Genomic DNA, 57,671 nt, shown 5'->3' with positions numbered 1-57,671 from the left:
CACCCGATGAAGGCCCCGAAAATCGGAATCAATGCGGTAAACGCAATCAAAACTCCGATCAAAAGTGCATATGGCATCCTCAAAATACTCAGTATCACAACAAACATACAGCCGAGGATCACAGCTTCCAGACACTGACCTGCAAGAAAATTTGCAAATGTCCGATAAGTCAGAGAACAGACTTTAAGAAAAGCATCTGCCTTTTTCTTTGGGAGAAAGGCAAAAAATACTTTTCGGATCTGCACATGCAGCTTCTCCTTCTGAAAAAGGACATAGCAGGCAAATGAAAAAGCAATAAAAAAGGTTGCCAATCCACTGACTATGGAACCCACTGCTGACATTGTGGTATTCATCATATTTCCTGCACCGTTTCCAAGAAGGCTTATCCCCCACTTGATCGCCTGATCCGGATTAAACTGTACCTGATCTACCAGCTTCATGATTTCCTGGTTATTATGGGAGAATTCCCGGATCCAGCTTTGCATCTGCGGAATAAAATCAGCGATACTCATCATCAGAGTTCCCATTGTCCGCGTAAGCTGCGGGATCACACCAAACATCACCAGTACGATCACGCCAACCGCAAATACGATCGTAAGGAACAGACTTATCGGTCTTGCCAGTTTTGCACCTATCTTATTTTCTTTTTTTACCCTTCCAAAAATTTTCTTTTCCAAAAAGCTCATTGGCACGTTGGTCACAAATGCGATCGCTCCGCCAAGTACAAAAGGAAATGCGATCCCCCATATTGCTTTCAGCACATCGAGCACCACATCAAACTTCCACAGGGCGACCACAAGAAATGCTGTAAACACAATAAGCTCCCGGATTTTTTTTACAGATATTTTACTTATATCCACTATCATTCTCCTCTTTTTCCTAATTTCATGCGTATCCATTTAAGCAGCTGAATGATCGGAAGACTTGCAAACGCATACAGATATACACAGCCAAGCTGCATCAGATCCAACGTCTCTACTTTAAACAGGAGATGAAATCCTGGAACCGTCAGTACAACGGTAATGAGTACTGCCCCAAGTACAAATGCTCCCTGAAGCCATTTATTATTAAAGAAACGTTTTGTAAAGATAACCGGATGATCCGATTTGCAGTTGAATCCATGGAACAGACGTGCCAGACAAAGTGTTCCGAAGGCATAAGTACTGCCAAGCAGTGCACCATTCTGATGATATCCTGTCAAAAATCCGATCATCGTCATCATACCGATCACCAGTCCTTCCAGACCGATTTTACCAAGAAAATCCTTTGTCAGTATTGACTCGTCTGCTGATCTTGGTTTCTCATTCATCACCTCACTGCTGTGCGGCTCCACGCCTAATGCGATCGCCGGAAGGCTGTCTGTCAAAAGATTGATAAACAGCAGATGTACCGGTGCAAAAGGAACCGGAAGTCCTGCAAGGGATGCACAAAGAACTGCCAGGATCGCACCAAAGTTTCCTGACAGAAGAAACTGGATCGCATACTTGATATTCTGATATAAATTTCGTCCGTTTTCCACTGCTTTTACAATTGTTGCAAAATTATCATCTGTAAGCACCATTGCTGCGGCATCCTTTGCGACCTCGGTTCCGGTCACTCCCATTGCAACACCAATGTCTGCCTGCTTCAATGCCGGAGCATCATTCACACCGTCTCCAGTCATTGCCACGATCATCCCCTTCTCCTGCCATGCACGGACAATACGGATCTTGTGCTCCGGTGACACTCTTGCATACACAGAAATATTCGGGACAAATTCCTTCAGCTGCTCATCACTCATATTTTCAATATCAGCACCCTCGCAGGCCTCTGACAGATCATGTAGGATCCCGATCCTTTTTGCGATTGCCGCTGCTGTGATCTTATGATCTCCCGTGATCATGACCGGCCGGATCCCCGCTTTTATACATTCTGCAACTGCAGCCTTTGATTCTTCCCTCGGCGGATCCATCATAGCGATCAGGCCAAGAAATACCAGATGGTTCTCATCTTCTGTCGTCAATACATGCTTCTCCGGAATTTCACGATAGGTAAATGCCAGTACCCGTAACCCTTCCATTGAAAATTCCTGATTCTGGCGCTGGATCTTTTCTTTATCTGCTTCTGTGATTTCCCGCACTCCGTCCTTTGTCCAGATCCTGTCTGTCAGCTCCAGAAGCCGGTCAACCGCACCTTTTACGATCATCCGGTTCTCATCATCAATTCTGTGAAGTGTTGACATCATCTTACGGTCACTGTCAAAGGGAAGCTCTCCTTCCCTTGGATAAATCGTTCTTACCTCTGCAGCCTCGATCCCGTACCGGCTGCCCAAATTGATCAATGCCGTTTCCGTCGGATCTCCGATCTCCACTCCATTTTCATTTGTTGAATCATTACATAAAATACTGTAGTCCAAAAGACATCTCTGCGCCGGATCTGCCACATCGATTGCAGCTGCCGTGATTCTTTTTCCATCAATATAATAATCTTCTACTGTCATTTTGTTCTGTGTGAGTGTTCCGGTCTTATCCGAACAGATAACAGAAACGCTTCCAAGACCTTCCACAGCCTGAAGCTTACGAATGATCGCGTGCTCCTTTGCCATCTTCTGTGTTCCGAAAGAAAGGACGATCGTCACGATGGAGCTTAAAGCTTCCGGAATCGCTGCGACTGCAAGTGCTACTGCAAACATAAATGCACTGCTGATCTTCTCACCGCGGAATACACTGATCGCAAACAGAATTCCGCAAAATATCAGGATCAGAATGGAAAGCTTCTTTCCAAAATCATCCAGATTCGCCTGAAGTGGCGTCTGTTTTTCCGAAGTCGATTTCAGAAGTCCCGCAATCTTTCCAACCTCTGTCTGCATTCCTACATTCGTTACAACCGCTCTGCCACGCCCATATGTGACAAAGCTTCCGGAAAACAGCATATTTGTCCGATCACCAAGCGGTGCTTCCTCCAAAATAATGTCCATACTCTTTTCAACCGCAAGACTTTCTCCGGTAAGGGCACTTTCATCGACCTTAAGGCTTGCATTTTCAATCAATCTTCCATCGGCCGGGATCATATCACCTGCTTCAAGAAGGATCACATCTCCTACAACCAGTTCTCTTGCCGGGAGCTGTACCGCCACACCATCACGTAATACTTTTGCCTCCGGACCGGAAAGCTTCTTTAAGCTTTGCAGGGACTGCTCAGCCTTTACTGTCTGTACAGTTCCCAAAATCGCATTGATCGTAATAACGATCACGATAACTGCTGCACTTTCCACATCTCCAAGCATGCCGGATATCACTGCCGATGCGATCAGGATCAGCACCAGAAAATCCTTATACTGTTCAAAGAAGATCTGCAAAATACTTTTTTTCTTTCCTTCTGCAAGCTCATTCCATCCGCACTTCTCTCTGGACCGTCTAACCTGTTCATCGGTAAGCCCTGATTCCCTGCTTTCCACACGCTCGAGAACTTCTTCTGCTGTCTGCTGATAAATTTCTTTCATTACCTTTGCCTCCTTTTTTGCAAATATTCACCAACTGTAATTTTTTTATGCAATAAAGGATTTTTTTGATAAAAGGATATAAAAAAAGAAACCCTTATTGCATAACAAAAAATGCAATAAAAGTCTCACCATTTCCCTGCAGCGCCGGATGTTTCCACCGTACTGACGACACTGCAAACGCAGATTTCCAAACGTAGGTTACTCCCCTTTATCAGTTTTAATAGTATAACAGGATCGGTACCTCTGTCAAGATACTTTATAAATCACACCTTGCAAATATGATACTCCGGTAACAGAAAAACTCCCATTTTTTGAGTGGGAGTTTTTCTGTTACCCTGAAAGTATTATAGGCCTGCAGCCGTTTTATTACCTTTTAAGATTTATTACTCTGATCAGCCACAATATTTCCCTGTACAACTCTTCCCTGATCTTTTCCTTTTCTCAGTCCTCGAACTACCTGCACATTTCCAAGAATCAGATAATCCATTTCTCTCTTAGTGATTTTCGCAAAATTTTTCTTTGAAACAAAATAGAAAGTAACTCCCATCAACACCCACACGATCAGTGCTGCAAAGGACTGTGGAGCCATGAATGCAGGAGAACCGGGCACGATCAGAAGCAGCAATATTACAACAGAGATCACACAGCCGCCCATTGCTACTGCCGGATGGATTTTATTTGTATCTGTATCATCGCCATATTTTTTCAGAAGAATATAAGCACCTGCACAGGTAAAGAAATATCCGAACGCAGTACCTACGGAACACATATCTACAACCCAGCCGATCACTTCTCTGCCGAAAAATGGGCAAATACAGCAGATGATCATGGTAAACCCAACACATATGGACGGAGTTTTATGCTCCGGATGAACCTTTTCAAAATCTGACGGAAGCATTTTTGCTCTTGCCATACCAAATAAAAGACGGCTGGATGTCATAAAGAATCCGTTCATACCGGTAAAAATCCCCATGCACACTGCCAGTGCCACAAAGCACACACCAACTTTTCCCATTGCAAGATCAAGAACTGCACCTGTATGCCATTTTACAAGAGTTCCATTCGCATCTGTCATAGTCAGAACCTGCTGCCAGAGAACAACACAATCTGTCACCAGTGCCATTGCACCATAGATCAAAGCACCTACGATCAATGCTGAAATGATCAGCATTTTGCACTTCTGTGGTGGAAAATCATATTCTTCTGCCGCCTGTGGAATACAGTCAAATCCTACATAAAGGAACGGAGCCAATGCCAGGATAGATACAAAACCGCTTCCAAGAGACTTGCCTTCGGCTCCGTATGCCGGCTGCAAGTTTGAAGCATCAAAATGTCCTGTTGCGATCACACCAATGACTGATACAACAACCGCTGCACACATGATAAGGACCATCGCAAGCTGAAGATTTCCTACAGATTTCGCCCCTTTGTAATTCATGATCCCGAAAAGTATGATAAAGAACAGGGATAATCCGACTTCACCCATATATACATCATATCCTGCAATTGTATACAGGTAACCTCTGTTAAAGACTCCAGGAAAAATATAGGATGCCAATACCGGAAGTGCCGTTGCATTCAAAGCTACAATAGACAGATATCCAAGCGACAGCATCCATCCGCATATGTACGAAGCAGTTCTTCCAAAGCCTTTATATGCATAGGCAAATTCACCACCCGCTACCGGGAATTTTGCGATCATATAAGAATAGCTGTAGCCTACCACGATCATTAAAAGACCGCCTGCCAGAAATCCCAGAAACAGCGGGAGCGGTCCACCTGCACGTTCTGTCCAGAGACCACCCTGTATAAAACATCCCCATCCAATGATGGAACCGACTGCAACTGCCCAGATCGAACCAGGTCCCATGGATTTTTTTAATTTTGTTCTTTTATTTCTTTCACCCATATATATCCTCCTGCTTCATCAATCATATCATTCATCATCATCTTCTCTGGTTTCTTCACTGATCGTATATGCCTCACTGATATCGGAAACAAAAATTTTTCCATCACCATAATGTCCATACTGCCCACTCTTTGCACTGTTAATGATAATATCTACAACCTCATCTTTTTCTTTGTCCCCAACAGTAATATACAGCATGTTTTTTGCCATTTCCTGATAAAGGACATCCCCTACCTGAATTCCTTTTTCCTTACCTCTTCCTGAAATTGCCCATTTTGAAAAAGCAAAATATCCTTCCTGCTCCAGTGCTTTGATGACGTCCATCACTTTCTCAGGTCTTACGATTGCTGTGATCAGTTTCATAATCCTTCATCTCCCATCCATAAATACAAAAAGAGCCCAGATACCAAAGTATCCGGACTCCATCGTCTCTCTCTATATTATCATTATTTTTTTCAATATTCAATCAAAATCTTTCACTTTCCGGCCAGATATCGATACATCTCATCCAGCATCTCGTCTGTGATCTCTACCGGATTGTTATAAAGGTTCGGGTGTCTGCTAATGCGAACCAGCTCCGCAATCTGATCATCATCAAGCTCCAGATCCTTCAGATCACACCGCAATCCCATTTTTTTCTTTAATTCAAGAACTGCATCCGCCATCTCTTCTGCATCTTTGAATCCAATCCTTCTGGCAAATTCCTCTACACGTTCACCACCTTCGCCTTTTGCATTGATTCTTATAAAATAATCCAGGGTCAGGCCACACGCCTCGCCATGCGGGATGTGATAAATATTGGTCAATGGAAATGAACACGCATGGGACGAAGTGGTTTTCGGTAAAGTAAACGCCAATCCTGCGATCAAAGATGCTTCGCACATTTTCTCCCTTGCTTCCTCATCATCGGGCTTACTGTATACTCTGTAAACATATTTAAATACCAGTTCTGCTGCATGCATCGCAAGTACATCACAGATCGGCTGATGACCTTTGCTCCAATAGCCTTCGATCGCATGGGAAAGAACATCAATTCCTGTTCCTGCCGTAACCTGCGGTGGCATTGTATAAGTAAGTTCCGGATCAATGATAGCTGCTGCCGGATAAAATCCCTCTGATACGATCGGCGCTTTTTTTCCATTTGCATGATCCGAAAGAACTGATACACAGGTCACTTCACTTCCTGTTCCTGCAGTCGTAGGAACTGCAATCAGTGGAAGATGTTTCTCCGGCATTGCTACTCCGGTTCCATGATACTTACGGATGGAATCCGGAGTCAGAGCTACACTGGCAGCTGCTTTGGCACAATCCATGGGACTGCCTCCACCCAGTGCTACCACAAATCCGATATTTTTCTGCCGGATCACTTCCGCACAGGCATCTACCTCTGCAACGTCCGGGTTTGGAGAAACATCTCCAAAAGAAGCAACGATCATTCCTTCTGACTCTTTTATGACCTTTTCGGCAAGACCGCTTTTAAAGAAAAACGGTCCTGCCACCAGAAGGCCTCTTTTGCAGCCAAGCTCTCTGGCTATTTCTTTGATTTCTTTTACTCTGCCTTTGCCGAAATGAATTTTTACCGGCTGTAGATAATCCCAGTTCATAGGCTACCTCCTGCTTTATCAGTCACAAAATTTTTCATCGACCATTGTAAGCACTTCATCAAGGATCGGGAGATACTCTTCCAGCTCCTCTTTCGTGATGATCAGTGGCGGACAGATTTCAATAAAGTTCTCACGTCCAAAGGTTGCAAAGCCACGTTTTTTTAATTCTGCAAATATCCACGGCATTACCGGTCCGGGTACGCCGTATTCCTGCATCGGTTCTCTGGTTTCTTTATTCTTGACTACTTCAAGTGCACCGAACAAACCGATACATCTTGCTTCACCAATACATTTATGCTTCTTTACCATCTCATCCATAAACGGAGCAACGATCTCGTGCATCTCAGCTACATGGCCCTCGATGTCGTGTTCTTTATAATATTTCATTGCTGCTACACCAGCCGCACATGCAAGTGTATGTCCACTGTAAGTAAGTCCGCACTGAAGAACATTTTCCTCAAAATACTCCGCAACCTTTTTACTTACAATACATCCGCCCAGCTGTACATAACCACAGGTAACACCTTTTGCAAATGTAATGATATCCGGTTTCATGTCGAAATTCATAAATGCAAACATTTTTCCTGTACGGTAAAATCCTGCCATAACCTCATCACAGATCAGAAGGATTCCATATTTGTCACAAAGTGCACGAACACCTTCCATATATCCGTCTGGAGGAAGAATGACACCGTTTGCACCTACTATAGACTCCATCAGGATTGCTGCCACATTTCCGGGGCCTTCATATCTGAGCTGCAGATCCAGCGCATCCAGATATTTTTTCGTTACCTCTGCATCATCAACTCCTTTTGTATATCCGTCACGATACATCTGAGGGTTCATAAAGTGTACGAATCCATTTGCACCACCGATCTCTGCTGCATATCTTCTCCAGTCACCGGAAGCATTGGATGCTCCAAGTGTAGCTCCATGATAGCTTCTGTAGCAGGAAAAGATCTTGGTTCTTCCGGTTACCATACGTGCCATTTTTATAGCATTCTCATTGGATTCTGCTCCACCATTTGTGAAGAAAACTCTCTTGTATGTATCTGCTCCTGCTGCTTCTACAAGCATTTTTGCCAGCATGCTCTTAGGCTCGGATGCATATGCCGGTGCCATGAAGCACATCTTATCAGCCTGTTCCTTGATCGCTTCAACGATCTCCGGAAGCTCATGTCCGAGGTTGGAACACACCAGAAGTGAAGCCATATCTGCATATTTTTTTCCATCATAATCGTAAAAATAAATTCCCTCAGCTCTTTCTACCGGTAAAGTATCTGCTCCTGATCTTGCCCATGACTGCATCACATAATCTTTGTGCATCTGTGCTACTTCTTTTCCTGTTAAACTCATAATAACTTCCTCCTCTTTATCTGTAATTCAGTTTTAAATATTGTTCATTTTTGCGGTAAACAAACTTATTATTTGTTGTAGAATAAGAAAAGCGCCCGGCCCACATTCATTTGTGAACCAGACGCCTTTGTCTTATCTGAGTCATATATTACTCTCGACACTGGCTGTCTGCAATAGACATCTATCCAATTATTTTTGTGCTGCAGCACAATCGTTATTATTCTGCTGCCGCATTTTCCTTTTACATTTCATTCATCTGATATAACAGGAAACCCAGCCTCAGCTGAAAACGCACATCAAAATCAGAAAGATTTTTTCCAAGTATCTCAGCGGCCTTTCCAAGCTTATAATTAATTGTATTTCGATGTACGATCAATTCCTGTGACGCACTTTTGACACTGCAGTCGTTAGCCAGGTAGCACTGAAGTACTCTGACCAGATCTGAGTGGTTCATCTCATCATATTCATACAATGGAGCTACTGTATCTGCCAGATATTCTTTTATTGCTTCCTTATCTGTAAGTGTGAGCAGTACCCTGTAAATCCCAAGATCTTTGTAAAAAATAATCTTTCCGCCATCTGTTCTGTGCTCGCCCGGAACCTGACAGACACATAATAGATCAGACATTTTTTCCGCAAACTGATAGCTCTTATAAATCTGCCTGATCCCGGAAATCTGCTTACTTACACTTACAAAAATCTGTTCCTTCTGACATACCATCCTGCATAGTATCTGAAAAATCCTCTCTGTAGTTTTTCTGCATGCTTCATCAGAATAATCACACAAAACCAGAAGAATCTGCTTATCCTGGGCACAACACAAAATCCCATTATAATTACAGCGGATATGACTGCTCAGTTTAGATAAAATCTGCTCTAGCCTTGTTCCTGTTACACGATCATTGTCTTCCAGAACACACACATTCACAACCGTATATGCACTGTCTGTAAAATACCCTTTTCGCATCAGTGCCGAAACATACAGTTCTTCCTGGGCCGGACATAAAAAGGCATTGTTCAGTGCCGTCGCAACCTCAATTGCGTTCTGCTGCTCTTTTGTTATTGCAAAACATATGATCCGCATGATTTCAGCCATTCGAACCCTCCACGGTACTTCAAATACCGGGAATCCCTTTTCATTTGCAAAATCAATAACATCCTGTCCGATCTCACTGATATAAGGCCCTGTATTGATCACGATTCCACTGGCTTTGTTTCGCCATACTTCCTTTACCAGACGAAGAAGAGTCAGATTTTCATTCAATCCTAATCCAGTTGTAAAAGTAAGCTCCTGTCCCTGCAGAAATGCAGAAATCGTGTCGCTGTCTACCATATGCGTCCATGACACTTCATGATCCAGTCCTGTCTCACCTGCTACCAGCTTCATCTCCAGATGCTGTACCTGTTTTATGATCTCACGCAATGTTACTGCCATATTTATACACCTTTCTCCACCGCAGCTTCCTGTGATCAACTGCATCAGACGATCAAAGATACTCCAGATATCAGAAGCAGTATATAAGTCAGATTCAGAAATACCTTCTGAGATACTTTACATACCAGCTTTTTACCTAACCATGTAGCTATAAGTAATGGCAGGATACTGATACAGATCAGTCGAATATCTGCCGTTCCAACCAGGCCGCTCCTGAACTGGGTAACCATCAGAAAAAAATTCAGCACCACCCATACAGGGGCCACTGTCGCACGAAATTCTTCTTTTTCTTTCAGTACCTGTGTTGCATAGATCACAAGTAACGCCCCTCCTGATACAAACATACCATGAATTATCCCTGCCAGGATCAGAACTATCCACAAAATGAGATCCGGAAGTTTTTTCTCTGTATGGATGCACAGATTCTTTAATGCAACTACGACGATTATGATTCCATATATTGTCAAAAGAATATTTTCAGATTTCACGATCCGGCAGATCTGTATCCCTGCAAACATTCCAACCAACATGACCGCAGACATCTTAAGCAATTCTTTCCAGTTTATATGTCGATATCCGGTCACTGCGATCATCAGTCCGGACAGCCAGGCCATAACATTCAGGACCACCTTTGCATGATCCAGCCCAAGCAAATAAACGGAAGGCGGCATCGCCAATACCGTACCGGCAAACCCTGTGATAGCCTGAATAACATTAGAAACAAACAATACAAGCAAAAATAACAATTCTTTCATAAAGCATTCTTCCTTTTCTGTATTATCTGTTTACCGCACACTCTTTATCACTGCTGATAAAATAAAAAGACGCTTTGCAATAATGACTGCAAAACGTCTTTGTTTTTCTACACTCTCGATTTTAACACGCTAAAAGGCAAAAGTCAACAGTTGCCTTTCTCCATTACCTTGACACATTCTTTTGTATTATTATTTTTTGCTATTTTTCTTAATGACAGCTATGGCTTCCACATCCATGCTCGCCACATGTATGTCCTTCCCCGTGGCTGTGCTCGTGATGAGAACATTTCACATCCGGATTATACTCCAGTGTTTCATTGATAAAAGCTTCTACTGCTTCATCCGCATCTCCGTCTCTCCTCTTGTTTAAATCTTCTATAATATTTGTCACGGCTTAACAGCAGATTTTGTGGTTAAGTCGTTGTTTATTTAATAACAAGAATACGCTAGTATGTCAAGCGTGCCTGTCTCTGCTTTGTTCTTAATGAAATTCTCAAGTAAACACTTAACTATTCTTTATAATAAATATCTTTCTTACAAAAAATCCTTTTTTATACTTCCTACTTCTTCTTTAAGTGAACTTCTCATATTCTTAAACATATTTCGCATATGCCTATTAAGTTCATCACTCGCTGTTTTACAGTTATACTTTGAAAACTCTTCCAGTCTATCATATATAAACTTTGTAGATTCTCTAACCAATTTATAACATTCTTTTTCTTCTCTTGAATTCAAAAAATCTTCTCCTTCAACAGTTACAATACTTTCAAACAACTTTATATACACAAATAGAGTCATAACTTTTGCCATATAAATATTATCTGATTTATCACAAGAAAACTGTCCATCATCAATAAATTCATTTATTATTGAAAAATTGCAATGTGCATAATTACACAGAAAAGCATAAAAATCATAAAAATACCTTTTATCTCTTCCAAGTTTCATGTCAGATGGATTCCTTTGTATATATTCAATAATTTCCTGAGTTCCTCTTTCTACTGCTTTTCCATTTTGATAAATAATTTTTCTTGCCGCAATCAATTGAGGAATGAAAATAAAATCATTCAATATATCAGTATTATATTCTTCATCTATATATCTACTTGCTATATATCCTTCAAATGATGTTCTAAGAATAATAAATACATCTTCAACATGTCCAAGCCTTAGTAATTCTCTTATTGAGCCTAAACTCTTAATACTCTTTGTAAAAACAAAATATTGAAAATCATCAACAAATCCATTTCCAATTTTGCCACTTATTTGAGCATTATAATATCCATATCTAAAGCAAGCATATTCTACAAACTTTCTGCCTCGTAACAAGTATTGATTTATAAGCTTATTGCATATAAGTTCATTATCCATTTGTATACCTCTCTATTTCAATAATTAATCTTCTCTATTATCCCTGCCATAAAACAAAGTCTATCATATACTCATTATCATTAACCCAATATGTTATTACCTGTAATAAGGTATGAACTTTTTGTTTTTCAAAAACTACAGGTAACAGTTTTTCAGATGGTATCTGCTCCGTTGCTGTAAATACTATAGCATATTCTTTCTGTACATTACGTAATGTACCTACCAAATTGAACTTCTTGGTTTTTGCAATTAAAAGTGCTTTTTCTGTTCTTTCAACAAAACATTTAATTTCGTCACGAAACAAATGTGCCAAAAATTTTATTACCTCATAACATCCATTAATTTCCGATTCAATTTCCTTATGCTCATATAAAACTAATACATATTGCCTAAAAAGTTCATAATACAATCTGTCTTCGTATATCGCATTTTCTCCATACTTTTCATATAAATATTGCTGTACCAAATTTTCATTCTTCTGTGGTTTACTTAAAACAAATCCGTTATTAGTTTCTGTAATCAGCAAATTAATCGGTCCATTATTCTTATAAAACACTTCCCTCCACTTGAGATATTCAATGATTTCAATTGGGGACAGCAACTGCTTGCACATAAGTTTGAAATCATATATCGACATACAATTAACTGCCAAGCCGTCATTAGTGTGGTTTCGAAGTAAATGTTCATATTCAGAAATACTATCATTCTCAAAAACCACTAGTGGAACAACCTCTGCATTCGGATTAATTATTGTTTTCTTTCCCCTGGCATTTATAAAAGAGACTTTTTCACTAGTAATATATGAAATCGTATCCTTTATCTGTTCTTTAGCTTTTTTGCATTTCTTTTTCAGCCACTTCTCTTCTATATTTTTGTCCTGCGTCCTATCCTTTTCATTCCGCTCCTTTAGTTGAATCGCAAGAATAATATCTTCGAGATTTATTATCAAATCTGCTAACTCTATTTCTGTTCCACCTATAGGAGTAAATTTTAAATCTGCATACACAAGTTCTTTATAAAAATAATTTTCCGAAAAAGAACTCAACAGCTTTTCTGAATTTGTCACTTATCCACCACCTATCTATTATCGGCAAGCCATCATCTATCAGCATTTCATATTTAGCAATAATAAGACTGAAATTTTTTAATCCACAGGCTTAATATATCTTCTTCTTTTAGTTGTTCCAATACAAGCCAATAACTCCTTATTCACTAATTCGTTTAATAATTGTCTTGTCCTTGGACCTTTTAAACCTATCTTTTCTGCCACCTGTTCCGTACTATATTCAATACCAGCCTCCATAATGGCTAAAATCTGCTGATGCCTTTCTGATAACGCCATTCCTTCCCTGTTTTTTAAATCTGCTGAATTTTCTGCTGAATTTTCTGCTGATTTTTCTGCTGATTTATCATCAGATTCCTTTTCCATCTTCATCACAAGTGTCACCTGATCAAGATTGGTATCTTCTATCAATTCTGGTTTTATCCATCCTTCTGACTTCCACACAGCAAGAATTGTCGGGAATCCTGAGCCAGCATTATCGCCAAATCCAACCAATCTAAGCATAGTTTGCATATGAGGATTTCTTGACTTTGAATTGCCTCCACGATAAATATCCTCAAGCGGAAGTTTCAAAATTCCCGGATTTGTAAATTCAAATGAGTCTGACCTCTTAATTACCTTTAGCACACCTGCATCCATTAAGTAATCCGCGTGAATAATCATATTTACAAAACCTTCACGAACTGCTTTGTGAACCGGAGTATCATCTATACGCTGAACGCCACCTTCCAATTTAAATGGCTTTTTTAAGTCCTCCGTTAATTTAGGTGTTACTTTGGTAAAGAAATTAAACAGGTTATTTTCCCATGTGCCATCATAGGTAATTCTGTCATTCCAGCGAATATCTGCTGTCACTTGACTCTCATTACGATAGTCCATAAAAACATTATCAAAGCGTTCTCTGATAGCCTGTCCTGTACCAAACATCAAAAGTCCTGCTAATGTCAAGCCTTCTACTCCAGTTTTTCTATCTTTCCTATAGCCACCCAACTTTTCAAGAAAAGACTTGTCATCTAAAGCATTCCATACATGACCATCATTTCTGATTTCAAAAATCTGACGATATTTTCTTAATGTTTCTTTATCAATATCATCCATTGTATAATACTCAATTATTTGATTATCATTGCCCTCTGGATTTTGATCTCTTATCATTCCTCTAATCTCATGCTCTGTCGCATGATAATCGCCTTCATGATTTCTTTTATATGTTCCCTTATATGGATTTTCACCAACATATACCGGACGCATATTAAAATCAGCTCTAGGAACATGAATCACAATTAGACTTATACTGCCATCTTCGACAATCTTTACATCATCATCTGTTAATAGATTTATATTCACCTTATTCCCATTAATTGTATTCCAAAAATCTTCTTTCTGCTTAGGCGCATCCTCTATTCCTTGTATTATAAATCGTTCCTTCGGATCAGTCTTTGTTTTATCTTCTCTTACTCCAAGTATGATATATCCACCTTTTGTATTGGCAAATCCAGAATATGACTCATACGCAGATTTTGGTACATTTTTTTCTGCTTTTTTGCACTCTATATCAACTTTTTCGCCTTGGTAAATGAGTTCCTTTAACTCTTGCATATTCATGTGTTGCACCTGCTTTCTTTTTTATTTAAATTATAACAATAAGTGTATTTCTATCAATTGAACTTAAAATTTTCTTTCCTAAACATATTTTTATCCAATATCATTTTGAATATTAATAATTCAAGGTGTCAGGTACTTATGAACATACTTACTCATCATACGTTCATTTACAACTAACACTAAAAATCTATATAATCGCTTTAATAATTCCAATAAGTCCTGTTATGGTCCAACATCAAAAAATTTTCTATTTCACAGCCCAAATTATCTTCCATAGTTATCCCTTATTTCTTTACTGCATACATTTCTCTTAATAGATTAGTAACTTCACTCGGTTTTATCTCATCCTTATGAAACAGAAAATCCATCGTTGTAACATAACCAAGATTAGGCATTCCATTGTTTTCCCTACTCAGTTCTTTTAATTTATCATCTTTATCTATCACAATCTGTATTTCGGGTGATATATAATAATTCTCTGTATATTTAAAAATCCAGTAATTAATAAGCTCTAGTTTCTTCGCAAGAGACATGCAATTCATCTGATGATGCAGTCTTCGATATAACCTATCTCGTCTATGATAAAAAGCATAAACAATCGAATAGTCATTCATCGGAAACACACCTATATGAATGTTTTGCATCCTTACCTCTGGTCTCATATCATAAATATTATTTATCTCAATACCTTCTGTATCTTTTGGTAATGCTACTAATGTTTGTGTTGCAATCGGAACTACATATGGAATTTTTTTCCACATGATAATCTTAAAATTATTGCAAGAATTCTTATACAAAACATCCTTATATAAATTCAATTCATCCATATAATCTTTATTATCAAGTTGCTGTATTTCTTCCATTACTTCAACATTTTGCAAAATACCTTTCTGTTTTCCTTTTTGATATATTCTTTTTTCCTGATTTCGTTTAGAAAGCATTAGCAAAATATCCTTTAATGCTATTTCTGCCAGCATTTTTTCTGTCGGTATTTCTTGTAAGGCATCTACATTTTCATACTCTTGAAACAGCTTACTATCGCAATCTCAGCAAATAAAATAAAAAGTTCCCGAATTACTTATACCTTTTTCCTTGTCTACAACAGGTATTTCAATCAACTTATTTGCATGATATAGTTTACCTGCTTTGGCAATATTCTTGAGCACCATTTTAGGTACAGAATGAGAATTACAAAAACTAGTCTGTTCTTTTCCACAAAGAATACATTTTTCTGGTTTTGTCTCTTCTTGGATTTTTCTCATAAAATCATTTATATCTTTTTTTATTTTTATTTCATCTATTTCTTCCGGTATATCAAACATAGGCATACTTTCTCTTCCTCGCATTACTCAAAATGTATAAAATTCATTGATATTTTCCACACACCTTCATTCTTACCATTTCTTTCATAACTTCCTCTATCTGCTTTGCCTTATCATGGGATTCAATCAAGAATCCCATTTCAATATTTCCTTGCATTCCGTGATATGAAAGATTAGCTGACGACACCAGTGATTTCTTTACATCTGATACAATAAGTTTCGCATGCAATGCTGCCATCTTGTCATCTTCTTGCTTTTGATATTCATATATCTGTAAGAATCTCGAACGATATGACATCAGCCTGTCAAGTGCTTCTTTCTGCTTTTCTATATCATTTACATATATACGAACATATACTCCTTGCTGGCTTTTTTTAATAATAACATCGAGCATTTCGGCAAAATAATCTGAGATTGAATAACCAGTTATAGTAAGACTCTTTTCCGTATTCTCTATCATATTACGCATTGTATCTTTGGTTCTTAATGTTTTCACACGGAATGAATCTGGTGCAGTAAGAACAAGTTCTGCGTGTTCAATTTTCTTTGACGAATACATCTTCATACAAAGGCTGATTATATCTGTTATCTCTTGTTCAGAACAATTAGTAAAATGATTTCTAAGTTCTTCAATCACAAGACGAAACTGTGCATTCTCTCTATTAACAGAATAATTTTCAAGTGCATCTACAATCAGACCTGCGATATATTCGATTTTTACACTTGTATTCCACATAAATCTCTCACCAATTCTCTGAAATATCCCATTTCCTCATGCTCCGGTACCGGTACAACTAATGCTCTATCAAGTAGGCGGTTACCATTTTCACATGCAGTTTCTGATATCATAGTACAAGAATGACAGGCAGCCCCATTTAATCTCTCACTCGTCGGATTCTTCATAAAGCATTCTGGGTCTGTTGTACATGTTAAACCATTCTCCAATGCCCCTTTTAAAAGTGGCAAAAACTTATTCATTTCGCCAAGTTCAACAAGTCCACCTAGTGAACCTTCCTTATCCGCCGCACCTGTGTAAATTAAAATTCCACACATATTTTCACTACTATAAATACGTTCATGTAATGCAGATGATGAATATCCTGACTGCATAGACATTTCCTTAATCAACATATGTGAAAGTGTATGTAACAACACATACTCTGCATTTCTTGGTTTAAAATTCTCCCATCCTTTTTTCTGACAATATGCTGCATAACATTCCTCATATTTATCAGAACGAGATTTCACAGTCTCTATCTGCATCCACTGGTTTATTTTTTTTTCCTTATTTAATTCAATAAATACACCTTCACCATTGATTTCGACTGCCGGAAGCCATTTTTCTCCCGAAGAGCACTTCAATTTTACGATATGTGACTGCTCATCCACTTCTGGTTCTGGTGCTTCCAATCTTGTAAAACCTGTCAAAACTCGTACTTCACGTAATCTATGTATTTTAATAATCCTAGAAATATACTCTTTTAAACTTTCACTCAAAGCAACTTCTTCTGCTTTGAAGTACTTAACATCATGTTGATACTCGACATCCTCATGATGCGTAATAGCTGCATACTCCATTTCTTTAAGTTCAGTAAACTCTTTGATATTTTGGCTTAATCTATCATAGGCCGCTTTAAAGTCTTCATAAGAATATTTATCTCCAAAATACTTCTGATAAGCAAATGAAAGACCTGCCTCTTCTCCCATAGCCTCTACCAATGTTTCAATAGTTGCTCTTTGTGCACCCATGATATCATTAATAGGATTTGTCCAAGGTGGAATTGATATTGCATTTCTTGTGACTGTAAAATACACATTAGATGCACCACGCTGGCTAGGTATTACACTCTTCTTACAAATTTTCGCCTTTGCTCCTGGTCTATGCGGATGGTTTCCTGAACAGCATAGACCAGCAAATTTTTCCTTCTGCATTGCTCCAGACATAACTCTCCTTGCACCGCAATTACACTCAACACGGAGTTCTGCAAGTGATGAAGTATTGCCCATTGATTTTAGGTACATATCTTCTTTACAACTTGTTTCTCCATGATGTACCCACCATCTCCAAGGGAAATCGTCCATATGCCCATCTTCGCATACTGTTATAAATCTCGAAGGGTATGCTGGAAATCCACACTTAGGGCATTTCACTTCACCTTGATTCTTTTTGTACTGGTCCATATCAAAATAATCTCTCATATCAAATAAAAATTTACATGTTCCCTTTGAACACACATGGTAGTATGGAAATGACACAACTGGAATATCCTCTTTTCCACCTGTCTTTGGCATAAAGAATCGTCGAACATTCATATAACTAGCCAATCTTGCATCTCTAATTTCTTTACCAATATTGTTAGTATCCCAGTACTCTATATCTAAAACTGTCAATGAATCATTTACAGCATCCATTATCGAGCCTGGTCCATATGTAGTTATTAACTGATTCGGACGAATCTCGCCCAATTTTTTATAAAAATTCATCAGACACCCTCCCAATAAAAAACTGTTGATGATTGCTCAACATCACGCATAGAATTTAGTGTTGGTTTTTCTTTGTCTCCATAATATTCGCCATAGTATGTAAGCAGCCTCTTCTTATCATCAGCTACTGCTGGAACAAAATAATATAGCTTTTCGTCTTTTGCAATGTTCTTCCAAGTATTGATAAACTCATCCATTTCTTTCTCTGTATCTACATAAGACGATGGTGCAGTTATCTTGACTCGCTCAAGAATTTTGTCTTTTATATCTTTGATTTGTTCATCAGAAATATCATTAATGTTTGATGCTCCACCATTATCAGCCATCGTCTCTACCTGTAATCTTAGTAAAGAAACTACCAATGCATGTAATACTCTGTCTCTAGCTCTAGCCGCAAATGGCGTTGCTGTAGTTCCTTCTACATATCTATACATCTGTGAGTGGAAACCAACAAAATTCTCATAATTAGACAAATCCCTTGGTCTGTAAGGATTATAAACAGTAAAAATAATTCCAGGATGCTGTCGACCCACACGGCTTGTTGCCTGAATATATTCAGAGTTCTGCTTTGGCTGACCTACAACTGACATAAGTCCTAAACGGTCAACATCCATACCTACCGCTATCATATTAGTTGCAATAACAACATCATAACAGCCTTGCTTCTCCTTGTTTTTATCATAAGAAATTGCTAACTTTTCAAGAATCTGCGCAATATCCCATGAAGGTATGCGAGATGTAATTTCCTTCTTTCCCTCAAAACTGAGATACCTCTGTTCTGAGCTATTATATTTATTCTTTACAACACGAATACGGCTTGCTATATCGTCGTCAAGAAGGCGCACTGCACCACCCAATTCTCGAATACTATTAAAGTACCCAATCAATGGTAAGCGCAAAATAATTCGACGGATTGTGTTGCCCTAAAAATCATTCCATAATAATCATTAGAAAATGCAAGCATTTCACTTTATCTTCTCTTGCCAGAAATGATAGATGCGAGCATTTTACTCTATCCGATTTATGGAGGTGTGCTCATGAGAAGCAAAAGAATACCTGCCGAAGAACAATACCGTCTCATCATGGAATGCCGTCAAAGTGGATTGACCGATCATCAATGGTGTGTGGAACACGACATCAAACCGGGGACTTTTTACAACTGGGTAAAAAGGCTGCGTCAGAAAGGTTGTGTGGATTTGCCAGCGTCAACCGGACGCAGCTATCGTGCACCGGAAAGCCAGGAAGTTGTCAGAATGGATTTTCATGATACTGACCCGCTCCCATATGAACAGCCATTCAATGTGATTCCGGTAGCTACGGAAAGAAATAACCTTTCCGTAGCAGAGCCAATGAAGCTGTCTGTAGGAAGCTTCCATCTAACAATACCAAATGGAACAGATCCTCAGCTTCTGGCTCAAACGCTCCGCATTGTGAAGGAGTTGGAATGTTAGGGGATATCACAGCCGCCGATGAAATCTATATCGTAACAGGCAGAACGGATATGCGGAAATCCATTGACGGGCTGTGTGCTATTGTAGAGGATCAACTCCATATGGATCCAAGGCGAAGTGCCCTGTATCTTTTCTGTGGAAAACGTTGTGACAGGATCAAAGCTTTGCTCTGGGAGTCTGACGGATTTGTGCTGCTGTATAAACGCATGGAAGTCCAGGGCAGGTTCCGCTGGCCCAGAAATCAGCTGGAAGTAAAGCAACTGACCTGGCAGCAATTCGACTGGCTCATGTCCGGGCTTGAAATCGAACAGCCAAAGGCATTCAAACCTACGGAATGATCGCGTAAAACATCTATGCCAACCAACAGAAAGGGAGGGGGTTCTCACCCTATATCATGTCTGAAATCCCTTGTAAATACTGGGTTTTCTGCTTCTTTTTCATTGCTTTTTATGGTATAATAAGAGCAGTGAAAAAGGAGCAGAAAACATATGGCCGGTAATTCAAAAGATTCAAAAATCCTCGCGTACAAGGACCTGATCAACCAACTGAATAAGACGATTTCCACACAGACAGAACTGATCCAGTCTTTACAAAAAACATTGGAAGCAGACCGTCTGGAAAAAGAAAACCTTCGTCAGCAGATTGAATATCTCACGAAGAAGCTTTTTGGTACTTCCAGTGAAAAACGGAAAGATATCGATGGTCAGCTGAATCTTTTTGATGAAGCCGAGCAGGAAGCAGATCCGACATGGAAACAGGAACTTCCTGATGACATCACTGTTCCGGAACATAAGCGAAAAGCACGACGGACACATGCAGATCTCTTTAAAAATGTTCCTTCCTGCGACGAGATCATTTCTCTTCCGGAGGAGGAGCGGAACTGTCCAACCTGCGGAACACAGATGGAATGTATTGGGAAAGAATTCGTCCGCCATGAATTCCGGTTTACCCCTGCCAAAGGGAAAGTAGTAAATATCTATCGTGAAACCTATAAATGCCCGGAATGTGCCATATCAGAGGAACACCCGGATGATCAGACATTTGTCAAAGCGCCTGTCCAGGAACCATTGATCCCAGAAAGTTATGCATCGGAATCCGTTGTAGGATGGGCAATGCACCAGAAGTACCAGAATGGCCTGCCATTAAACCGGCAGGAATCGGAATGGAAGCAGCTGGGTGTCCCATTAAGCCGGGCTACGCTTGCTAACTGGATCATTTACTGTGCCGAGAATTACCTCTGTCATGTTTATGATTATTTTCACCGTCAGTTACGGATGCGTAAATATCTGATGGCAGATGAAACCCGGGTTCAGGTACTGAATGAGCCGGAGCGCAATCCTGAAACAGGTTCCTGGATGTGGCTCTTCCGCAGTGGAGAAGATGGGCTTTCGCCGATCCTGCTCTATCATTACACAGAGACAAGGGCAAAGTTCCATGCAGCATCTTTCTTGCAGGGGTTCAGCGGATATCTGGAGACTGATGGATACCAGGGTTATAACAATCTGCCGGATATCAAACGCTGCTCTTGCTGGGCACATGTGAGACGTTACTTCACAGATGCCATACCGAAAGGGAAAGAGTATGATTACAGCCTTCCGGCAGTGCAGGGAGTACAGTTCTGCTCCAAGCTGTTTGATTGTGAGCGGTACTCAAAAGCAAAAAATCATACTGCGGAGCAGAGAAAACAGTTCCGTCTTGAAAAGGAGAAGCCGATACTGGAGGCATTCTGGAATTGGCTGGATCAACAGCGTCCAAATAAGGGAACCCGTTTGGCGAAAGCGGTGAACTATGCCCAAAATCGGAAAGACACCCTGATGACCTATCTGGAAGACGGTCATTGCAGTTTATCCAATAATCTTAGCGAGAATGCAATCAGACCATTCACTGTTGGCCGGAAAAACTGGCTGTTCAGTGCCAGTCCGAAGGGAGCTGCCTCTAGCGCTATTGTGTATACAATGGTTGAGATGGCAAAAGCGAATGACCTGAATACCTACAAATATCTGACATACCTCTTATCACAGCGGCCAGACGCTAAAATGTCAGATGAACAGCTGGAACAGCTTGCCCCATGGAGCGAGACTGCGAAAGCGAACTGTCAAAACTAAACATAGAGTAAAACGCTTGCATCTATCATTTTGGTGCAAGCGTGATTCATGGGCAGCGTAGCAATATTTTGCGCTTACTTTGGATCTACTAAATATCAACCTCTGGCAGAAAAATATCCGGCTACTTTCTAGTAACCGGAACACTTTGACAATTCACATATAAACTGCTATTGATTTGAACTTGTTGTGTGGCACTATGGCACAACGTATGTGGTAGATATTCAGCGAAAAGAATAATTCCACAGCTCTTCTATGATTATAGTTATCCGTTATATGACACCGGAGTGTATTGATTTTCTCTTTCAATTTTTTTCCAAAATCAGATAGATGATCTTCCTGCAGATGTATCATGCACGCATAAGTTAGTCGATTCTGCTATACTGTATAGCTAATACTAATAAAAAAATATCGTTGTACATAGTAAATTCGATAAAACACTATATTTATAAAATTTTTTTCTTCGAAAAATATGTTCACTTATTTTGCATAATTAATACAAATAATTATTTAGTTGTATTAATACCAGAATTTACTACCAGATAACTATATTACACTGATTCCCCCATCTAACCTATTTTGAATATTTTTGTAACCACTTTCGCTCATAGGCAATGATACATTATTTAGGAGAAATACCTGCCCTTTTGTAATTTTCGTAATAAAAAGAGTATTAACTAATATCGATTTATGAATTCTAAGAAAGGTAAATTTCGACTTATTCAATTCGGCTTCAATATCATCAAGTTTTTTACCATATATTTGCTTTACACCAAATGTTGTATTGATAAAAATGGTTTTCTTATCACTTTCATAATACAAAATATCCTTCAACGATATTTTAAAAAAAGCTCTATTGAATTTATATTCAAAAAATACTGATGTTGTAATTAACTTTTTATAAGCAGCAAGTACATCTTTTTCAAACTCTTCCTGACTAAATGGTTTCCTCAAAATCAAAAAAGGCTGAATTTCTAAGCAAATTTTTATATCGTCTATTTGTTTTATTAAAAAAATTATAATTGTCTTTTCATTTGTAGTCCTTATCTTTTTTATAAATTCAATATTCATACTTTTTTTATTTTTGTATCTAATCCTATAATATCATAATAACCATTTTCCTCGTCAATTGCCCTTTCAACTTCTTCAATTCCCACAAAAACATCTATATCAAAATCAATATAATACTTTTTACCTAATATACTAATATGTTGATCTAGCCAGCCAGAAATATTGTTATTCATTGACAAAATTGCAAATTTAATCATTTTCTTATCCTCATAAAGCGAAAATGAAGAAGAAACTTTATCCTATGTTGTTATTTTTTCTATTTTTTAATTTCTTCATTTGCGCAATCAAACCTCTTATTAACTCTTTATCATATTCATCCAATGTTTCAAATGCATCAAAAAACTCCTGGTATTTCGAAATACATTGATTTAACATAACACTTTGCTCGGTTGTCCATTTACTATCTGAAAGCCCCAATACATAATCTGTAGAAACATTATAATACTGAGAAATTTTGTAAAGCAAATCAATTTGTAATGTTGTAATATCTGTTTCACATCTACTCAATGTTTGTTGAGAGATTCCTAATTCAGAACTAACCACTTCTTGTGTCAAGTTACGAGTTTTCCTTAAAAGTTGTAAACGATTTCCCATGTTATATACCTCACTATTATTCAATATGTATATCGTAACTTTTTTTCTTTTCCAAATTACTCACATTATTGGTATGTGTTCACTCATATAGTGGGTATAATTATAGGTATAATAATAGCAACGTCTCCCAACGTTGCTATCTGCTACTTATTTGACTTTATATGCCTTACCATCTTCCAGTTTTACAATTTGATCTGCACGTTCAGCTAAAATACTACTATGTGTTACAACTATTACACATTTCCCCATTTCATGTGCACTTTTATATAATAAATTAATAATCTCTGTTTCCGTTTTTTTATCCAAATTACCTGTAGGTTCGTCCGCCAATAAAATTTCTGCATCACTAGCTAACGCTCTTGCGATAGCTACTCTTTGTTGTTGTCCACCAGAAAGCTGAGTAACAAATCTTTTAAACTCGTCAGGTATAATCCCTACTGCTTCAAGTAACTTATGGGCATCAGTTTTACCGCCTAAACAAACATTTTCTTCTGCAGTTAAATAATCAATCAAATTATAATTCTGGAAAACCAGAGATATATGCCGCTTTCTGTGCAAATTTAATGTATGCTTATTAACTTCTTCTCCTGAATAAACAATTTTTCCGCTAGTAGGTAAATCAAGTCCTGCCAATAATGAAAGTAAGGTTGTTTTACCAGCTCCACTTGCACCCAAGATTGCATACATTTGTTTCTTATCAAAAGAAAGATTAATATTGTCCAGAATATATTTATCTTTATTGTTATATTTGTAATAAATGTTTTTTAACTCTAATATCATATCAATCACCTCGCATATAATATATCTTTAGGCTTCTTCTTCATTATAGAAAAACTCATTAATATAATTGCACCAATAATTATTATGAAAATTTGCAGAAAATTTTCTGCATACATTATAGGTGTCACTTGCACATCCACAGCCCCCAGTTTCTCACTTATCTCATCTGAATTGGTTGGTCCCTCAATTTGTTCTGATAGTACTTGATTACTTTCTCTATTCTGATTATTTTGCTCCATTACAATATAGTTACTCATATTCTCTGCAACAATAGGTGATATAAAGATTGATATAAAAAAAGCAATACAAGCAATTAAAATTGCCTCTGTTAAAAACTGTCCTATAATTTCAAGTCTACTTTTTCCTAACGAAATAAGAATACCAATTTCTTTCTGTCGTTGCTTAACCCAGAATAAAAAATTCAAAAATACTATTATCACTCCTGACGCCGTACAAATTATGAATAATATATTTCCTATTTCAGAAATATTACCAAAGTTTTCGCTAAGTTGTTCAACGGCACCACTATCATCAATTAAATCATATCTCTTCCAATTTATATTTATTTTTTTTATATTCTCTTTTACCTGATTATAGTCATGACCTGATTTGGTATAAAAAGTTGCATATTGATATAGTGGGTCTCCTGGCGTTTGAGTAACCTTTTCCGGAAAATCCAAATCGGTGAAAATTATATTTTCCCCCCGATATGTATCGCCTGGCATTAAAGCATCTATTGACTTTGCATTTAGATATATTCCAATAATCTCCGCTGTATATACATTTGAGTTTTCTCTATCCTTATAATCGTTAAATTCTAGTTTATCACCAATACTCAAATTATTCATTTGAGCAATCTCATCAGATATAACACAGACATTTAAATCCTTTTCATTTCCCCAGCGACCTTCTTTCAACTCCAGATTTCCTTTTAACACATCCTTATCTTTTTCCATATTCAGATTTCCTCTTAAAGTTACAGCTTGCGGGTCATTATATTGGTCAGCTTCACTATCTTCTATCCTTTTAAAATTATATGGATTTACAGCAAAAGTCGCAGTAGTAATATTATAAGATTGAATCCCCTCTGCTTCAGCTATTCGTTGAACGTCCTCCATTAATACAGATCCAAACTGATTATCAGGCATTGTAGACAAAGTTGCTCCATTTGGTAATTTGGTTACAGGTATGTCCATTAAACGTTGTCTATAGTCAGTAAGATTCAACTCTATTCTAAAACTTTTTTGTGAAGCAGCCTGAGCTGAATTTTGAATAATAATTTGTGCATTTTTTGTTGAACCTATTGCAAACTCAAAACAAGCAATAACAACAATTATAATTAAAAACAATAATGTTTTGATTTTCTTTCTCCATACGGAAAGAATGGCTCGTTGTATAAGCCCCATGAATTTAATCCTCCATTTCTGCTAGAATTTCTCTTGGTTTTTTTAAAAATAAACTTAGTGTAGCAATTAATATAGCAACAAGAATAATCCCGGTTCCAAAAGCAAAAACCTGACATGCAACTTTAAAATTTATCGTTGTATCTAAATTTATTCTTGAAACCTGTGCGTCATTAAAAATATTCATTATTAGATTTGCAATTTTACCACTTAAAAATAAACCTACAATCACTGATATGAATAATAGAATTTCTGATTCTGTAAATACTTGAAAAAATATGTTTCTTTTTGTATATCCCAAACTCAAAAAAACACCGATTTCTTTTTTTCTATCACGAATCCAAATACAGTAAAGCAAAGTAATTACAGCAAAAGTAATAAGAGTAATACCCCATAAAACTAAATTACTGATTCGTTCAAGCTGTTGCAACTGCATTTGTACTTTTTGATACATACTATCGGATATACTGACTTCAGCATTTTCCCCAAAGTAATCCATCATCTGTTGTTCTACATCTTTAATTTTTTCTGGTTCTGCAAGATATAGAACGATTTTACTATATACGTCTTTATTATTTAGTTCATGAACAATATCTTGACTGACAAATATAATGTTTTCTATTCTATAAAAAGAAATCATGGTATCCGGCTGTTTATCCTGAACACTTGATTCATATATACCGCAAATGGTTCCTTCAACAATTTTACCGGCATTTTCAAAAACTAATTTATCTCCTATACCTAAGGAATTTTCTTCTGCTAATTTCTGATTAACCACAATCTCATTTTTACTTTTGCTGCTTATCAATTCACCTTTCATCAGTTTCATTTCTAACTCTGCAAATCTACTATCTTTTGACAAGTCATCATATCCATACAATGTAACCATTTTTTCTCTTGAATTATCCTCTATCTTGCCTTTAAAGTTATTAAAATTATTTGGATAAGCATATTGCAGACTAATTTTATTGATACTTGTCACTTCACTATTCTGTTCTACATAATAAACATCTTCTGCAGAAATATCACAATTATTTTTCTTCTCTATGACTATTTTAGATTGCGTATCCTGCTTAATCTCATTTTGCAAAGAACTAGTATTCTTTCTAATTGTCAACATAGTAATATTTAAAATATTAACTACTATTAATACCAAAATTAAAATACATGTACGACTCTTCTTACGAACAATGTACTTAAATGCTCTATTCAAAAAAAACACGATTAATCACTTCCTATTATTTTACTGTTGTTCTCAAAATGACAATTTGATCCGCAATAATACTATTATTATTCCCAGTTTCTCCAAATACATATATAAATGTATTCTTTTTTATATCCTCTAAAGTTGCTTTTTCATATGCATCATTTTCATAATATTTAACAAAAACTGTGACATCCGAATCATAAATTATTTGTTGTTCCTCTTTCTGTTTTTGTTCCTCTCCTACCGGAGCAGCATACTCGTCATCATTTTCTATTCCCTTTTGCAATATACAGCCATTCTCTATCAATTGGCTCACGTTCCCATAAACTAAGGCATCTTCGATATCTATCTGTAAATCAGAATTATCGTTAACATCTGTACCCTCCGTTTTAGCATTTTGTGACGGAATTTGATCACCGTTAACTTTATTCTGATTATAATCCGCTTGATTTTGAGCATACTCGCTACTCATTTTGTTATTTGTGAATTCTTCTTTTTTTTCACAAGCAACTAAGGAAAAACATATACACAATATAGCAAACAACGCTTTCTTTCTACACATTATGCTACCTCCATTTTTTTACATTTAGTTCTATTGTAATAACAGTATCATTTTAGTATATATTTTTTATATGTTTTACTTATTTTTTTTTTATTTTTATGCTGTCATCTCCAAAAAACTTTCATCTAAATAACTCAAAATCTTTTTTTTTTCCCCTAGAGCGTGTTTGAAAATTAAAAGTTGCACAAAACATATGTTTTTATAACCTTTTTCATGTTAAAATAAAGAAAAAGGGGTGTTTATTATGTTGCGGCGATATGAATTAACCGATGATGAATGGAATCGTATTGTTGACTTACTTCCTCCTGAAAATACTGGGAAGCAGGGGCGTCCACGCAAAAATAACCGTACTATCCTTAATGGGATTATGTGGATTGCCCGCAGTGGTGCACCCTGGCGTGACTTACCAGAACGCTATGGTCCCTGGGAAACCGTTTACAGCCGCTTTCGAAAATGGATTGACGACGGAATTCTCGATAATCTCTTCCGACTTTTAAGCATGGAGGCTGAACTCGAGGAATTGTCTCTGGACGCTTCCATCGTACAGGCGCACCAGCATAGTGCAGGTGCAAAAAAAGGGGGCCTCCCAATGAAATCGGACACAGCAGGGGAGGTGCCAGCACAAAAATCCATGCGGTCGTAGATGCCTATGGCTATCCTTTGTATGTCATGCTCAGCGAAGGACAGCGCAATGATATCAATTATGCGATTCCGGTGTTAGAACATATTGATATAGAGGGAAGTAATGCACTAGCGGACCGTGGGTATGATAGTTACCAGCTTCTGGACTATATCTATGAACGTGGAGGTGAGCCTACAATTCCCTCCAGAAAGGGTGCTAAATTCGAACGACATTGTGATTGGTGGCTCTATAAAGAAAGACACTTGGTTGAAAAATATTTTCTCAAGCTCAAGGGCTTTCGCCGAATAGCCACGCGTTATGACAAACTGGCTGCTACCTATCTGGGATTCATATGCATTGCGTCTATTCTAATTTGGTTAAAATAAACAAAATCAAATGTTTTTCAAACACGCTCTAGTAGTCTTGATGAAAAATTTATTTCCTGTTCCTTCAAACAATTTGCATTTTTCAAATATACAGATTGATACCTAAAGACCGTCGCATCCTGATAATATTCATTACTGAAAATCATAAACATTCTATCTCTCAAATTTTGTCTATCACAATTCTCGAATTGGCTTATAGATGTATAGGATTTATAGAAAAAATAAAAATGTCCATACTGAAAAATGAAACATCACTATCAGACAATGATTTAAAAATTACTAAAAAAAATGCCGCTACAGGTTTTTATAATCGCCCGTAACAGCATTTTTCTTTATTCCGCCTTTTCTTCTTCATTCCCAGATTTTAAATACTTCATGACCTCTTCCACTGTTTTTCCAGAAGCAAGTAAGGCGCTAAAGATTTCATCTTTCTGTTTATCTTCAATCTTCTTCCTAAGTTCTTTTGCTTTCAATCGTAGGTCTTTTAATTCTGCCTCTGTTGTTTTAATCTCCTGTTCTGTCTTCATAAGCATTTCTTCAAGAGAAAGATTTTCTACTTTTTTACGTCTTGGCATACTGTTTCCTCCCATGCTGATATTTTCTTCATTCTACCATTATTGTTCCAAAAATACCAGTCTTTTTATAAATAGCTCCTATCTCCCTCTTCGCTGCTGTTTCTGGCTTTTGGCATATTCCATCTTTTTATTGTATTCGTCCATAATTGCACTTTCCAGATCTGCCTTAAATTCTGCATTGACAGCATGGGCAATGTCCTCCCGTTCTCCTTTTGCAGAATTTTTCTGGGGCATACCCACAAAGGTTTTTCCATTCCACGCCTGGATCACATGAAGCTGCTGAATTGCAAGCACGTCCTGCAGGCGAATGGCTACATCTGCCTTAAAGGTATTACTTCCCTGTACCGGATTTACACTCAGATTGTAATACAGCTCTTCCTCTCCCCAACTGCCCTTACAGTCTATTTTAGTTTCCGTCATATTTTCATAGGCTTCCCTTACCGTATCCAGCACTTCCTTTTGAAATTCCTTATCGGTAAACCGATAAAAAGGAACATACTCCCCTGTTTCGTAATCCCTGTAACGGGGCATATCCAGATACAGATTTCCTTTCGAGGACTCTTTAATCGCAAGGCTTTTCACACAAAAGTCCTCATCAAAAGTAATGGTAGCAAACCCTCTCAGGTTATTGATCTTTCCTTCTTCCTGTTTCAATTCCGGTTTATATACTCTGATATTATATTCCATATTGTGATCTCCTTTTCTACTTTTCGTTACCGGACCGCTGTCTGGCATGGAAGGTTTCTGGTTTCCTCCTGTACTTCCACACACTCCTCCTGGTCCTTGATTTCCAGTTCTGCATCAATCTCCATCTGCCGGGTAATATTCTCTTTTAAAAGCTCCTCATACGGGAAGGGCTTTTCATATTCCTGTTTTGCATTTTTCATCTCATTTTCACAGGTCTGAATTTCTTTTTGAACGTCCTCCACTGCTTTATCAAGGGCATTCAAGCGGTTTTCTATACGGACCATGTTGCCGGAGTCACTGCTTTTTAACTCCACACTATATTCCTTCTCTCCCTGAAGGAACAATACCGGCCCCATCATATCCTTTTGGACAAATACCTGAAATCCCTTATACATACCGACTTCGTGCCTGGTAAAAGCTGTCACACCTTCTATAATCCCACGCAGGACTTCCCCTGCTTCTTTATGCTTCTCATAGACTTTTCCCTGCAGAGTGATTGCAAACTCCGGCTGTACTTCCATAGCCTGGTTCCTGCGCTCCAAATCCTTTTGAAGCGATTGCAGTTCTTTCTCCAGACTTTGTATCCTTTTCGGGTACTGGAACGTAACCGCATCCTGCAAGGCAAACCGTTTCCCTTCATGTGCAGTTTTCAGGATTCTCAGACGTGCCACTTCATTATCTACTTGTATTTTTTCCATAATCAGGGGATTTTCGGAAGCTACCGCTTTAATCTCTGCAAAGTTTAATACGGTTTCATCTATATCCTCACAGATCCTTGCCAGTTCCCGGCTGGTAAATACCTGGCTGATAAACCGCTGTTTTGTTTCTACAATGCCCCATAAATAAGCATCAAAAGAACCCTTTGTTACATAGCGATAAATATTGACTTCCTCATTTTCATTCCCCTGGCGGATAATACGCCCTTCCCGCTGTTCAATATCAGTCGGTCATTTTTTGCGGACAGTTCAATACATGCCCTTCGGTTCCTCTCCCTACTCCTGCGTTTGCTCTCGTTTGATTTCTCCCTCTGTATCCTCTTAGCACAAGCGGGACAATACTTTGATATTCCAGAGCTGGGGACGTATTCAACACCGCACACCGTACAATTTTTAGGCTTTAACGCCGTCCACCGCTTTGTGGGTGTGATATGTAATTCACCGACAAAGCCGATGAATTTATAGTAAATCTTGATTTCCTGCCTTACTGTCCCGTCCGCAAGTTTCTCACGTTCCGAAACAAGTATCTTGTCTATGAGTGCGTTTATGATGGTTGCGTCCAACTCTTTCAGCCCCTGATAGTTGCGGATTAGGGATAGAAAGTCCCTCACGCCCTGCGATTTCTCATAGCTGTCATTGAGCGTTTCCGTTACCTCTTTCAGCCGTGCTTCAATTTCAAGCTGCTCTTTCTGGTATTTCCCCGACATCATCTCAAAATTCCGCTCCGTGATACGCTCCATTACCTTGTCCTCATAGAGAGAGGAAAACAGCCTGTCAAGCTCCGCAAGGCGTTTGTTCAGCTTCTTCTTTTCTTTCTCTAATGATTTCGCCCTGCTCTGGTCTGTTTCCGTGAGCCGCCTTTCTATGGCTCTGACCGCCTTTTCATCATTGACCGCCATATCCGCAAAGCGGTTGATGTCGGCAAGGACGGCATTGAATAAGTCCCTCGCTTCAATGCTGTGTGCGGTACACATAACATTGCCATATCTGCCATAATTATTGCAGGTGTATTGTACGCAGTCGATGATGTCGGGGCGTTTCCTCCTGTTGGCACTCGCCGCCCGCATCGCATAGCCGCAGTCCGCACACTTGATAACGCCCGAAAAGATATTCTCAAATCCCCCTGCGTTCTGCTCCCGCCTGCGGCTCGTCATAAGCTGCTGTACGGTGTCAAATTCCTCCTGCGTGACTATCCCCTCATGGGTGTCTGGTATCACTTCCCATTCTTCGGGCAGCTTAGAGGGGCGTTTCTTGCTTTTCATGTTGGCTGCAATCCGCTTGTAGCCTGCAAGGTTGCCCGCATATATCGGGCTTCTTAAAATGCCCCTCACGCTGTTCTCGCTCCAAATATAACGGTTTTCCTCGTTATCCTCAAAGTACCGCTCATAGCCTGTTGCCCCTTGCTCCACCGCATAAGCGGCAGGGCGTAGGATATGCTGTTTGTTGATGTGCTTGCGGATTTTGGCGATGCCGTTGCCCGCTAACGCAAGGTCGAATATCTCCCTTACCACATGGGCAACTTTGTCATCTATCAGCAGATGGTTGTGGTCGGCAGGGTCTTTGACATAGCCATAAGGGGCTGTTGTTCCCATGAATTTCCCCTGCTGAAACCTCGCACGGTACGCCGATTTTATCTTGACTGACACATCGGCAGAATACATTTCGTTTAGGATGTTGCGGAAAGGCGTGATGTCCATAGCGGATTTGTTTAAGGTGTCCACGCCGTCATTGACCGCTATATACCTCACGTTATGCTCTGGGAAAAAGACTTCCAGATATAACCCACAATCAAGATAGTTCCTCCCCAGACGGGATAAATCTTTTGTAATCACGCAGTTTATCAGCCCGTTTTCAATGTCCTTAATCATATTCTGGAAACTTGGTCTTTGGAAATTTGTTCCAGAGTAGCCATCGTCAACATACGTTTTTGCTAAATGCCATCCCTGCCTTTTCACATAATCCGTGAGGATGGATTTTTGTGTCGCAATGCTCGCACTCTCGTTATCCGTGCCATCGTCCTTTGATAAGCGGCAGTAAATGCCGACTTCATAAATCTTGTTCTCCGTTCTTATTCCTGCCATACTGTAAAACCTCCATATCTGTCCTAACGTTTTCATGTTCCATTGCGTACATTCTAAGCGGACAGCCCCTCATTGTCGAAGGTGTCGCCCTCGGCAATCTTCTTCCGAATATCCTCGGAGATAATCGGGACAAACGCTTCTGCAACGGTCTGTGTGCCGATATATTCTCGACTGATAATCATTTGTACTTGCCCTTTTGGCACAATACGCTTTCTTCTTCCAGTTGTTTTCCTATCCTCGCCCATACTTAAATCTTCCTTTCCAGACAGGGCAGGAGAACGTCTGGAAACGCCCCGCCCTGTCAATCAGATACCATCAATCCCCGCTGTTTACTTCTTTCTGTAATGCTTCAAGGAGTGCCGCTGCTTCATCAGCGTTCAACGTGATACCCTTTCCGCACTTCTCACGGTTCGGGGAAAAGCTGCGGATGTCATATTTCGGCTCTCTCCCGTTCCATGAAATAAGATTGATTTCCTTTGTGTAGCCGCTGTCACTCGCAGACAATACGGCGATTTCCTTTACAATCTCATACTGGATTTCTTTCATTCCTTACCTCATTCTCCTTAAAATTCTGTCTTTCTTCTGTTCCAAATTCCTGCATTTACTTCCCGAAAAAAGAAGGTTAGCGGCTGTCCCTGCTCCGTTTTCTCTGCAACTCACGTTCCAGAAGTCGGATGATGGTTTCCTCCATCTGCTTCGGCGTTGTGTCCTTCGGAAAGTATTTTTTCAGTTTGCTTGTGTTGATTTTCAAGGTTTCTTTCTGGTTTCCCTTTTCCTCCGTCATAATGGAAAATATCATATCCATGTCAAGCTGCCCGCTCTGGCTCATGCTTTTCATCCGCTGTGCCTGTGAGAGTGAGGGCGTTGCTTCTTCGCTCTCCATCGTGGCAAAGAGATTTTCCTGCTCGTCTTTCTTCAAAAAGGACAGTTCCACCGCAGGTGTGAGGGCGATTTTCCCCTCGTCCACCATCTGCAAAATCGGCGGTATCAGTTCCGTCAGGCGGATAAAACGCTGGACGGTCATCCTGCCCACGCCGAAGCCCTGTGCCACTTTGTCGTCCGTCCGCAACTTCGTCACAACTTGTGACGAGGTTAAGTCTGTGCGGAAACCCTGCCGCTTCATGGCTTCGGATTTCATCCTGTAGGCAAACGCCCGCTCCGATGGCAGGATATTTTCACGCTGTAAATTACTGTCTACAAGGGTGATGATGGCTCGGTCACGGTCTAAGGGCAGGACAAATGCAGGCACGGTATTTATACCTGCAAGTTCGGACGCACGGACACGCCGCTGCCCCGCAATCACTTCATAACCGTTCCCGTCCTCTTTCGGGCGTGTGATTATCGGCGTGACAATGCCAAATTCCTTGATGCTTTCCGCTAACTCTGACAGCGTTTCATCCTCCACAACATGAAACGGATTGTCGGGAAACGGGTATAAATCTTTGGTCTTTAACACCTTAAAATCCTGTTTCTTCATTCACTTTTTACCTTTCTCTTGATTTGTTTCTGCCTGTTCTCTGTAATTCTTCCAACACTTCTGGCGGTATCTTTGAGAGCAGCCGCCCCATCTGCTCGTTGGTTCTCTGCAATTCAAATATCCTCTGGTTGGCTTTCTGCACCTTTAATTCCTGCTCGTACTTTTCATCACGCATACGCCCTGCATAGTCGGCTTCCTGCCCGATTTGCTCCTTTAAGCTGTCGATATACGCCTGCTGTCTGCCGATTTCCTTAGAGAATTTCTCCACTTCGGGCAGCCATGCGGCAACCAGTTCCAGAGCCTTGTCACGCTTTTTCCCTGCGTTAAAGGCGTTGATGTCGGACAGGGCAGACACGATTTCCCCATACTGCTTATCAAGCCTGCCGCCCAACTTATAGAGCCATGTGGGGACGTGTTTCCGCTTGGTTTCCATCGAAGATTGACCTCTCTCAAGCTGATTCCAACGTGAGGACATCCGCTCATGGTAGGCGGTCTGCCACTCCGACAGGCTCTTTTGATTGCCTAAAATTGTTTTGGCGGACAGCTTATTGTCTGGTGTAATCGGCACAAAGCAGAGGTGCATATGGGGCGTTCTCTCGTCCATGTGGACGACTGCGGAGAGGATATTCTGCTCCCCGACACGCTCCGAAATGAAATCCAGAGCCATCGTAAAATACGCTTTCTGTTCTTCGGGCGGTAACTGGTTCATAAATTCTGGTGAAGCCGTGATGAGCGTTTCCACCATCATCACGCTGTCTTTCCTTGTCCTGCACCCTGCTTCGGCTACCTTTCGGTTAATCTCTTTCTTATAGGTGTACTTTGGCGGTGCGACAAGATGATAGTTATTTTTAGAGCGTTCCATGTCGATATCTGGGTTGCTTTTGTAGGCTTCTTTCTTCCGCTCGTTGTGGCGTTCGCAAGCCGCAACGCCGCCCGCTTTGCGTTTCTGGAAACGCAGGATTGCATAGGGCATAATCCATCATCTTCCTTTCTTCGGCGGGTAACTGCCCTTTGGGTGACAGCGGTGACGGTGGTGACGGCAGTTTTGGGATGCCCCCTGCCGATTGCCGTAACTGTCACCCTTATCCCCTGCATGACGGTCATGACGATGGTGACGGTGTTTTTGGGATACTCCCTCGCAAGAGCTGTAACCGTCATGCCGCCGTTCTTTTATCCGAAGCCGCAAGGCGTAGGATAGCAGGGCGTAAGACCTGCCATAAGGGAGTCCAGAGGGAACGTCTGGCACACGGCTCTTTGCAGGGCAAAGTGTAGTGTGTTACACCCTGTAAACGCAGTCGGAAAAATCGGAGAGATTTTTCTGACCGCAGGGGTGATTTTACACGCCCGAAAAGGGCGGGTGAATCCCACGCCTGCATTTTGCGTTTGCGGGGTGTTCTCCCGTAGGGATGACAGCGGCAGGGTATCCTAAAATCACTGTCACTGCCGTCACCGCTGTCACCCGCAGGGCAGAGCCGCCAACTTTACATGGCTTTAAGCGTCAATGACAGTAACAGGGGGTATCCCAATATCGCTGTCACCGCCGTCACCGCTGTCACCCGCCCTCCTTGCAAGGGCAATCTGCCTGCCGTCTTTCCTGCGGCTGTACTGGTAGCAGATACGGTTCTCGCTTAAAAATGTGGTGTGATATTCATTCAGCCATTTCGTAATCACCGTGGGTATGGTTTCCGTTTCCCCCATAGCGGCTAACAGCTCCGTTGCCGTGCCTGCCCATTCTTCCTTATCCCTCATAAAATCCACCAACCGAAAAAGGACATCTGGTATCGTTTCTTTCGCAAGCTGCTCCTGCGTTTTCCTCTCCACAAGTTCCCAACTGCAATCACGGAAACGGAGCGTGTATTCCTGATAGGGCGTGTCCCTGCCCGTTACATACAGCTTGGCGGTGTCAGATGCCCGTTTCTCCTTTTCCAGAACAAAGGTAGCGTCCGCACTCCCCGTTAAGCCTGTCGTCCCAGACACCTTGTTGAACACATCGCTGTCATTCTGCTTTCGGATGTGGTGTACGACAATGACCGCCAGAGAGTGCCTGTCGGCAAAATCTTTGATTAGGGAGATGTCCCCATAGTCGCTTGCATAGGCGTTGTCTTTTGAAGCTGTACGGACTTTCTGCAAGGTATCAATGACAATGAGCCTGCTGTCTGGATAGTCTTTCAGATAATCCTCAAGCTGCACGATAAGACCGTCTGACAGCTTGCAGCTTGCCACGGCAAAATGAAGCCGCCCGCTCGCTTCGTCCGTCAAACGGAACAGCCTGTCCTGTATGCGGCAGAACGTGTCCTCAAGGCAGAGGTAAAGCACATCGCCCTCCATTGTCGTCATGTCCCATAAGGGGATTCCCTGCGACACGCATAAGCACAGCTTCAGCATGAGCCAGCTCTTGCCTATCTTCTGTGAGCCGCAGAACAGCGACAAGCCTGTGGGGATAAGGCTGTCCACCACAAAGGACGGCTTCTCAAGCGGCTCATAAAGGAGCGTTTCGGCGTTGACTGTCTGTAACTTCTGCATGGGTTTCCTCCTTTCGGGCAGTTATCTTGTTTTTGTTGCACATAGGCGTTGACCTCCTTAAAAATAGATTTACTCCCACGAAAAAAGTGAGAGTATGTAATACCGCCAATCCCACACAAATAAAAAACAGATTTCTTTTTCGGGCGGTGTCGGTCATGGTTGGAGATATTTCCTCATTTCCGCTTTTACTTTCTTCTTTGCAACAGCAACGGATTTCTGTATTGCAGAAGCGGTGCAATGCTCCATAGCGGCGATTTGGTAAAAATTGAACTCATACTCGTAGTAGAGCAGGAAACGTCGCCTTTGTATCTCTGGCAGTCTGTCAACCGCCTTACAGAGCAGTTCCGCCCGTTCTGCTTCAATCATTTGTTCCTCAATGCTCTTAGGCAGCTTTAACGCCCGCCTGTTCAGCGTTTCGTCCCATACTTCCGAAAACTCCCTGTGCCGCTCGTCCCATTGGAGAAGATTCCTGTTCCTGCGTTCCATCTGCCGAAATTCAAAGAATAACTGCTCGGATACTTCCAGTTCGTGGTGTTCCCCCTGCCCGTCCTTAAAACTGATAAAATACCTTATACCGCTTTCCGTGGATTCCTCCCGAAGCGTGTACGCCTTAGCTTTATATGCCATCCCGTTTTCCTCCTGCCAAAAATAAGCGGGGAGATTCCACTCCCCACCCAGTAGCCCGCAGAATAATGGGATGTATTAGACGCTTACAAAATTTTCCGAAGCTTCTTCCGCAGATGGTCTAACCTCGCATAGATGGCACCAGTCGTCAAATGCACAAGTGGGGCAATCTCCTTTGTGGAATACCCCTGCATTTTCAGCAGGACGATTTTCAAGGTACGCCCGTCCACCGTGACTAATACTTGATAGAGATTTTCGCTCTCAATCTCGTCCAGTAACTCCGCAACTGTATTCACCTCCGCTTGCCGCTCCCTGTCTGCCATGTCCTCAAGGTATTCCGCAACGTCATTCGTCCATCGGTAAAACCGCCTGTTGGAATTGAAGTCTGCCCTGTCCGCTATGCGTATCTGCTCAATGGTCACTTCATCAACGCCGCACTCACGCAGCAGCTTTTCCTCCGCTTCTTTCCAGATACGCCATTTCCTGTCCTCCCGTCCGTGGTTGTATGCCATTCTTTCTTCCTCCAATCAGAATTGATTGAGAGGGCAGAGAAAAGCCCCCTCATTTTCCCAAAGGAAAAAACAAGGGGGCTGAACGCCTTAAATTTTAATTTTCTATTATCTTTCTTAGTTTTCTTAGGATTCTGGCTTTGCGTTTGTTCACAACGCTCTGGGTTATGCCTAACCTCGCCCCGACTTCACGCTCGGAAAGTCCGTCAAAAAAGATTGCCTGTATCAACTCCTGCTCACTATCCGACAACAAAGGCAGGGCGGCTTTCAGCCTGTCCACCATAACAGCATTGACAACGGTTTCCGCAATGTCCGCCGCTTCATCAGCGATAAAGTCCAGAGGATTCCCCTCGCTGTCCGTAAATCCGTCCAGAGATAGCAGGCTGTTCCTCGCATCTAATTTTTGCAGGTAACGCCACCGCTCCCTGTCACGGTAGAAGTCCGCATATTGCTCCCTTACGACTTCAAGCAGACAACCTTGGACGGGGATAAACAGCTTGTCCATATATCCCTTGTCGGCTTGCCTGCGGCGGCAGAAATCCGTATAGGACAGTTCCACATAGCCGCCGCTTTCTTTGATATATACTTTTCTTGGTGCGTATTTCACCGCTAATACCTCCAATCTGAATTTTTGAAATGTAAAAATCCAGATGGAGAGGCGGGGAGCGGCAACGCACACCAGAAACAGCCCTGCGGCACTTTCCAACAAAAAACGACAAAAGAAAAACCGCAAAGGCTCTGTGACCTTCACGGTTATGGGAAATACAAATTCTGTTGTATGGAGATTGTACTTCCACTTTCAAGGTGAGAAGTACCGCTGCACTGGCAGAAATTTTTTTAACTGGTTTCCTGCCATTCTCTGATATGCTATGTATTGATAAATTTTACTTCGTATGAGCAGATGAATAACCGCCCGAAAAAAGAACATAAAAAAATCCCTCCAAATTTAAAAACAAATTCAGAGGGTAATTTAGGGTATAACAAAATAACCCACCCGAATATGGTATGCTACCCTCATATAGGACAATGAAATATAAAAGTCCTATATGGGGGTATTTTCATGTTCAGAAAGAGTAAGATAGAACCAGTAGAAAAAGTAAAAATAGTCGAACGCTACCTTGCAGGAGAAATTGGCATACAGCAAGCAGGAAAAGAATTGGGAGTTGACCGTCATAGTATTCGAAATTGGATTTCTATTTATCAGTATGATGGACCAACTGGATTACTCAATCAACCGAAAAACAAATCTTATTCAAAAGATTTAAAAATATCTGCTATAAATGATTATCTTAACGGAGAAGGATCTCTTCAGGATATTTGCACAAAATACGGAATTCGTTCACACAGACAGCTTTCCGATTGGATTAAGGTGTATAATTCTGGTGGAATATTAAAAACATCCACTGGAGGTGCTTACATGAAAAAGGCAAAGAACACTACACTTGATGAGAGATTAAAAATAGTAACAGATTGTCTTGCAAATGATAAGAATTATGGTGCAATGGCACTCAAATATGATTGTTCCTATCAACAAGTTCGCAATTGGGTAATACGATACGAAAAGATGGGTCAAGCGGGTCTGGAAGACAGACGTGGACGTCGTATAGCTTCTCTTCCAAGCAGAACACCTGAAGAAGAGCTACGTGACAAGATAGCTGAACTGGAAAGAAGAAATCTAGACTTACAAATGGAGAATGATCTGTTAAAAAAAGTCAGAGAACTGGAAAGGAGGGGTCGCTATCTTTAATCCATCGGTTAGCCGAATATGAAGCCATCCAAAAACTATCGTCTACTAAGCATTATCCCATAGATAGACTTTGTAAATATCTTAATGTTACACGTTCTGCGTATTACCGCTGGGGAAAATATCCGAAAAGTAATAATGAACTTCGAAACGAAAGACTATCCACTGAAATCCAAAGGATTCATCACCAGCATCCAGATATGGGATACCGAAGGATTCGTGATGAATTAGATGGACATAAAGGAATTCATGTGAATGATAAACGAGTACTTCGTATTTGTAGGAAATACGATATAAAATCAAATATTAAATGGAAACCTAAGAGTTGTACCAGAGGAGACAGAAATCCTGATCACATAGCAAAAAACTATTTACACCGTGAATTTCACGCCGAAAAACCGAATGAAAAGTGGCTTACAGATGTTTCTGAATTTAAATACTACAACGGAATAGAAGTTCATAAAGTTTATCTGAGTGCTATTTTAGATTTATATGATAGAAGGATTGTTTCCTTTAAAATCAGCGATCATAATGATAATCCATTAGTTATGGACACGTTTGATGAGGCTGTTCGTCAGGAGCCAGATGCACACCCATTAGTTCATTCTGATCGAGGCTTTCAATATACAAGCGCACAGTTTTATACTAGATTAAAAAAACATCATATGAAGCAGAGTATGTCTAGAGTTGCCCACTGTATTGACAATGGACCAATGGAAGGGTTTTGGGGAATTCTAAAACGAGAAATGTATTATAAACAGCGTTTTAATGACAGAAGCTCTTTGATTACTGCGATAGCTAATTACATAGATTACTACAACAACCAACGACTTCAAAGGAAACTGCATGTAATGACACCAATGAAATATCATGAGCAATATACAAAAGCAGCATAAAATATCGCCAGCCATAGCATGGCTGACGATACAAAAATTTATTATTTTTTATTGTCCTCTTGACGGGGAGCATACCAATATCGTTTTTTTTATTTGGTGAGTTTGTTCTTTCAAATACGAAACAAAAAGAGCCGATGATTCGTGAATTGTTCCACAATTTCATCGGCTCTGCGTCTTAAGCGTCTGGCTCTTTGATGACAGTTATCTTCAAGTTGTCAACTTTAATCAAGCTTTCTTGTCTGCATTTTGGACAATAAAGGGGATAATTCTCCAAAACAGTGTCCTTCCTAATTTTATTACGGGTTTTGCTCCCACAAACAGGACACAATATCCATTCGCATTTCATCATAATTAGTCTCTAATCCTTTCAAATCTCATTTTATATGACTTTTGCAAGCTGTTAAGCTAACTTGTGGAACATATGCCGAACCTTATCTATACGGCTATTCGGGCGGCGGGGTTGGCAAATAAATTTACCAATAGCTGGCTGGTATCCTTTTAACTCTGTCAAGCAGACTCCCTGCCCATTTGTGAAATAAGTTAAATCGTTCCTGTATTCTTGAATACATCTGGCAGGGATTTCTCCTTTCAGAATGACCTCGTCATTCTTTACCTGAGTACTTACAATATCTGCACAATACCTTGGGGCATCATGATACGCCCGTGAGAGATATTCCTGCGGTGCATAAATTTCAAAGTGGAGATATGGCTCTAATAGTTCTGTCCCTGCTTTTTTTAAAGCCTGCTCCAATACGATAGGGGAAAGCAGCCGAAAGTCTGCGGGGGTACTTACAGGACTATAATACAATCCATATTCAAAACAGATTTTACAGTCTGTCACTTTCCATCCATACAGCCCCTGCTCGCAGCCATAAAGAACCCCCTCCATAACCGCATTTTGGAACGATTGGTTTAAATATCCAAGTGAAACTCTGCTTTCATACTGCACTCCGCTTCCAATAGGGAGCGGCTCTATGGACAACCCGACAGAAGCCCAGAAAGGATTTGGCGGGACTTCTATGTGGATGGTATATTCTGCTTTTCTAAGCGGTCTTTCCATATATATAACAGTAGGCTCTTTTATTTCTGCCTCCACATGGTATTTTTCCTCAAGGATGGCACAAATGACTTCCATCTGCACATTCCCCAAAAAAGAAAGTATAATCTCATGCGTTGTAGTATCCACATAATATTTTAAAAGAGGGTCGCCATCTGAAATTTCTGTAAGTGCCCCAAGCAATATTTCCCGCTGTTCAGATTTCTTTACTGCAATCGTTGTTTGGAGCATAGGGAGAGGATTTTCAATAAATTTTCTCTGCGGCAACAGCATTTCGTTCCCCAAAATACTGTTTAGCTGCAAAACATCATTTGGTAAAATTACAATATCACCAGAGCAGGCTGTATCGGATGAATATAATTCACCGTTTGTCGGAACACACATCTCTGTGATTTTTATTTTCTCTTTTTCAGATATTTTAATAACATCCCTCAAATGCAATGTTCCGCTATATATACGCACATAAACAAAACGCCGCCTTTTCTCTGAATATTCAATCTTAAAAACCTGCCCGCATAGTTCAGATTGACCTTCAGGCGTTGATGAATAAAACTTACTGGCAATCACTTCTATAAGCTGCCGAATCCCCAGATTGTTTTTAGCACTTCCGTGATAAACGGGAAATAACGTTCCGTTTTGGAATCTCCTGTTTTCTTCCTGTTCCAGTTCTGACATTTTAAACGGTTTCCCTGACATATATTTCTCTAATAGTTCATCGTTTCCCATAATTACCGCATCCCACTGTTCCATATCGTCATTGTCCGTTACATTTATATGGGGATGCTGCCCAACCTTTTGCTTCACTATAATTTCCGAAGAAAGCTTTGCTTTCATTTCTTGATATACCATTGGCAAATCAATCCCCTCTTGGTCAATTTTATTGATGAAAAAAATTGTCGGAATCTTCATTGTCTGTAGTGCATGAAACAGTATACGGGTCTGTGCCTGTATGCCATCCTTTGCAGAAACTAATAATACTGCTCCGTCTAATACGGATAAAGAACGGTATACTTCCGCCAAAAAATCCATATGGCCTGGCGTATCTATAATGTTGACTTTTACATCCTCCCACTGAAAAGATGTCACTGCTGTCTGGATAGTGATTCCCCTTTGACGCTCCAAATTCATTGTATCTGTCCTTGTTGTGCCTTTATCTACGCTCCCTGGTTCTGCAATTGCACCACTGGTATACAATAAACTCTCCGTTAATGTTGTCTTTCCTGCGTCAACGTGAGCCAGAATGCCTAAGTTAATTATTTTCATGTGATTTTCCTCCTATCAACACCCAAAAAAGGGCATAAAAATACCCAGTGATAAATACTCCTATCACTGGGTAAATAACTCCAATAGCCCCAAAACACTTATATGTTTTCGGGCATATAAAATTACATGATAAAAGTATTCTTAAACTGGGTACAAAAAACTAAGCCCCATATTAAAAGTGAAACGGGACTGCTACTTTTTGTTCCCACTATCAAATTGACAGTTTATTTAAGAATACCTTGCCGCATATTTATTAACTCCTTGTATAATACTGAATCTAATTATATTCCTTAACCCTTTATTTGTCAAGCTGACAAACTAAAGCAGAAAAAGCGGCAGGATTTCCCCCTGCCACTAATCATCTGTTTATGCAAAAATAATTTCCTTTTCCACAATCTCCCTCGCACAAGCCCTTATGTTATTGAGGCATCCTGTCCATTCTAAGGCGTTTTCTGCCTTTAGCTGTTCCGTTATGCCCTGTGCCTGTTTCATACCCTCTATGAGCCTTTCAAAGCGTTCCTGTGCCTGTCTGTCAATGTCGGCAAGGTAAGCGTTAAGTCTGCCGCTTGTAAGAAGATTGGTGTATGTAACTTTGCAGTGATGCTTCAGATAATCCAAATGCCGCTGTCCCCAGATGCCTATCGGCTGTTCTTCTTCGGCGGGTACAGTTAAGCACGGTATTAAATAATCGCCTTGCCTTTCGTATTTGCCGCCCATTTCCTCAAAAATTGTCTTTGCCATTGTCTGTTACCTCCACATTCTTTTTTATTTTGAATGTCCGCAAAATCCGTCCTACATCAGAGGGTTTCCAGGGGCAGTCGATATGATGTGCCGCCACCATTCTGGTCTGGATATTGGTTCCTACTCCCAGTTTTTCGGTACTTCCTATAATAATCCGTTTCCTTCCGGCTCTGACATCGGAAAACATACGGTCCCTCTGTTCATCTGTTTTTGCATCATGGATAAAGCAGATTTCTTCCTCTGGAACACCTCTGGTAATCAGTTCCTGTTTTAAATAATCATAGACAGTAAACGCTTTTCCCGGTCCGGGTGTCCCAATATCCGAAAAAACAATCTGGGTTCCTTTCTGTTCCTGGGACTGTACATATTCCTGGTAAATGTTTTCTACTGCTTTATTCAGTTTGGAATCCGAATCTACCGGAGCATAACTGTCCAAAAGCCGGGGATCTGTACCCAAAAGTCTTGCTTCCCCGGTAATCCGGAGCATATTGTCGTCCTTTGGATCTACCACACCTCTATGGATTGCTTCTGCCCTTTCCACCATTTCCTGCATACGTTCTTTGACATAATCAGAGGCTTCCGATACTACAACCTTATATTTTCCGTCCTTTAATTCTGGCCGCTTAATATCTAGCATATCAGGCAGAATAATGTCTGCTACTTCTTTAAACAGGTGTATCAGTTCCGGCAGATTGATAAACTTATTAAACCTGGTCCGCATCCGGTAATCAGTACCTTCCGGTGCCAGTTCCAAAGAGCTGGTAACTTCCCCAAACACAGAAGCCCATGCATCAAAATGGTAAATCCCCTTTTCGTGAAGCCGCCTTTCCTGCAGATATAACTGCATCACATAAAGTTCCACCATAGAATTCGACAGAGGGGTTCCCGTTGCCATAATGACGCCCCTTCCCTGATTTTTTTCGTTGATATACTGTATCTTCATACGCATATCCATAGCCCTCTGGGAACCGCTGGAACCCAGGCCCGCAACATTGTTCATTTTTGTAAAAACTTCCAAATTTTTGAACAGGTGCGCTTCGTCTACAAATAAGGCATCTACGCCTGTTTCTTCAAAGTACATCACATCATCTTTGATTTCTTCATTGTTCAGTTCTTCAATTTTCTCTAGCAGTTTTTTCTTTCTGCTTTCCATCTGCTTTATGGACCAGTTCTTTCCCTCTTCTTCCCTTGCCTGGTTAATGGCTTCTACCAGTTGCTCTGCCTGTTCTTCTATCATGGCTCTTTGCCGGTCAGGGGAAATGGCAATTCTCTGGAACTGAGTATGACCGATAATAATACAGTCATAATCCCCTGTTGCCATTCTGGCAATCATGCGTCTGCGGTTTTCCTTCTGAAAATCTTCTTTTCTGGTAATCAGGATTTTCGCATCTGGATAAGCCCGCAAAAATTCTGCCCCCATCTGGAAGGTCAGGTGGTTGGGAACCGTAAGAAGGGGTTTCGTTGCCAGCCCCAGCCTCCTCATCTCCATACAGATACAGATCATTTCCAGAGATTTACCAGCGCCTACCGTATGAGCAAGTAAGGTATTTCCTCCACACAGCAATGCCCTTGCCACAGCATTTTTCTGATAAGGACGCAGCTTTAACAGAGGGTTCAGTCCCGGCAGTTTTAAATAAGAGCCATCATAGCTTCGTTGTCTGTCGCAGTTAAAGGTTTCATTATAAAAATCCACATATTTTTTTCTGCGCTCCGGCTCCTTAAAAATCCAGTCCCGGAAGGCTTCTTTTATCTGCTCCGCCTTATCCCTGGCAAGCATGGTTTCCTTCCGATTGATCACATAACGTACTTTTTCCCCTTCCTGCACCCGGTCCCTGATAGTCACAATCCGGCTGTTTAACAGTTCCTCTATAATGCTGATCGCATCCATAAATCTTGTGCCATAGGTTTGTCTGGTACGAATGGTTCCTCCAAAAAAGTTTCCCCTGTCAATATGGTAAGACATATCTGCATCTAAGCGCTCAATCTTGAGGGCATGGCCACTATGAGCGCAATAGTTTCTCTGGTTGTTCTCCGGGATTTCCAAAAGCTCATAGATAAACTGTTCGTAATCCTCATTTTCAATCCAGGTTGTTCCCAATTTTACACTGATCTCAGGCGCTGTCAGGTCTTTTGGCTGTACCTTTTCCAGTGCTTCCACATTGTCTACAAACAGGGGATTGTTCTGCGCATAGATCCTGGCAGTACGGAGCTTCTGACGCACATTGCCGCTTAAATACTCATCTGCGGTTTCCCACCCTGCATTTGGATCTTCTTCCTTTGCCAGTACCGGGTTCTGGTAGATTAACCCTTTTAATTCCTGGAACATTTCTTTCCTGTTTCCCGGATAAAGGGAAAGCATATAGGGAATATCCACCCGGTTATATTCTGACAGACTGATATGCAGCGCTTCCTGGGCATTTTCCACTTTGTCTATCACATCTCTGGGGCGTATGGTCCTTTTATAAAAAATGTCGGCTTTGGTTACATTTTTGTCCTCATCAACTACTTCCAGGGAAGAAAGCAGGGGATAATCATTATCCTGCCGGAACGCCATTTTATTTGTCCGGTCACAGAAATATCCATGCGTTTTTACAAAGGCATCATACAAACGGTTTAACTGTTCCTGTGCCTTTTTCAATTCCTGGTCAGAACAATTTTCCTGCTGTATTTGTAAAATTTCACGCACCAGAAGGCGGATTTTATGCATGGCACGTATCCGGCGCTTCACACTTTCCTTTGCCTGGCTCCGGTATAAAGACTCCCCTTCCCGGTAATATACTTCGTCCTGTATCACCGTAAACGTATAATTAGGTATCTCTGGAGAAGCAGCTAAGACGTCCTGCTCTTCCTTCTTTTTTTCTGCTATGCTTTCTTCATAACAGTTTTTCGGAAGCTCTCCAACTGCGTCCAAAATTCCTTTTTCCAGGTCAAAGTCTTCCGCTTCATTGACCAGGGCTGTATATTTGGAATCTTTCCCGAAAAACTGTTCAAACCAGACCATTTTCCCAAGCATCATTTCCGGGTGTTCCAGATAATACTCATTCACCGGCACCATGTCTTCCGTAAGCCCTGTATAAGTCCAGATCGGCTCCCCAATCGAAGGCTCTGCTTTTTTCTGAAAAAACAAAAGGTCACTGGTAACTGCGGTATTGGCGCTCTTTCCAAAAGAATCTGCCGGAAGCCGGACTGCCCCTAAAAGGTCTGCCTGTTCTGCCAGATTTTTTCTCACAGCGCTGTCATTTTTATCCAACGTTCCTTTTGAAGTTACCACTGCCAAAATGCCTCCTGGCCGAAGGAGGTCCATGCTTTTCCGGATAAAATAATCATGGACTTTCAGCTTCATCTTTTTATATCGGGGATCGTACAAGCGGAAATCCCCAAAAGGCACGTTTCCCACAATTACATCAAAGCTGTTATCCTCAAATTCCGTTTTTTCAAATCCTTTGATCTGGATACTGGCTGAAGGGTGGAGCTTTTGTGCAATCCTTCCGCTTATGGCATCAATCTCCACACCATAAAGCTGGGATTTTTGCATATTTTCCGGAAGACCATGAAAAAAGTTTCCAATCCCCATAGCCGGTTCCAGAATTTTTCCCTTCTGGAATCCAAACTGCTCCAAGGCTTTATAAACACCCCGCACGACTTCCGGCGGCGTATAAAAAGAACTGTTGACACTGGCCCTTGCCTGGGCGTATTCTTCTGCGGTCAACAGTTCCTTCAATTCCTGATATTCTTTTTTCCACTCCGGGCGTTTACTGTTAAAAGCATTTGGCAGCCCGCCCCACCCTACATACCCCGCAAGAATTTCCTGTTCTTCTTTTGTGGCGTTTCTCTCTTCCTGCTCCAGTGTTTTTAAGATACGGATTGCCCGGATATTTTTCTGATACCGGCTTTTATCCCCACCGGTAAACTGCAGCCACCCTTCTGGGTAATAATAATCTCCGGCTTCTACCTTATCTTCTGTCTGGACAGAGGTTCTTCCTTCCTGCCAAAGCTCTTCCTTTTTAAGAATTTCACTATATTCTTCCCATAATGCCGGAAACCAGGGGAGCAGACGGTACATATTTTCCTGCTGCTCTAAGGTTTCTGCATCTTCGGTATAGGCAATCTGGTCTTCCTCTACCAGATGTGCAGTAAGCCCGCCAAACTGATCCCAGGAAAGTTCCTGCAGAAAATCCTGGCTTTCCGGCAGGGTGATCTTAATCCCATTTTCCTGAATACAAAGCTCATAATTTCCATGTTCTGTCCGCACCAGATAATAAGGCTGGCCTTCCGGTGCTTCCCGAAGCAAAAGCGTCTTCAAAAAATGGTCTTTTTCTTCCGGTAGCTGATTGGTCGTATAGACCAGACAGAGCATTTTCTTTAAAATATCCGCCTGGATATTCTGTTTATAAAAGGCTATGCCAATCTCTTCTAATGGGATTGGTTCCTTTTCCTCAATCACTTCCTGCGCCTTCTTTGGCTGTAAGGTTTCTTCCTCTATATCTTCCCCGTTTTCTAAGGCTTCCTCCGATACGGATAACAGAGGAAGATAGGTTCCTTTTTCAATCCGTTTTCCAATTTCCAAAGAAACCTCGTCCCAGTACCAGAACGCCTCCTTCATGGAAGTTCCCTCACTCCAAAGGATATACAAACCGCTGGAACCGCTTTCTGCAATCAGGATACCGTCTTTTATATGGGCTTCTCTTTTTACATCTCCATACAATTCATAAAGATAGGCTTCCCGTTCTGTTTCCTCTGGATTGTTCCGGTAAAACTCATAAATTTTATATGGTATCTCCTGCTCTGTCATTTCCAGAAGGATTTTCTCTTTCTGCCAGTTTTCCGGCTGTGCAGGTTCTATCTCCCCAGACAGAAAAGGAATCGCCGAAGCAGTTCCTTTCCCTGTATCCTTTTCTGTTTTTTCCTGTTTTATCCGATCCTGGGGTGAATGATCTCCTCCATAACCTGTTTCTGCGCTTCCATATCCGCCTGTATCCGAAGGTTGGTCATTTCCAACGTGTTGTAAGGGTCTATCCTGTCCTCTCTGGTCCAGGTCTTCAAAAGACTTTCTGCCAGTTTCTCGTGGTATTCCTCCGCTTCTGTCTGGATTTTCATAAGTTTCTCCATCAGTTTCCCGGACAGGAGCATCATTTCGTATTGTGCCTGGTCCGTTCTCTTCATTTCCTGTGCTGCGATCCTGCCGTAACGGTTCAGGGACGCCAGCATCTTCTCCTCGCTCATCACGCCCTCTAAGACTGGTATCTGTATGCCATTCATTTCCCTGTACTGGATTCCTGCGATCCCTTCCATAATACTGCCTCCTTTCAAGGTCTATGTTCTTCATGGTCCTTGCAATCTGTAACACAATCCGCCCAGATAAATGGGATACCAACCGCCCTGTCCGGTACAGAACCTCCTCATTCTCTGAAAAACCGCAGATAAAAGAAAAATCCAGGGTGTCATCTCGGATACCGCAGCGGCTTTCCACCGCATAACAGACACTATTTACAAGAAACTCTGTAATCTGGTTTTCTTTTACCTCCTGTCCCTCTCCGGTAAGGACAGCCAGCTTCTGCAAGGATTTTAAAATTTCATCTTCCTCTTCTATCATAAACCAAACATTTGTTCTTGTAAAGGCGTCTAAAGAATTTTTAAACTTTTTTTCCTGTTCGTAGATTTCCGGGAACAGCTCCCTTGCCAGCAGCCTGCGGTTTGTCCCATTCACCTGCCAGTTCCAGGGCCGGATTCCCTGTCCCTTTACATCTTGAATATCATAAACATGGGTAACTCCTTCCCCGAAAATTTTGGAAGGAAATACTGCAATTCCTTTACTTCCTCTGGCAACCGGCAAATCCATTTCCAGCCAGGCATCATATCCTGCAAGAACGGAAGCATCTGGGCGCTGGGCATATACCATACAGGTATTTAAGAAGTCCAACTGATACAGACGCCCCATGCAGGAAAGGAAATTTTTCCAGGAATCCTCCGACTCTGAAATCCAGTGTATGGTTTCCTCATACAGTTCCCGTACTTTTGTGATATGCTTCATCTGCTGTTCCTTCTTTCTTTTACAGGTACCAGTTCTTTTGCAGAAATATCACGATAGGAAAAATCATCTGCCCCCAGCACGATTTTTTCTGCATAGTAATCTGCTTCTGCTTTTGCAGTTGCCTCCAGTTCATTCCTGCCCCGGTATCTTACTTTTTTCTCCAGGACTTCTCTTATGGTCACTTCATATTCTTTTTCGTCCATGCTTCTCCTTTCTTACTGCAAGCGGCTGGGTCTTCCATACAGCCCAATGTTCGACGGATTGAACGGGTCATTCACTACCCCACGTCTGCTGTTGGCTGCATGTACCATTCTGCCATTACCAACATAAATTGCCACATGGGAAATATTGCGGAACTGCCCATTCTGCTCATAAGAATAAAAAATCAGATCTCCCGGCTCCAGTTCGCCTTCTGTAACTTCCAGCCCATGTGTTACCATAAATTCTCCCTGAGTAGAGGCAATCGCCGGAAGGGAAATGCCTACCTCCTGATACAGCCGCTGTACCAGGGAACTGCAATCATAATATCCTTCCTCATACCGGTGTTCCTGGCTGTATTTGCAGCCTACCTTCGTCAGTGCCAGATTTGCAACGTCACTTCCTACACCAAAGGAAGGGATCTCATTTCTAAATTCCTCACTCATGACTTCCCTTAACAGTTCTTCTTCTTTTTCTGTCAGCTTTCCAAGTGCAATATAGTCCTCATAATTCAGGTTCTTAACATAGCAGCCCTTCTTTGTTACCGTAATCTCATTTTCGTCCCCATCTGCCAGAAACGCTTCAAAAGTCTGATGTCCCCAGGCAGACGCAGTTGCATGGTCCGCACAGAAAACATCAAATTGTACTCCATACCGGTCAAATGCCCCGGTATCTTCTACGGTATATTCAATCCCGTTCATAATGATCCTGGTTCCCATAGGGACAAAGGGATTTTGTGCATCTACTGCAAGGGTATGGTCCGGTTTTGGCATGACACCGGAGGCTGTCGGTCCTCCTGCCCACTGCCCACAACAGATACTGCACTGGCAATAGCCGCTGGTTACAACATTTCCCAGACTTTCCCCTGCCTTTATGGTGGTGGTTATGGTCGTGTTTTCAAAACTGTTCATTTCATCAAAGATTTCCTTCAGCTTGTCCTTATGCCGCTGATCCATATCCACACCTATATCCCCGGTTCCATACTTCACCATATAAACCATTAAAGTATCATAATAATTACTCACATAATTTCCGTTTTTCTCATGGAGATAGGTAACTGCCCCATCTTCCCCATTTTGTCCAAGTTTTGTATTAAAGTCCATGTAGTAACCGCTTAAAACTTCCCGGACGGTAGGGTTCTCCTCAGACGGATTGGGCATGAACGCACCAAGTGGCGAACAGTATAAAAGGAAAAAGATAATCACCACAGGGATTGCCACCACAAGCAGAATACTGAACAGCGGAGCTAAAAGCGCCCCGGCAAACTGGACCACCTTCAGCATAAATACAGAGGCTTTCATCTTTACAATATCTTTTGCCACCTGTGCCAAACTGTCCTGCTGTCCATTTCCGGTGAGCTTATTGATCATATACTGGATTTTCCTCTGCCGGACTGCCTGCTTTTTCTGTTTCTCCATCTGTTTCTTTTTCACTGCTTTTGTTTCTTTGTAAAACTGCTTATTGGTAATCTTCCCATCAGCCTGTTTTACCTTTAATTCCTGCTCTGCCTTTCTATAGTTCCGGTCCTTCCACAGCTTTTCTGCCGGTTTTGCTGCTGTCCCCATGACATAAAGGGAATCATTGACTTCTTCCCCACCCTCTAACTGGGTCAGTATAGCAGCCTCTCCCCGGCGTACACCCTTTATGGCAGTCTGCTTCGCCAGGGAAGATTTTTTTGTTTCCGCCAGCTTTGCAGCCTGTTCCCTCCGGTACTGTTCCTTTGCCCGGAAACCAGCAGAGGGCTGGCTGTTTGGTGCTGCCCCCTGTTTCATCTGATCCGGCTGTAAGGTTCCCGGTACAGATACGGTACTTTTGGTCTTTCCATTTTGTTTTCTATCTTCTGCAGTTCCCCGGATTGCTGCCTCTTTCCCGGCCTGCTTTTTCTTTTCCTTTTGTTTTTCAAACAGCGCTTCTCTGCCCTGCCCCGGCTGTTTCCCTTTTTCTGCCCCTTCTTTTTTCTTTCTCTGCCCTAAAAGATCAGCCACCGGCTTAGAAGTAAAAGCAGCTTTCTTTTCCTTTGCAGATAAAATAGGATTTTTCTTATGCACCGTCACCTGGGCTTCTTTTTTTAATTTCAGCTCCGGCTCTTTTTCTTTTTTTACCTTAATCTCCAAAGCAGTCCCCCTCTCCGGGGTTTAATTCTTCTGCCTGATACCAGAGTGCCTGAAACAGATACCCCTGTTCCTTTTCTCTGGGTGGTGGTCCGTACTCCTTTTCCAATTCCTGAAAGGCTTCCATAAGGTTTCCGGAAAATTCCTGGTAATCATCTTCTGTCAGGATATATTTTTCACTGAACAATACCTGCTCCAATTCCCCCACTTCTACCAAATGGTCAATGTCTTCCGGGGAAAGTGGCGGTCCCAGTCTGTCATAAGTCTTTTCTTTCAGGTAGGAAAACTGGTAAAGATCCGTCTGCTGCGGTAAAATCTTCTCTTTACTGCCATCAAAGAGCAAAAAAATAGCTTCCGCTTTTAAGAAAACGGAAACCTCAGCCTGCTCACCATATTTTAGTGCCTGCCCCTTAGAAGAAAACTCCAGCCAATCCGGAATACGGATTTCCAGCATCCAGGCTTCATACTGCAGCCCAAAAGATAATTGATATTTTGCGATAATTCCTCCTCCCTTCCACTACAAATAATCATAATAAATCTCATTGGTATCTTCATGAAAATGGCACACCGGACCGCCGCACCAGTTCCCTGCATACTGCACTGTCTTTTCCTCCACTATCCGTCACGACCAAAGGAAGCCCATAGTGCTGCAAGGACATCTGGCTGGCAGTGCGGATACGTTCTATCGCTGTTTTTTCTAAATCCAATTCTGTTTCAGGAGGGAAGATATCTTTTACATGGCCAAAACTCCGCCTCCTTTCCTAATGTTATCTGCCGCCTCTTTTTGGCGGCTCATATCCATTTGCGGCATACGCTTCTACGGTCATACCGTATGACTCTGCTTCCTGTCGTATTTCCTCCATAACCTGTTCCCTGTATGATTTGTCCGGACAGGCAGTTGCAAAATCCCGGATATCCGGCATACAAGGCAGCTCCTTCCCTGTATTTAGTGCAATCCTGCTTTCCCGGACATAAGCAAGTATGGCTTCCTGATATGCCTTTCGTGATGCGTCCCCCTGCGTCAGCAAAGGGACTTTCTTTTCTATTTCCTGTTCTTCCAGAACCGCTGTTTCCAGTTTTTCCAGGTTGCAGAAATACTGAAGGGAAGGAAGCATCTCCTCCAGTACCCATTTCATTTGCTGTTGTTCATGTTCCCATTCTTCTGTTGTCCTGGCGGTCTGTTTCATAAGCTGCTGCCCTTCTTCTGTATGGAGATAATAATCTGCAAATGCTTTTACATGATCCAGCAAATTTCCTTCCCCGTCACCAAAATCCTGGCGCCCGGTATAAGACATGACTTCCCCCTCTGAGAGAAAACAGATTTCAAAATGTGTTTTGTAATAACCTGCCATGTCTTTCTCTTCCACTGACTGCCGATCCAGCTTTCCGAACAATTCTACCGCTTGATTTAATGGCATGGCTTCTTCCAATGGAATGTCCGGGTGTTCACTGATCCGCACATACACAAAGGGTTTCAAATCCACAGGCGGAATAAGTTTTACCTGCTCCAGTGTTGTCTTTAGCTTGTCTGCCTGTTCTTTCAGCTCTGGTTTTTGCTCAAATATCTTGCTTCCCAGCCACCTGATGTATTCCTCTTTTCCGTCTTGACATAAGGCTTTCCATATAATAGCTTCCTTATGTTCTGCTTCTTTCGGATAAAAGGTATGGTAAAAATCAGGATCAAGATTTTTTTCCAGTTTTATCATTTCATCTGCAAAATCAGCAGCGTCCATGCTCTTTTTTGTTAAAATCCCTTTGGTATCCACGACTTTTGTTTCTGGAAGATAAGCACTCAGTTCCCTGGCAGCCCTTAAAAGCTCAGGGTATTCCTTGAAACCATAGACTTCCCCTAAAAAATCCACATCTAACTTGCCGCCGGAAACCAGTGGAAAGTCCAATGGAATACCATCTTCCTCCTCCACATGAAGCCCAATCCCTTTTCCTGCATTCAGCCTTTCAGAAGGAATACTCTGATAATACTTTACTGCTTCTTCTGCACTTTGAATATCCTCCCTGTATTCTCCATAACGGTTAAATTCCATACATTCTGCCACATAATACGTTGCCAAACGTCCGGTGGCATTCTCGCCCATCTCACCTTTTTCCACGTAGCAATACCTCCTTTTCACGCACAAAAAAAGCACTACCGTTTTTAGCGATAATGCTCTTTGTGTTACTTCTTATTTTCTTTTCTACTGTTCTTTATCTGTAAGAAAGATACTCTGAAATGCAATAGCTTCCTGTAATATCCCGTTCTATCACACCGGTCTGCTCTAAGCATTCCATATATTTCTTTATTTCATCTTCTGAAAAGCGGGCTGCCTTATCCTCTGACCACTGTTTAAATTCAGATACAATCTGGCTGGCATCAATCCTTGAAAAAGTCTGGACTAAATAAGTTACCGTTGCAAGTCCTTCCAATTCATGATCACTTTCTATCTCATTCACATAAGCAACCGCTTTTTCGATTGCAGGCATAAGACGGTTTAATAACTTTGTTGTTTTTTCACTACAGATTACCTGGTAAGCTAACTGATACGTTGATTCAGTATCTTTTAAGCCATAAAAACTCTGATACTCTCCGATATTTCTACTAACTATATCAATGGAGTGAGCATAGGGACCATATTTATACTTCTGAAACGAAAAATATGGTTCTTCCAGATACAAATTCATAAAATATGCGGCTTTTTGCAGACGAAGTTTTGTACAACGGTTCAGCCCCATTTTTATTTTCATCAGAACTAAACTGGCTGCTGTAAGTTTAGGCGCAACCGCTGCCTTCTGTACATAATTTCTCTGTGGCTCATAAATCAAAAATGTAAAATTATCAGCGATTGGTTCTAATTTCTTTTGTATCAGTTCTTTTACTGTCTGCCAATCCAAACCACCATTTCCACACCCCAGTGGTGGAATGGCTACTGATTTCACATGCAATCCCGGAAGTCGTTCTACCAAAACGTCTAACGCTGTTTCTATATAACTTATTTTAGAATTTTCACGCCATTTATCTTTCGTTGGAAAGTTTACAATCGTAATACCATTCTCTACAAATGTATGGATTGTTCCAACATGCAGTGTTTTATCTTTGCAGGCTTTTATATAGGATTTATTATTTTCTGGAAATTTCAGCTTGAACTGATACGCAACTCCCTTTCCCATGTAGCCCTCACAGTTGACTGTATTAACTAAACACTCTGCACCAGACTGAAACATATCTCCAGTTGTGTATTTAATCAACACAACCACCTCCTCTCGTTACTCAAACCATTGGGGCATCACCGTAATAAATGGCGGTGGAAAGATAACACCTTTCTGTTTGAGCATATCTGCTACTTTGTTTTCAGTTTCTTTCGATGAAACATAGATACACTGGAAAGCATCAACTGGAATGACCAATGGACTCAGGCATTCCGCCATCTTTATCTGTCTGGCGTCCTCGTCATTCTGCCCTACTCTGGTAAGGATATCCCAGTCAATCATTTCAAAGCCTTCGTCATAATTGTATAGCTGACACTCTTCCAATGCCAATGGGTGCTTAGGTAAAATGCGGAAATTATTGCGTCTTGCCAAAATTCTGGTAATACAAATATAAATCATTTCTTCGCCCACATGCGTTTTTTTCACAGCCACATCAAAAGCTGAATATGGGTGAAAATGAAATGGAATATATCCGTCCAGTCCTAAAACTTCTCTCTTACGTATAATTTCCGGATCTGCAACATCTCCAAACGTTACTGTATTCTCCCTTAAAATCTTTCTTGGCACAAGTCCAAAGTCAATGATCGATTCCAGGTTTTTTAACTCTGTTAAATGATATAGAAGTTTCCCTTCTTTCGCATCTTTTAATCCCATTGTTCTCCTCCTAGTATAACACACTTTAAACTTTAATCACAGAGCTTTTGTATGTTCCGTCAATGTGTTTGTTTCCATAAACAAATTTTCCTTTGTACCCATTATATGGTTCCAGTATTGATACGTCAATCCCATTAACGTGCCTTCTCTTTCTCACTTTTTGCATAAGGAAGAGATTGCTCTGCTGCTACTTCTTCCATTTGAAAGTATTCTGGTAGTATGTTTTCTTCCCTGAAACTAAAATACCGGTTCTCAGCCACCACGATATGATCCAACACCTCAATCCCCATAAGATTGCCGGCTTCTGCCAATCGCTTTGTCACTTCTATATCATGCCTGCTTGGTTCTGGATCACCGGAAGGGTGGTTATGTGCCAAAATGATACTGCTGGCATTGGATAAAATCGCAGATTTGAATACTTCTCTTGGGTGAACCAGTACACTATTTAACGTTCCCATACCTACCACGTTGACATTAATAACCTGGTTTTTTGTCCGAAGGTTTAAAATACAGAACATTTCCCGGTCACAATCTTTTAAAAAATCCTGAAAGAGTTCTGCCACATCACAGGGATTTTTTAATTCTTTACTACTGTATAGAGGAGGTTCTTCCACCAGGCGTATACTTACCACATCTATTTTATGTGTCTTCTCCATGTTCTTCCTTTCCAAAACAAATCTCCAGCATAATTCCCTCCGGCAGATTTTTTAAAAGTCTTTCCAACTGTTCTAAATTCATTTCTATTTGATATGTTTCAGCCATTCTGCCACCTTTCCCATGATATACAAAAAGAGTGCCTGATAAAAGAACTGCACTCTTTTTGTCCTATCCTTTTTCTACTTTACCGACTTATAATTTTTGCTGTTGCCTAATTTTTTCTCGTCTGTCATACCTTTTCCTTTACAGATAAAAGAAAAAGTTCCTTTCAGATTACATTACTCCTGCTTTGTCTGCAACGCCTTTTCGTGAAGGTTGGTATTGAAAAGCGCATACAGCGGATTGGCTTCTTTTTCCATACGGTTATCAAATGGAATACAGGTATTTCCATACTTAATGATCCCCGTACCGGAAGGAGAATTATCTACATATTTTAATTGTGCTTCTGGAATTCCTGCTGCAGTGGATAATTCCTGACTGTCTACATTGGACTGCTTTAACAGGGCAATAAACTCACTGTTCCCCAGCATGGTCATGGCTGTATAGTTCTGCAGCATATCAACCAAATTTTGGGTGATTCCTGTGCATAGTCCCCCTTGCTTCCTCACTTTTTTCCAGAGGCTGAACAAAAATTTCGCACTATACTCCCGGTCAAGAACCGTATGGAACTCATCTATATAAAGCCAGGTTGCCCTTCCTTTCTTTGCGTTTTCTGCAATCCTGGCACTGATATTTTCCAGCATGACCAGAGTGGAAATGGCTCCCAGCTCTTTCCCCAGGTCCCTGGTACCATAGACAATGAACCTTGCCTGTACATTCACATTGGTATGGTTATTGAAAATATTTAAAGAGCCATTTACAAACAGCTCCAACGATAAAGCAATGTCCTTTGCCTCTTCTTCTGGCTGCTCCAACAATAACTCATAAAATTCTGACATGGTAGGGATATGCTTTTCCCTTGCCTTTGCAATGTCGATATACAGCTTTCGTACACAACGGTCTATAATGGATTTATGGCGGCTGTTTAGATTATCCCCGTAACATTGTTCACACAGCCCCAGCATAAATTCTCCTTTATCTCGGATATATCCCTGGGAATCGTTTAAATCCAGCGCCCAGACATCCATCTCCAAAGGATTGATGTAATTCTTTGTATAGGTAGACAGGTTAATGATTGCCGCCTGGTTTCCCAGGGCTTCTGCAATATCAAAATATTCCAGTGTCGGATCGATACAGATAATATCATCATCTGTTCCTAAGAACACCTGCAGCATTTCCGACTTACTGAAATAGGATTTTCCGGAGCCGGGGACACCGAATACCATTCCATTTCCATTTGCCAGTTTTTTCCGGTTTCCAATGC

At 41.0% G+C, this 57,671-nt stretch carries 53 protein-coding genes and 2 pseudogenes (2 of these 55 running past the window's edge); 6 read left to right on the top strand and 49 right to left on the bottom strand.

Translation table 11 applies throughout. The features are described 5' to 3' along the window. The 17 genes and pseudogenes from NQ489_RS02760 to NQ489_RS02680 form a co-directional block, all read right to left on the bottom strand. Nucleotides 1-860 carry the 5' portion of an AI-2E family transporter gene (locus tag NQ489_RS02760; protein ID WP_242827006.1) on the bottom strand. The gene continues 355 nt to the left of window position 1, outside the view, so only the first 860 of its 1,215 coding nucleotides appear in the window; it begins with the start codon at nt 858-860; the stop codon falls past the left edge of the window. Nucleotides 861-862: 2 nt separating this feature from the next. Next, nucleotides 863-3,481, bottom strand: coding sequence for a cation-translocating P-type ATPase (locus NQ489_RS02755; protein WP_021652654.1), 2,619 nt, complete (start codon nt 3,479-3,481; stop codon nt 863-865). Nucleotides 3,482-3,854: 373 nt separating this feature from the next. Then, nucleotides 3,855-5,390, bottom strand: a complete 1,536-nt coding sequence (locus NQ489_RS02750) for an APC family permease (protein ID WP_021652656.1) — start codon at nt 5,388-5,390, stop codon at nt 3,855-3,857. 27 nt (nt 5,391-5,417) lie between these two features. Beyond that, nucleotides 5,418-5,753: a P-II family nitrogen regulator gene (locus tag NQ489_RS02745; protein WP_015525489.1), complete on the bottom strand. Its 336-nt coding sequence runs from the start codon at nt 5,751-5,753 to the stop codon at nt 5,418-5,420. A gap of 113 nt (nt 5,754-5,866) precedes the next feature. Next, nucleotides 5,867-6,994 (bottom strand): iron-containing alcohol dehydrogenase family protein, encoded by a 1,128-nt coding sequence (locus NQ489_RS02740; RefSeq protein WP_021652658.1) that lies wholly within the window; start codon nt 6,992-6,994, stop codon nt 5,867-5,869. 18 nt (nt 6,995-7,012) lie between these two features. Then, nucleotides 7,013-8,350, bottom strand: coding sequence for an aminotransferase class III-fold pyridoxal phosphate-dependent enzyme (locus tag NQ489_RS02735; RefSeq protein WP_015525486.1), 1,338 nt, complete (start codon nt 8,348-8,350; stop codon nt 7,013-7,015). A gap of 241 nt (nt 8,351-8,591) precedes the next feature. Next, on the bottom strand, nt 8,592-9,785 hold the full coding sequence (locus tag NQ489_RS02730; RefSeq protein WP_161209228.1) for a PucR family transcriptional regulator: 1,194 nt from the start codon (nt 9,783-9,785) through the stop codon (nt 8,592-8,594). A 44-nt stretch (nt 9,786-9,829) separates the two neighbouring features. Next, on the bottom strand, nt 9,830-10,540 hold the full coding sequence (locus NQ489_RS02725) for a sulfite exporter TauE/SafE family protein (protein WP_021652660.1): 711 nt from the start codon (nt 10,538-10,540) through the stop codon (nt 9,830-9,832). 208 nt (nt 10,541-10,748) lie between these two features. Continuing rightward, nucleotides 10,749-10,892 (bottom strand): annotated as a pseudogene (locus tag NQ489_RS02720) (DNA-binding protein); the annotation flags it as partial. A 182-nt stretch (nt 10,893-11,074) separates the two neighbouring features. Beyond that, nucleotides 11,075-11,911 (bottom strand): DUF5677 domain-containing protein, encoded by an 837-nt coding sequence (locus tag NQ489_RS02715; protein ID WP_021652662.1) that lies wholly within the window; start codon nt 11,909-11,911, stop codon nt 11,075-11,077. Nucleotides 11,912-11,948: 37 nt separating this feature from the next. Then, nucleotides 11,949-12,977, bottom strand: coding sequence for a hypothetical protein (locus NQ489_RS02710; RefSeq protein WP_021652663.1), 1,029 nt, complete (start codon nt 12,975-12,977; stop codon nt 11,949-11,951). Between the two features lie 78 nt (nt 12,978-13,055). Then, nucleotides 13,056-14,579 carry an RNA-binding domain-containing protein gene (locus NQ489_RS02705; protein WP_021652664.1) on the bottom strand — a complete coding sequence of 508 codons (1,524 nt, stop codon included), beginning with the start codon at nt 14,577-14,579 and terminating at the stop codon, nt 13,056-13,058. A gap of 284 nt (nt 14,580-14,863) precedes the next feature. Then, entirely contained in the window at nt 14,864-15,556 is a 693-nt protein-coding gene (locus NQ489_RS02700; protein ID WP_021652665.1) for a hypothetical protein, read from the bottom strand. Between the two features lie 69 nt (nt 15,557-15,625). Further along, nucleotides 15,626-15,907, bottom strand: coding sequence for a hypothetical protein (locus tag NQ489_RS02695; protein ID WP_044962198.1), 282 nt, complete (start codon nt 15,905-15,907; stop codon nt 15,626-15,628). Nucleotides 15,908-15,944: 37 nt separating this feature from the next. After that, on the bottom strand, nt 15,945-16,637 hold the full coding sequence (locus NQ489_RS02690; protein WP_021652667.1) for a phospholipase D-like domain-containing protein: 693 nt from the start codon (nt 16,635-16,637) through the stop codon (nt 15,945-15,947). Further along, on the bottom strand, nt 16,619-18,385 hold the full coding sequence (gene drmB / locus NQ489_RS02685; RefSeq protein ID WP_021652668.1) for a DUF1998 domain-containing protein: 1,767 nt from the start codon (nt 18,383-18,385) through the stop codon (nt 16,619-16,621). Before drmB ends, NQ489_RS02690 begins: the two co-directional genes overlap by 19 nt. Next, a complete protein-coding gene (locus NQ489_RS02680) occupies nt 18,385-19,242 on the bottom strand; it encodes a helicase-related protein (RefSeq protein ID WP_227945580.1) in 858 nt (285 codons plus the stop codon). Before NQ489_RS02680 ends, drmB begins: the two co-directional genes overlap by 1 nt. Before the next feature lie 180 nt (nt 19,243-19,422). On the opposite strand from NQ489_RS02680, the gene tnpA reads away from it, so the two are divergent. The 3 genes from tnpA to NQ489_RS02665 all read left to right on the top strand — a co-directional run bounded on the left by tnpA (nt 19,423) and on the right by NQ489_RS02665 (nt 21,941). Continuing rightward, nucleotides 19,423-19,836: an IS66 family insertion sequence element accessory protein TnpA gene (gene tnpA, locus NQ489_RS02675; protein WP_198013380.1), complete on the top strand. Its 414-nt coding sequence runs from the start codon at nt 19,423-19,425 to the stop codon at nt 19,834-19,836. Then, nucleotides 19,830-20,174 (top strand): IS66 family insertion sequence element accessory protein TnpB, encoded by a 345-nt coding sequence (gene tnpB, locus NQ489_RS02670; RefSeq protein ID WP_009246070.1) that lies wholly within the window; start codon nt 19,830-19,832, stop codon nt 20,172-20,174. The genes tnpA and tnpB overlap by 7 nt, the downstream gene beginning before the upstream one ends. Nucleotides 20,175-20,324: 150 nt before the next feature. Next, on the top strand, nt 20,325-21,941 hold the full coding sequence (locus tag NQ489_RS02665) for an IS66-like element ISRgn2 family transposase (RefSeq protein ID WP_259852640.1): 1,617 nt from the start codon (nt 20,325-20,327) through the stop codon (nt 21,939-21,941). Nucleotides 21,942-22,484: 543 nt separating this feature from the next. On the opposite strand, the gene NQ489_RS02660 is transcribed toward NQ489_RS02665, so the two are convergent. From NQ489_RS02660 to NQ489_RS02630, 7 genes are all read right to left on the bottom strand, one after another. After that, the gene (locus tag NQ489_RS02660; RefSeq protein WP_259852639.1) at nt 22,485-23,009 is read right to left on the bottom strand and encodes a LytR/AlgR family response regulator transcription factor; all 525 of its coding nucleotides are present in this window, start codon (nt 23,007-23,009) and stop codon (nt 22,485-22,487) included. Continuing rightward, on the bottom strand, nt 23,006-23,206 hold the full coding sequence (locus NQ489_RS02655; protein WP_259852638.1) for a hypothetical protein: 201 nt from the start codon (nt 23,204-23,206) through the stop codon (nt 23,006-23,008). Before NQ489_RS02655 ends, NQ489_RS02660 begins: the two co-directional genes overlap by 4 nt. Nucleotides 23,207-23,243: 37 nt before the next feature. Next, the gene (locus tag NQ489_RS02650) at nt 23,244-23,603 is read right to left on the bottom strand and encodes a helix-turn-helix domain-containing protein (RefSeq protein ID WP_021650223.1); all 360 of its coding nucleotides are present in this window, start codon (nt 23,601-23,603) and stop codon (nt 23,244-23,246) included. Nucleotides 23,604-23,750: 147 nt separating this feature from the next. Next, a complete protein-coding gene (locus NQ489_RS02645) occupies nt 23,751-24,383 on the bottom strand; it encodes an ABC transporter ATP-binding protein (RefSeq protein ID WP_044960497.1) in 633 nt (210 codons plus the stop codon). A gap of 5 nt (nt 24,384-24,388) precedes the next feature. Beyond that, a complete protein-coding gene (locus NQ489_RS02640) occupies nt 24,389-25,789 on the bottom strand; it encodes an ABC transporter permease (RefSeq protein ID WP_021650221.1) in 1,401 nt (466 codons plus the stop codon). A gap of 4 nt (nt 25,790-25,793) precedes the next feature. Beyond that, on the bottom strand, nt 25,794-27,008 hold the full coding sequence (locus tag NQ489_RS02635) for an ABC transporter permease (protein WP_044960494.1): 1,215 nt from the start codon (nt 27,006-27,008) through the stop codon (nt 25,794-25,796). A gap of 16 nt (nt 27,009-27,024) precedes the next feature. After that, nucleotides 27,025-27,555: a hypothetical protein gene (locus NQ489_RS02630; RefSeq protein ID WP_021650219.1), complete on the bottom strand. Its 531-nt coding sequence runs from the start codon at nt 27,553-27,555 to the stop codon at nt 27,025-27,027. A 244-nt stretch (nt 27,556-27,799) separates the two neighbouring features. Here NQ489_RS02630 and NQ489_RS02625 point away from each other — a divergent pair. Continuing rightward, nucleotides 27,800-28,563: pseudogene (locus NQ489_RS02625) on the top strand (IS5 family transposase). 332 nt (nt 28,564-28,895) lie between these two features. Here the strand turns inward: NQ489_RS02625 and NQ489_RS02620 are convergent. The 12 genes from NQ489_RS02620 to NQ489_RS02565 all read right to left on the bottom strand — a co-directional run bounded on the left by NQ489_RS02620 (nt 28,896) and on the right by NQ489_RS02565 (nt 38,362). After that, the gene (locus NQ489_RS02620; RefSeq protein ID WP_195191244.1) at nt 28,896-29,138 is read right to left on the bottom strand and encodes a flagellar export protein FliJ; all 243 of its coding nucleotides are present in this window, start codon (nt 29,136-29,138) and stop codon (nt 28,896-28,898) included. Between the two features lie 78 nt (nt 29,139-29,216). Further along, nucleotides 29,217-29,825: a septation protein SpoVG family protein gene (locus NQ489_RS02615; protein WP_227945579.1), complete on the bottom strand. Its 609-nt coding sequence runs from the start codon at nt 29,823-29,825 to the stop codon at nt 29,217-29,219. A 26-nt stretch (nt 29,826-29,851) separates the two neighbouring features. Continuing rightward, entirely contained in the window at nt 29,852-30,523 is a 672-nt protein-coding gene (locus NQ489_RS02610; RefSeq protein WP_227945578.1) for a hypothetical protein, read from the bottom strand. 167 nt (nt 30,524-30,690) lie between these two features. Beyond that, entirely contained in the window at nt 30,691-32,622 is a 1,932-nt protein-coding gene (locus NQ489_RS02605) for a recombinase family protein (RefSeq protein ID WP_227945577.1), read from the bottom strand. A 53-nt stretch (nt 32,623-32,675) separates the two neighbouring features. After that, nucleotides 32,676-32,867 carry a hypothetical protein gene (locus tag NQ489_RS02600; RefSeq protein ID WP_000503424.1) on the bottom strand — a complete coding sequence of 64 codons (192 nt, stop codon included), beginning with the start codon at nt 32,865-32,867 and terminating at the stop codon, nt 32,676-32,678. A 70-nt stretch (nt 32,868-32,937) separates the two neighbouring features. Continuing rightward, the gene (locus NQ489_RS02595; protein WP_000659121.1) at nt 32,938-33,168 is read right to left on the bottom strand and encodes a YdbC family protein; all 231 of its coding nucleotides are present in this window, start codon (nt 33,166-33,168) and stop codon (nt 32,938-32,940) included. Between the two features lie 76 nt (nt 33,169-33,244). Then, nucleotides 33,245-34,099, bottom strand: coding sequence for a ParB/RepB/Spo0J family partition protein (locus NQ489_RS02590; RefSeq protein WP_000743701.1), 855 nt, complete (start codon nt 34,097-34,099; stop codon nt 33,245-33,247). Nucleotides 34,100-34,106: 7 nt separating this feature from the next. After that, nucleotides 34,107-35,072 (bottom strand): MobV family relaxase, encoded by a 966-nt coding sequence (gene mobV / locus NQ489_RS02585; protein ID WP_001145977.1) that lies wholly within the window; start codon nt 35,070-35,072, stop codon nt 34,107-34,109. 518 nt (nt 35,073-35,590) lie between these two features. Further along, a complete protein-coding gene (locus tag NQ489_RS02580) occupies nt 35,591-36,622 on the bottom strand; it encodes an AAA family ATPase (RefSeq protein WP_001170965.1) in 1,032 nt (343 codons plus the stop codon). A 153-nt stretch (nt 36,623-36,775) separates the two neighbouring features. Next, on the bottom strand, nt 36,776-37,249 hold the full coding sequence (locus NQ489_RS02575; protein ID WP_000323521.1) for a sigma factor-like helix-turn-helix DNA-binding protein: 474 nt from the start codon (nt 37,247-37,249) through the stop codon (nt 36,776-36,778). An 83-nt stretch (nt 37,250-37,332) separates the two neighbouring features. Next, nucleotides 37,333-37,758 (bottom strand): sigma-70 family RNA polymerase sigma factor, encoded by a 426-nt coding sequence (locus tag NQ489_RS02570; RefSeq protein WP_000323896.1) that lies wholly within the window; start codon nt 37,756-37,758, stop codon nt 37,333-37,335. A 94-nt stretch (nt 37,759-37,852) separates the two neighbouring features. After that, nucleotides 37,853-38,362, bottom strand: coding sequence for a sigma-70 family RNA polymerase sigma factor (locus NQ489_RS02565; protein WP_000872511.1), 510 nt, complete (start codon nt 38,360-38,362; stop codon nt 37,853-37,855). A 453-nt stretch (nt 38,363-38,815) separates the two neighbouring features. Here NQ489_RS02565 and NQ489_RS02560 point away from each other — a divergent pair, with 453 nt between their 5' ends. Further along, the gene (locus NQ489_RS02560) at nt 38,816-39,502 is read left to right on the top strand and encodes a helix-turn-helix domain-containing protein (protein ID WP_021651303.1); all 687 of its coding nucleotides are present in this window, start codon (nt 38,816-38,818) and stop codon (nt 39,500-39,502) included. Then, nucleotides 39,502-40,395, top strand: coding sequence for an IS3 family transposase (locus tag NQ489_RS02555; protein WP_226851847.1), 894 nt, complete (start codon nt 39,502-39,504; stop codon nt 40,393-40,395). Before NQ489_RS02560 ends, NQ489_RS02555 begins: the two co-directional genes overlap by 1 nt. 175 nt (nt 40,396-40,570) lie before the next feature. Here NQ489_RS02555 and NQ489_RS02550 read toward each other — a convergent pair whose 3' ends face one another. From NQ489_RS02550 to NQ489_RS02490, 13 genes are all read right to left on the bottom strand, one after another. Next, nucleotides 40,571-40,741: a cysteine-rich KTR domain-containing protein gene (locus tag NQ489_RS02550; RefSeq protein WP_223213393.1), complete on the bottom strand. Its 171-nt coding sequence runs from the start codon at nt 40,739-40,741 to the stop codon at nt 40,571-40,573. 54 nt (nt 40,742-40,795) lie between these two features. Further along, nucleotides 40,796-42,715 (bottom strand): tetracycline resistance ribosomal protection protein Tet(O), encoded by a 1,920-nt coding sequence (gene tet(O) / locus NQ489_RS02545; protein WP_000691759.1) that lies wholly within the window; start codon nt 42,713-42,715, stop codon nt 40,796-40,798. Nucleotides 42,716-43,081: 366 nt separating this feature from the next. After that, nucleotides 43,082-43,456, bottom strand: coding sequence for a TnpV protein (locus NQ489_RS02540; protein WP_001140406.1), 375 nt, complete (start codon nt 43,454-43,456; stop codon nt 43,082-43,084). Next, nucleotides 43,437-49,487: an N-6 DNA methylase gene (locus NQ489_RS02535; RefSeq protein WP_259852637.1), complete on the bottom strand. Its 6,051-nt coding sequence runs from the start codon at nt 49,485-49,487 to the stop codon at nt 43,437-43,439. Before NQ489_RS02535 ends, NQ489_RS02540 begins: the two co-directional genes overlap by 20 nt. Then, nucleotides 49,484-49,690, bottom strand: coding sequence for a DpnD/PcfM family protein (locus tag NQ489_RS02530; protein ID WP_021651176.1), 207 nt, complete (start codon nt 49,688-49,690; stop codon nt 49,484-49,486). Before NQ489_RS02530 ends, NQ489_RS02535 begins: the two co-directional genes overlap by 4 nt. Before the next feature lie 12 nt (nt 49,691-49,702). Further along, entirely contained in the window at nt 49,703-51,799 is a 2,097-nt protein-coding gene (locus tag NQ489_RS02525; RefSeq protein WP_227198749.1) for a C40 family peptidase, read from the bottom strand. Continuing rightward, nucleotides 51,789-52,250 (bottom strand): hypothetical protein, encoded by a 462-nt coding sequence (locus tag NQ489_RS02520; RefSeq protein WP_021652268.1) that lies wholly within the window; start codon nt 52,248-52,250, stop codon nt 51,789-51,791. Before NQ489_RS02520 ends, NQ489_RS02525 begins: the two co-directional genes overlap by 11 nt. 313 nt (nt 52,251-52,563) lie before the next feature. Further along, nucleotides 52,564-53,904 (bottom strand): LPD25 domain-containing protein, encoded by a 1,341-nt coding sequence (locus NQ489_RS02515; protein WP_092073500.1) that lies wholly within the window; start codon nt 53,902-53,904, stop codon nt 52,564-52,566. Between the two features lie 94 nt (nt 53,905-53,998). Further along, the gene (gene darG / locus NQ489_RS02510; protein ID WP_044960428.1) at nt 53,999-55,036 is read right to left on the bottom strand and encodes a type II toxin-antitoxin system antitoxin DNA ADP-ribosyl glycohydrolase DarG; all 1,038 of its coding nucleotides are present in this window, start codon (nt 55,034-55,036) and stop codon (nt 53,999-54,001) included. 18 nt (nt 55,037-55,054) lie between these two features. Beyond that, the gene (locus NQ489_RS02505; RefSeq protein WP_021650169.1) at nt 55,055-55,651 is read right to left on the bottom strand and encodes a DarT ssDNA thymidine ADP-ribosyltransferase family protein; all 597 of its coding nucleotides are present in this window, start codon (nt 55,649-55,651) and stop codon (nt 55,055-55,057) included. Nucleotides 55,652-55,785: 134 nt separating this feature from the next. Continuing rightward, nucleotides 55,786-56,307 (bottom strand): JAB domain-containing protein, encoded by a 522-nt coding sequence (locus NQ489_RS02500; protein ID WP_227945576.1) that lies wholly within the window; start codon nt 56,305-56,307, stop codon nt 55,786-55,788. Next, on the bottom strand, nt 56,291-56,413 hold the full coding sequence (locus tag NQ489_RS02495; RefSeq protein WP_255610470.1) for a hypothetical protein: 123 nt from the start codon (nt 56,411-56,413) through the stop codon (nt 56,291-56,293). Before NQ489_RS02495 ends, NQ489_RS02500 begins: the two co-directional genes overlap by 17 nt. A 173-nt stretch (nt 56,414-56,586) precedes the next feature. Beyond that, on the bottom strand, nt 56,587-57,671 hold the end of the coding sequence (locus tag NQ489_RS02490; RefSeq protein ID WP_195956097.1) for a VirB4-like conjugal transfer ATPase, CD1110 family. Its footprint extends 1,282 nt past the window's final position; the window shows 1,085 of its 2,367 coding nt (coding positions 1,283-2,367); the start codon falls outside the window, past its right edge; its stop codon occupies nt 56,587-56,589.

Origin of the sequence: Blautia sp. KLE_1732_HM_1032, from assembly GCF_025147905.1 — a bacterium.
GTDB classification, from domain to species: domain Bacteria; phylum Bacillota; class Clostridia; order Lachnospirales; family Lachnospiraceae; genus Blautia_A; species Blautia_A fusiformis.
This window is presented reverse-complemented; position numbering and strand designations above follow the sequence as displayed.

What these genes read in the sequence shown, in the direction of transcription:
- NQ489_RS02550 (WP_223213393.1), bottom strand. Translation starts at nt 40,741, where the DNA reads ATGAAATGCGAATGGATATTGTGTCCTGTTTGTGGGAGCAAAACCCGT.
- NQ489_RS02650 (WP_021650223.1), bottom strand. Translation starts at nt 23,603, where the DNA reads ATGGGAAATCGTTTACAACTTTTAAGGAAAACTCGTAACTTGACACAA.
- mobV (WP_001145977.1), bottom strand. Translation starts at nt 35,072, where the DNA reads ATGCCCTATGCAATCCTGCGTTTCCAGAAACGCAAAGCGGGCGGCGTT.
- NQ489_RS02590 (WP_000743701.1), bottom strand. Translation starts at nt 34,099, where the DNA reads ATGAAGAAACAGGATTTTAAGGTGTTAAAGACCAAAGATTTATACCCG.
- NQ489_RS02705 (WP_021652664.1), bottom strand. Translation starts at nt 14,579, where the DNA reads ATGAATATGCAAGAGTTAAAGGAACTCATTTACCAAGGCGAAAAAGTT.
- NQ489_RS02755 (WP_021652654.1), bottom strand. Translation starts at nt 3,481, where the DNA reads ATGAAAGAAATTTATCAGCAGACAGCAGAAGAAGTTCTCGAGCGTGTG.
- tnpA (WP_198013380.1), top strand. Translation starts at nt 19,423, where the DNA reads ATGAGAAGCAAAAGAATACCTGCCGAAGAACAATACCGTCTCATCATG.
- NQ489_RS02655 (WP_259852638.1), bottom strand. Translation starts at nt 23,206, where the DNA reads ATGATTAAATTTGCAATTTTGTCAATGAATAACAATATTTCTGGCTGG.
- NQ489_RS02695 (WP_044962198.1), bottom strand. Translation starts at nt 15,907, where the DNA reads ATGCCTATGTTTGATATACCGGAAGAAATAGATGAAATAAAAATAAAA.
- NQ489_RS02730 (WP_161209228.1), bottom strand. Translation starts at nt 9,785, where the DNA reads ATGGCAGTAACATTGCGTGAGATCATAAAACAGGTACAGCATCTGGAG.
- NQ489_RS02645 (WP_044960497.1), bottom strand. Translation starts at nt 24,383, where the DNA reads ATGATATTAGAGTTAAAAAACATTTATTACAAATATAACAATAAAGAT.
- NQ489_RS02600 (WP_000503424.1), bottom strand. Translation starts at nt 32,867, where the DNA reads ATGGGCGAGGATAGGAAAACAACTGGAAGAAGAAAGCGTATTGTGCCA.
- NQ489_RS02580 (WP_001170965.1), bottom strand. Translation starts at nt 36,622, where the DNA reads ATGCAGAAGTTACAGACAGTCAACGCCGAAACGCTCCTTTATGAGCCG.
- NQ489_RS02560 (WP_021651303.1), top strand. Translation starts at nt 38,816, where the DNA reads ATGTTCAGAAAGAGTAAGATAGAACCAGTAGAAAAAGTAAAAATAGTC.
- NQ489_RS02725 (WP_021652660.1), bottom strand. Translation starts at nt 10,540, where the DNA reads ATGAAAGAATTGTTATTTTTGCTTGTATTGTTTGTTTCTAATGTTATT.
- NQ489_RS02660 (WP_259852639.1), bottom strand. Translation starts at nt 23,009, where the DNA reads ATGAATATTGAATTTATAAAAAAGATAAGGACTACAAATGAAAAGACA.
- drmB (WP_021652668.1), bottom strand. Translation starts at nt 18,385, where the DNA reads ATGAATTTTTATAAAAAATTGGGCGAGATTCGTCCGAATCAGTTAATA.
- NQ489_RS02745 (WP_015525489.1), bottom strand. Translation starts at nt 5,753, where the DNA reads ATGAAACTGATCACAGCAATCGTAAGACCTGAGAAAGTGATGGACGTC.
- NQ489_RS02575 (WP_000323521.1), bottom strand. Translation starts at nt 37,249, where the DNA reads ATGGCATATAAAGCTAAGGCGTACACGCTTCGGGAGGAATCCACGGAA.
- NQ489_RS02610 (WP_227945578.1), bottom strand. Translation starts at nt 30,523, where the DNA reads ATGGAAAAAATACAAGTAGATAATGAAGTGGCACGTCTGAGAATCCTG.
- NQ489_RS02605 (WP_227945577.1), bottom strand. Translation starts at nt 32,622, where the DNA reads ATGGCAGGAATAAGAACGGAGAACAAGATTTATGAAGTCGGCATTTAC.
- NQ489_RS02535 (WP_259852637.1), bottom strand. Translation starts at nt 49,487, where the DNA reads ATGAAGCATATCACAAAAGTACGGGAACTGTATGAGGAAACCATACAC.
- NQ489_RS02495 (WP_255610470.1), bottom strand. Translation starts at nt 56,413, where the DNA reads ATGGCTGAAACATATCAAATAGAAATGAATTTAGAACAGTTGGAAAGA.
- NQ489_RS02700 (WP_021652665.1), bottom strand. Translation starts at nt 15,556, where the DNA reads ATGCTGGCAGAAATAGCATTAAAGGATATTTTGCTAATGCTTTCTAAA.
- tnpB (WP_009246070.1), top strand. Translation starts at nt 19,830, where the DNA reads ATGTTAGGGGATATCACAGCCGCCGATGAAATCTATATCGTAACAGGC.
- NQ489_RS02505 (WP_021650169.1), bottom strand. Translation starts at nt 55,651, where the DNA reads ATGGGATTAAAAGATGCGAAAGAAGGGAAACTTCTATATCATTTAACA.
- NQ489_RS02735 (WP_015525486.1), bottom strand. Translation starts at nt 8,350, where the DNA reads ATGAGTTTAACAGGAAAAGAAGTAGCACAGATGCACAAAGATTATGTG.
- NQ489_RS02500 (WP_227945576.1), bottom strand. Translation starts at nt 56,307, where the DNA reads ATGGAGAAGACACATAAAATAGATGTGGTAAGTATACGCCTGGTGGAA.
- NQ489_RS02530 (WP_021651176.1), bottom strand. Translation starts at nt 49,690, where the DNA reads ATGGACGAAAAAGAATATGAAGTGACCATAAGAGAAGTCCTGGAGAAA.
- NQ489_RS02665 (WP_259852640.1), top strand. Translation starts at nt 20,325, where the DNA reads ATGGCCGGTAATTCAAAAGATTCAAAAATCCTCGCGTACAAGGACCTG.
- NQ489_RS02690 (WP_021652667.1), bottom strand. Translation starts at nt 16,637, where the DNA reads ATGTGGAATACAAGTGTAAAAATCGAATATATCGCAGGTCTGATTGTA.
- NQ489_RS02740 (WP_021652658.1), bottom strand. Translation starts at nt 6,994, where the DNA reads ATGAACTGGGATTATCTACAGCCGGTAAAAATTCATTTCGGCAAAGGC.
- NQ489_RS02540 (WP_001140406.1), bottom strand. Translation starts at nt 43,456, where the DNA reads ATGGCAAAGACAATTTTTGAGGAAATGGGCGGCAAATACGAAAGGCAA.
- NQ489_RS02630 (WP_021650219.1), bottom strand. Translation starts at nt 27,555, where the DNA reads ATGTGTAGAAAGAAAGCGTTGTTTGCTATATTGTGTATATGTTTTTCC.
- NQ489_RS02615 (WP_227945579.1), bottom strand. Translation starts at nt 29,825, where the DNA reads ATGGAATATAATATCAGAGTATATAAACCGGAATTGAAACAGGAAGAA.
- NQ489_RS02715 (WP_021652662.1), bottom strand. Translation starts at nt 11,911, where the DNA reads ATGGATAATGAACTTATATGCAATAAGCTTATAAATCAATACTTGTTA.
- NQ489_RS02620 (WP_195191244.1), bottom strand. Translation starts at nt 29,138, where the DNA reads ATGCCAAGACGTAAAAAAGTAGAAAATCTTTCTCTTGAAGAAATGCTT.
- NQ489_RS02750 (WP_021652656.1), bottom strand. Translation starts at nt 5,390, where the DNA reads ATGGGTGAAAGAAATAAAAGAACAAAATTAAAAAAATCCATGGGACCT.
- NQ489_RS02595 (WP_000659121.1), bottom strand. Translation starts at nt 33,168, where the DNA reads ATGAAAGAAATCCAGTATGAGATTGTAAAGGAAATCGCCGTATTGTCT.
- NQ489_RS02640 (WP_021650221.1), bottom strand. Translation starts at nt 25,789, where the DNA reads ATGGGGCTTATACAACGAGCCATTCTTTCCGTATGGAGAAAGAAAATC.
- NQ489_RS02520 (WP_021652268.1), bottom strand. Translation starts at nt 52,250, where the DNA reads ATGCTGGAAATCCGTATTCCGGATTGGCTGGAGTTTTCTTCTAAGGGG.
- NQ489_RS02570 (WP_000323896.1), bottom strand. Translation starts at nt 37,758, where the DNA reads ATGGCATACAACCACGGACGGGAGGACAGGAAATGGCGTATCTGGAAA.